55 protein-coding genes (1 of these 55 cut by a window edge) are annotated in these 55,502 nt (G+C 71.3%); 28 read left to right on the forward strand and 27 right to left on the reverse strand.

All coding sequences use genetic code 11. The features are described 5' to 3' along the window. Positions 1-282 precede the first annotated feature (282 nt). From ABZ911_RS13815 to ABZ911_RS13825, 3 genes are all read left to right on the forward strand, one after another. Complete coding sequence (locus tag ABZ911_RS13815; protein ID WP_358054894.1) at positions 283-2,109, forward strand: DEAD/DEAH box helicase; 1,827 nt, start codon at positions 283-285, stop codon at positions 2,107-2,109. Positions 2,110-2,296: 187 nt separating this feature from the next. Further along, entirely contained in the window at positions 2,297-3,172 is an 876-nt protein-coding gene (locus ABZ911_RS13820) for an alpha/beta hydrolase (RefSeq protein ID WP_358054895.1), read from the forward strand. Between the two features lie 10 nt (positions 3,173-3,182). Continuing rightward, a complete protein-coding gene (locus tag ABZ911_RS13825) occupies positions 3,183-4,070 on the forward strand; it encodes an oxygenase MpaB family protein (RefSeq protein WP_358054896.1) in 888 nt (295 codons plus the stop codon). On the opposite strand, the gene ABZ911_RS13830 is transcribed toward ABZ911_RS13825, so the two are convergent. Genes ABZ911_RS13830 through ABZ911_RS13845 form a run of 4 tightly spaced genes read right to left on the reverse strand, consistent with a single transcriptional unit; the run spans position 4,071 to position 7,032 of the window. Next, on the reverse strand, positions 4,071-4,967 hold the full coding sequence (locus ABZ911_RS13830; protein ID WP_358054897.1) for a PD-(D/E)XK nuclease family protein: 897 nt from the start codon (positions 4,965-4,967) through the stop codon (positions 4,071-4,073). After that, complete coding sequence (locus ABZ911_RS13835) at positions 4,968-5,690, reverse strand: MBL fold metallo-hydrolase (RefSeq protein ID WP_358054898.1); 723 nt, start codon at positions 5,688-5,690, stop codon at positions 4,968-4,970. A gap of 54 nt (positions 5,691-5,744) precedes the next feature. Next, positions 5,745-6,362: a MarC family protein gene (locus ABZ911_RS13840; protein ID WP_358054899.1), complete on the reverse strand. Its 618-nt coding sequence runs from the start codon at positions 6,360-6,362 to the stop codon at positions 5,745-5,747. 37 nt (positions 6,363-6,399) lie between these two features. Continuing rightward, on the reverse strand, positions 6,400-7,032 hold the full coding sequence (locus tag ABZ911_RS13845; protein ID WP_358054900.1) for a DUF6758 family protein: 633 nt from the start codon (positions 7,030-7,032) through the stop codon (positions 6,400-6,402). Positions 7,033-7,106: 74 nt separating this feature from the next. On the opposite strand from ABZ911_RS13845, the gene ABZ911_RS13850 reads away from it, so the two are divergent. Beyond that, a complete protein-coding gene (locus ABZ911_RS13850; protein WP_358054901.1) occupies positions 7,107-7,508 on the forward strand; it encodes an NUDIX domain-containing protein in 402 nt (133 codons plus the stop codon). 3 nt (positions 7,509-7,511) lie between these two features. Here the strand turns inward: ABZ911_RS13850 and ABZ911_RS13855 are convergent, their stop codons facing one another. Next, positions 7,512-8,300: a helix-turn-helix domain-containing protein gene (locus ABZ911_RS13855; protein ID WP_358054902.1), complete on the reverse strand. Its 789-nt coding sequence runs from the start codon at positions 8,298-8,300 to the stop codon at positions 7,512-7,514. A 123-nt stretch (positions 8,301-8,423) separates the two neighbouring features. Between ABZ911_RS13855 and ABZ911_RS13860 the strand changes: the two genes are divergently transcribed. After that, entirely contained in the window at positions 8,424-9,278 is an 855-nt protein-coding gene (locus ABZ911_RS13860) for an NAD(P)H-binding protein (protein WP_358054903.1), read from the forward strand. 9 nt (positions 9,279-9,287) lie between these two features. Here ABZ911_RS13860 and ABZ911_RS13865 read toward each other — a convergent pair whose 3' ends face one another. Together ABZ911_RS13865 and ABZ911_RS13870 are read right to left on the reverse strand one after the other, a co-directional pair. Beyond that, a complete protein-coding gene (locus tag ABZ911_RS13865; RefSeq protein ID WP_358054904.1) occupies positions 9,288-12,251 on the reverse strand; it encodes a hypothetical protein in 2,964 nt (987 codons plus the stop codon). Between the two features lie 219 nt (positions 12,252-12,470). After that, positions 12,471-13,448 carry a type II CAAX endopeptidase family protein gene (locus ABZ911_RS13870; RefSeq protein ID WP_358054905.1) on the reverse strand — a complete coding sequence of 326 codons (978 nt, stop codon included), beginning with the start codon at positions 13,446-13,448 and terminating at the stop codon, positions 12,471-12,473. A 98-nt stretch (positions 13,449-13,546) separates the two neighbouring features. Here ABZ911_RS13870 and ABZ911_RS13875 point away from each other — a divergent pair, with 98 nt between their 5' ends. Further along, the gene (locus ABZ911_RS13875; RefSeq protein WP_358054906.1) at positions 13,547-14,221 is read left to right on the forward strand and encodes a hypothetical protein; all 675 of its coding nucleotides are present in this window, start codon (positions 13,547-13,549) and stop codon (positions 14,219-14,221) included. Further along, positions 14,218-14,757, forward strand: coding sequence for a DUF6529 family protein (locus ABZ911_RS13880; protein ID WP_358054907.1), 540 nt, complete (start codon positions 14,218-14,220; stop codon positions 14,755-14,757). Before ABZ911_RS13875 ends, ABZ911_RS13880 begins: the two co-directional genes overlap by 4 nt. Here the strand turns inward: ABZ911_RS13880 and ABZ911_RS13885 are convergent. Further along, positions 14,747-15,679: a CoA ester lyase gene (locus tag ABZ911_RS13885; RefSeq protein WP_358054908.1), complete on the reverse strand. Its 933-nt coding sequence runs from the start codon at positions 15,677-15,679 to the stop codon at positions 14,747-14,749. The genes ABZ911_RS13880 and ABZ911_RS13885 overlap by 11 nt on opposite strands. A 161-nt stretch (positions 15,680-15,840) precedes the next feature. Here ABZ911_RS13885 and ABZ911_RS13890 point away from each other — a divergent pair, with 161 nt between their 5' ends. The 3 genes from ABZ911_RS13890 to ABZ911_RS13900 all read left to right on the forward strand — a co-directional run bounded on the left by ABZ911_RS13890 (position 15,841) and on the right by ABZ911_RS13900 (position 18,694). Beyond that, a complete protein-coding gene (locus ABZ911_RS13890; protein ID WP_358054909.1) occupies positions 15,841-16,407 on the forward strand; it encodes a biotin transporter BioY in 567 nt (188 codons plus the stop codon). 67 nt (positions 16,408-16,474) lie between these two features. Continuing rightward, a complete protein-coding gene (locus tag ABZ911_RS13895; RefSeq protein WP_358055353.1) occupies positions 16,475-16,837 on the forward strand; it encodes a hypothetical protein in 363 nt (120 codons plus the stop codon). A 21-nt stretch (positions 16,838-16,858) separates the two neighbouring features. Next, a complete protein-coding gene (locus tag ABZ911_RS13900; RefSeq protein ID WP_358054910.1) occupies positions 16,859-18,694 on the forward strand; it encodes a protein kinase in 1,836 nt (611 codons plus the stop codon). Positions 18,695-18,700: 6 nt separating this feature from the next. Here ABZ911_RS13900 and ABZ911_RS13905 read toward each other — a convergent pair whose 3' ends face one another. Next, positions 18,701-19,645, reverse strand: coding sequence for a DMT family transporter (locus ABZ911_RS13905; protein WP_358054911.1), 945 nt, complete (start codon positions 19,643-19,645; stop codon positions 18,701-18,703). Between the two features lie 162 nt (positions 19,646-19,807). On the opposite strand from ABZ911_RS13905, the gene ABZ911_RS13910 reads away from it, so the two are divergent. Next, positions 19,808-20,965: a CBS domain-containing protein gene (locus tag ABZ911_RS13910; protein WP_358055355.1), complete on the forward strand. Its 1,158-nt coding sequence runs from the start codon at positions 19,808-19,810 to the stop codon at positions 20,963-20,965. Next, the gene (locus ABZ911_RS13915; RefSeq protein WP_358054912.1) at positions 20,955-21,410 is read left to right on the forward strand and encodes a DUF1003 domain-containing protein; all 456 of its coding nucleotides are present in this window, start codon (positions 20,955-20,957) and stop codon (positions 21,408-21,410) included. The genes ABZ911_RS13910 and ABZ911_RS13915 overlap by 11 nt, the downstream gene beginning before the upstream one ends. On the opposite strand, the gene ABZ911_RS13920 is transcribed toward ABZ911_RS13915, so the two are convergent. After that, positions 21,411-21,857 (reverse strand): MarR family transcriptional regulator, encoded by a 447-nt coding sequence (locus ABZ911_RS13920; RefSeq protein WP_358054913.1) that lies wholly within the window; start codon positions 21,855-21,857, stop codon positions 21,411-21,413. A 109-nt stretch (positions 21,858-21,966) separates the two neighbouring features. Here ABZ911_RS13920 and ABZ911_RS13925 point away from each other — a divergent pair, with 109 nt between their 5' ends. Then, complete coding sequence (locus ABZ911_RS13925; protein WP_358054914.1) at positions 21,967-23,163, forward strand: transposase; 1,197 nt, start codon at positions 21,967-21,969, stop codon at positions 23,161-23,163. 268 nt (positions 23,164-23,431) lie between these two features. Then, a complete protein-coding gene (locus ABZ911_RS13930) occupies positions 23,432-24,574 on the forward strand; it encodes an Mrp/NBP35 family ATP-binding protein (RefSeq protein ID WP_358054915.1) in 1,143 nt (380 codons plus the stop codon). Positions 24,575-24,624: 50 nt separating this feature from the next. On the opposite strand, the gene ABZ911_RS13935 is transcribed toward ABZ911_RS13930, so the two are convergent. The 5 genes from ABZ911_RS13935 to sigE form a co-directional block, all read right to left on the reverse strand. After that, on the reverse strand, positions 24,625-24,987 hold the full coding sequence (locus ABZ911_RS13935) for a sec-independent translocase (RefSeq protein ID WP_358054916.1): 363 nt from the start codon (positions 24,985-24,987) through the stop codon (positions 24,625-24,627). Between the two features lie 113 nt (positions 24,988-25,100). Beyond that, positions 25,101-26,780: a trypsin-like peptidase domain-containing protein gene (locus tag ABZ911_RS13940; protein WP_358054917.1), complete on the reverse strand. Its 1,680-nt coding sequence runs from the start codon at positions 26,778-26,780 to the stop codon at positions 25,101-25,103. A gap of 73 nt (positions 26,781-26,853) precedes the next feature. Beyond that, positions 26,854-27,816 carry a sigma-E factor regulatory protein RseB domain-containing protein gene (locus tag ABZ911_RS13945; protein ID WP_358054918.1) on the reverse strand — a complete coding sequence of 321 codons (963 nt, stop codon included), beginning with the start codon at positions 27,814-27,816 and terminating at the stop codon, positions 26,854-26,856. After that, on the reverse strand, positions 27,813-28,340 hold the full coding sequence (locus tag ABZ911_RS13950; RefSeq protein ID WP_358054919.1) for an anti-sigma factor: 528 nt from the start codon (positions 28,338-28,340) through the stop codon (positions 27,813-27,815). The genes ABZ911_RS13945 and ABZ911_RS13950 overlap by 4 nt, the downstream gene beginning before the upstream one ends. Beyond that, complete coding sequence (gene sigE, locus ABZ911_RS13955) at positions 28,340-28,969, reverse strand: RNA polymerase sigma factor SigE (RefSeq protein ID WP_358054920.1); 630 nt, start codon at positions 28,967-28,969, stop codon at positions 28,340-28,342. The genes ABZ911_RS13950 and sigE overlap by 1 nt, the downstream gene beginning before the upstream one ends. A 161-nt stretch (positions 28,970-29,130) precedes the next feature. On the opposite strand from sigE, the gene ABZ911_RS13960 reads away from it, so the two are divergent. Then, positions 29,131-29,769: an O-methyltransferase gene (locus ABZ911_RS13960; RefSeq protein WP_358054921.1), complete on the forward strand. Its 639-nt coding sequence runs from the start codon at positions 29,131-29,133 to the stop codon at positions 29,767-29,769. A 12-nt stretch (positions 29,770-29,781) separates the two neighbouring features. Here the strand turns inward: ABZ911_RS13960 and ABZ911_RS13965 are convergent, their stop codons facing one another. Together ABZ911_RS13965 and ABZ911_RS13970 are read right to left on the reverse strand one after the other, a co-directional pair. Then, positions 29,782-31,185, reverse strand: a complete 1,404-nt coding sequence (locus tag ABZ911_RS13965) for a leucyl aminopeptidase (protein ID WP_358054922.1) — start codon at positions 31,183-31,185, stop codon at positions 29,782-29,784. 75 nt (positions 31,186-31,260) lie between these two features. Continuing rightward, complete coding sequence (locus ABZ911_RS13970; protein ID WP_020545024.1) at positions 31,261-31,428, reverse strand: DUF3117 domain-containing protein; 168 nt, start codon at positions 31,426-31,428, stop codon at positions 31,261-31,263. Between the two features lie 178 nt (positions 31,429-31,606). Here ABZ911_RS13970 and ABZ911_RS13975 point away from each other — a divergent pair, with 178 nt between their 5' ends. Continuing rightward, entirely contained in the window at positions 31,607-32,383 is a 777-nt protein-coding gene (locus tag ABZ911_RS13975; protein ID WP_358054923.1) for a PaaX family transcriptional regulator C-terminal domain-containing protein, read from the forward strand. Positions 32,384-32,393: 10 nt separating this feature from the next. Beyond that, positions 32,394-33,170 (forward strand): enoyl-CoA hydratase-related protein, encoded by a 777-nt coding sequence (locus ABZ911_RS13980; RefSeq protein ID WP_358054924.1) that lies wholly within the window; start codon positions 32,394-32,396, stop codon positions 33,168-33,170. Here the strand turns inward: ABZ911_RS13980 and ABZ911_RS13985 are convergent. Continuing rightward, positions 33,167-33,715: a DNA-3-methyladenine glycosylase I gene (locus tag ABZ911_RS13985; protein WP_358054925.1), complete on the reverse strand. Its 549-nt coding sequence runs from the start codon at positions 33,713-33,715 to the stop codon at positions 33,167-33,169. The genes ABZ911_RS13980 and ABZ911_RS13985 overlap by 4 nt on opposite strands. Then, entirely contained in the window at positions 33,708-34,436 is a 729-nt protein-coding gene (locus ABZ911_RS13990) for a hypothetical protein (RefSeq protein ID WP_358054926.1), read from the reverse strand. The genes ABZ911_RS13985 and ABZ911_RS13990 overlap by 8 nt, the downstream gene beginning before the upstream one ends. A gap of 28 nt (positions 34,437-34,464) precedes the next feature. Between ABZ911_RS13990 and ABZ911_RS13995 the strand changes: the two genes are divergently transcribed. After that, positions 34,465-34,746: a hypothetical protein gene (locus ABZ911_RS13995; protein ID WP_358054927.1), complete on the forward strand. Its 282-nt coding sequence runs from the start codon at positions 34,465-34,467 to the stop codon at positions 34,744-34,746. A 48-nt stretch (positions 34,747-34,794) separates the two neighbouring features. Here ABZ911_RS13995 and ABZ911_RS14000 read toward each other — a convergent pair whose 3' ends face one another. The 3 genes from ABZ911_RS14000 to dapE form a co-directional block, all read right to left on the reverse strand. After that, entirely contained in the window at positions 34,795-35,379 is a 585-nt protein-coding gene (locus tag ABZ911_RS14000; RefSeq protein WP_358054928.1) for a TIGR00730 family Rossman fold protein, read from the reverse strand. Between the two features lie 11 nt (positions 35,380-35,390). Next, positions 35,391-36,185, reverse strand: a complete 795-nt coding sequence (locus ABZ911_RS14005) for a TIGR00730 family Rossman fold protein (protein ID WP_358054929.1) — start codon at positions 36,183-36,185, stop codon at positions 35,391-35,393. A 263-nt stretch (positions 36,186-36,448) separates the two neighbouring features. Continuing rightward, positions 36,449-37,501, reverse strand: a complete 1,053-nt coding sequence (gene dapE, locus ABZ911_RS14010; RefSeq protein WP_358054930.1) for a succinyl-diaminopimelate desuccinylase — start codon at positions 37,499-37,501, stop codon at positions 36,449-36,451. A gap of 133 nt (positions 37,502-37,634) precedes the next feature. Here dapE and ABZ911_RS14015 point away from each other — a divergent pair, with 133 nt between their 5' ends. After that, entirely contained in the window at positions 37,635-38,471 is an 837-nt protein-coding gene (locus ABZ911_RS14015) for a hypothetical protein (protein WP_358054931.1), read from the forward strand. 1 nt (position 38,472) lies between these two features. Here ABZ911_RS14015 and ABZ911_RS14020 read toward each other — a convergent pair whose 3' ends face one another. The 3 genes from ABZ911_RS14020 to fdxA form a co-directional block, all read right to left on the reverse strand. Next, positions 38,473-39,141 carry a DUF4178 domain-containing protein gene (locus tag ABZ911_RS14020; protein WP_358054932.1) on the reverse strand — a complete coding sequence of 223 codons (669 nt, stop codon included), beginning with the start codon at positions 39,139-39,141 and terminating at the stop codon, positions 38,473-38,475. Positions 39,142-39,201: 60 nt separating this feature from the next. Next, positions 39,202-40,281 (reverse strand): succinyldiaminopimelate transaminase, encoded by a 1,080-nt coding sequence (gene dapC / locus ABZ911_RS14025; RefSeq protein WP_358054933.1) that lies wholly within the window; start codon positions 40,279-40,281, stop codon positions 39,202-39,204. A gap of 64 nt (positions 40,282-40,345) precedes the next feature. Then, entirely contained in the window at positions 40,346-40,672 is a 327-nt protein-coding gene (gene fdxA / locus ABZ911_RS14030; RefSeq protein ID WP_358054934.1) for a ferredoxin, read from the reverse strand. Positions 40,673-40,777: 105 nt separating this feature from the next. On the opposite strand from fdxA, the gene ABZ911_RS14035 reads away from it, so the two are divergent. The 8 genes from ABZ911_RS14035 (at position 40,778) to ABZ911_RS14070 (ending at position 53,122) form a co-directional block, all read left to right on the forward strand. Further along, positions 40,778-41,008: a hypothetical protein gene (locus ABZ911_RS14035; protein WP_358054935.1), complete on the forward strand. Its 231-nt coding sequence runs from the start codon at positions 40,778-40,780 to the stop codon at positions 41,006-41,008. Positions 41,009-41,136: 128 nt separating this feature from the next. Next, a complete protein-coding gene (locus ABZ911_RS14040) occupies positions 41,137-42,099 on the forward strand; it encodes an extracellular solute-binding protein (protein ID WP_358054936.1) in 963 nt (320 codons plus the stop codon). Positions 42,100-42,221: 122 nt separating this feature from the next. Continuing rightward, positions 42,222-42,977: a methyltransferase domain-containing protein gene (locus ABZ911_RS14045; RefSeq protein ID WP_358054937.1), complete on the forward strand. Its 756-nt coding sequence runs from the start codon at positions 42,222-42,224 to the stop codon at positions 42,975-42,977. A gap of 146 nt (positions 42,978-43,123) precedes the next feature. After that, positions 43,124-45,700 carry a hypothetical protein gene (locus tag ABZ911_RS14050; RefSeq protein WP_358054938.1) on the forward strand — a complete coding sequence of 859 codons (2,577 nt, stop codon included), beginning with the start codon at positions 43,124-43,126 and terminating at the stop codon, positions 45,698-45,700. A 4-nt stretch (positions 45,701-45,704) separates the two neighbouring features. Beyond that, on the forward strand, positions 45,705-47,531 hold the full coding sequence (locus ABZ911_RS14055; RefSeq protein WP_358054939.1) for a UvrD-helicase domain-containing protein: 1,827 nt from the start codon (positions 45,705-45,707) through the stop codon (positions 47,529-47,531). Positions 47,532-47,580: 49 nt separating this feature from the next. Beyond that, positions 47,581-49,422 (forward strand): sigma factor-like helix-turn-helix DNA-binding protein, encoded by a 1,842-nt coding sequence (locus tag ABZ911_RS14060; RefSeq protein WP_358054940.1) that lies wholly within the window; start codon positions 47,581-47,583, stop codon positions 49,420-49,422. 23 nt (positions 49,423-49,445) lie between these two features. Beyond that, complete coding sequence (locus ABZ911_RS14065) at positions 49,446-50,513, forward strand: cysteine--tRNA ligase (protein ID WP_358054941.1); 1,068 nt, start codon at positions 49,446-49,448, stop codon at positions 50,511-50,513. A gap of 107 nt (positions 50,514-50,620) precedes the next feature. Further along, positions 50,621-53,122, forward strand: a complete 2,502-nt coding sequence (locus ABZ911_RS14070; protein WP_358054942.1) for a penicillin acylase family protein — start codon at positions 50,621-50,623, stop codon at positions 53,120-53,122. Here the strand turns inward: ABZ911_RS14070 and ABZ911_RS14075 are convergent. Together ABZ911_RS14075 and ABZ911_RS14080 are read right to left on the reverse strand one after the other, a co-directional pair. Then, the gene (locus tag ABZ911_RS14075; protein ID WP_358054943.1) at positions 53,112-54,071 is read right to left on the reverse strand and encodes an MBL fold metallo-hydrolase; all 960 of its coding nucleotides are present in this window, start codon (positions 54,069-54,071) and stop codon (positions 53,112-53,114) included. The two genes, ABZ911_RS14070 and ABZ911_RS14075, sit on opposite strands and share 11 nt — an antisense overlap. Before the next feature lie 24 nt (positions 54,072-54,095). Then, a complete protein-coding gene (locus tag ABZ911_RS14080) occupies positions 54,096-54,545 on the reverse strand; it encodes a hypothetical protein (RefSeq protein WP_358054944.1) in 450 nt (149 codons plus the stop codon). Between the two features lie 75 nt (positions 54,546-54,620). On the opposite strand from ABZ911_RS14080, the gene ABZ911_RS14085 reads away from it, so the two are divergent. Beyond that, positions 54,621-55,502: the 5' portion of a hypothetical protein gene (locus ABZ911_RS14085; RefSeq protein WP_358054945.1), read on the forward strand. Its footprint extends 96 nt past the window's final position; 882 of the gene's 978 nt are visible here — the first part of the coding sequence; it begins with the start codon at positions 54,621-54,623; its stop codon lies off the right edge, out of view.

Genomic DNA, 55,502 nt, shown 5'->3' on the forward strand with positions numbered 1-55,502 from the left:
CTGCTCTGTGAAAGTGCGACCGCACTGTGTTAATCCGGGAGACTCGCTCCCGATAACCCCCACTTCCGGGCCTGCGGTCGCTGATGACGCGAGAGGGCTGGCTCTACCGCGAGGACCCAGGCAACGGGGAATGATCTTTTTGCCCGATGGTCCCGGCAGGCCCGCCTTCATTTGAGACTGAGGCAGGCCACGCTGACGACTTTCCGAGACCTCGGAGTCACACCAGAGATCGCCGATGCCCTCGAGACCGAGGGCATCATCACGCCGTTTCCGATTCAGGAGATGGCACTCCCGCTCGCGCTGAGCGGCCAGGACCTCATCGGTCAGGCACGCACCGGCACGGGCAAGACCTACGCGTTCGGCATCGCCATGCTGCAGAGCATCGGCAAGCCGCGCAAGAACCGCAAGAAGCCTCGCGGGCTGGTCGTCGTACCGACCCGCGAGCTGGCTGTGCAGGTGAGCGAGGACCTCGTCACCGCCGCCGGCAAGCTCGGCTCCCGAGTCCTGACCGTCTACGGCGGCCGGGCCTACGAGCCGCAGATCGAGGCGCTCAAGTCCGGCGTCGACGTCATCGTCGGCACCCCCGGACGTCTGCTCGACCTGGTCAAGCAGAAGCACCTCGACCTGAGCCAGATCACCATGCTCGTGCTCGACGAAGCCGACCGCATGATGGACCTGGGCTTCCTGCCCGACATCGAGCGCATCTTCAAGCTCATCCCGGCCGAGCGGCAGACCATGCTGTTCTCCGCCACCATGCCGGGTGAGATCGTCGCGCTCTCCCGCAAGTACCTCAACCGTCCCACTCACATCCGCGCCGAGAACAGCGACGTCGACGAGGCCGAGATCACTCCTCAGGTTCGTCAGCTCGTGTGGCGCGTGCACCGGATGGACAAGATCGAGATCCTGTCCAGGCTGCTCCAGGCCGACGGCCGCGGGCTCACCATGGTCTTCTGCGAGACCAAGCGGGCCTGCGACATGGTCTCCGAGCAGCTCCAGACCCGGGGCTTCGCGGCGGCGGCCGTGCACGGAGACCTCGGTCAGGGCCAGCGCGAGCAGGCACTCCGGGCCTTCCGCAACGGCAAGGTCGACGTGCTCGTCGCCACCGACGTGGCGGCGCGCGGCATCGACATCGACGACGTCACCCACGTGGTCAACTACGACGCTCCCACCGACGACAAGACCTACGTGCACCGCATCGGCCGTACCGGCCGGGCCGGGCGTACGGGCATCGCGGTCACCTTCGTCGAATGGGAGGAGCTGACCCGCTGGAAGATGATCAACAACATGCTCGGGCTCGACTTCGCCGAGCCCGAGGAGACGTACTCCACCTCGCAGCACCTGTTCACCGAGCTCAGCATCCCCCAGGGGACCAAGGGCGTGCTCCCGCACGCCAACCGGTCCAGGGCGGGGCTGGCCGCCGAGCAGCTCGAGGATCTGGGCGAGACCGGCAGGTCGCGTTCACGCGGGGGCAGCCGCCGCCGCGAGGAGCAGCGTCCCGAGCGCACGCCGCGCCAGCGCCGCCGTACCAGAAGCGGTCGGCTCGCCGAGGAGACGACCGAGATCACGCCGCCCGCCGCCGCCGAGCAGGAGGTCGAGCCCATGGACAAGCGCCGACGTACCCGCAGGCCAGAGGAGACACCCGCCATCATCTCCACCGACGAGCTCCAGGCAGCCGCCGCGCCCACCGCCCGACGTACCCGCAGGGGTGCCGGGGCGGCGACCGAGGCGGTCGAGCGGGCTCTCATCGAGCCGCAGGCCGACTCGCAGGCTCCCGAGGCCCCCGCGGCAGCCAGCCGCAGGACCGAGCCCCAGGCCGTGCGCGAGACGGTTCGCGAGGCCGAGGTGGAGTCGCCGCTTCACGAGGTCGTCGAGACGCGGCCGCGCCACCAGGAGGCCGAGCGTGAGCTCAGCTTCCTGTCCACCCCGCCGCCGCCGGCCCGCCAGGAGCCGGAGCGGATCATCCCGGCGTCGCCGTTCATGGTGATCTTCCAGTCACCCGACCTGGCGACGGACGACGACGAGATCGCCCCGTCCGCCGCGACGGAACGCCAGCAGCAGCGCCGCCGCCCCCAGCAGCAGCGAGGCCGCACGCCCCGCCGCGCGAGCTGACACCCGCGGGTCCCCCCGCACCCACCGAGAGGCGCAGGTCTCCCAGACCTGCGCCTTTCGCATGCTGTACGGCAGCCTCCCCCGAGGCATTCGGGGCTTTCGGAATGTTATGGGCTGCGTAGATCTAGCACCGTCGTACAGCGTTCGGCGGTGTCGGTGCGCTGACCTCTGGGTATTGTTGACTTACGTGAGTACGCCGCGATTCCTGACCCTGCCACCTGGCGTTTCCCCCGTGCACCTCGAAACGGCCCAGGGCGCGTTCGCGGCTCTCGAAGCCCTTCCGGTGAGCGGTGTGGTCGAGCGGTGGCCGGCGTTGATGGTGCCGGGGCTCACCGGAAGCAAGGAAGACTTCATCGCGGTGCTGCAGACCCTGGCCCACTCGGGCCGCCGGGTCATCGCCATCGACCTGCGTGGCCAGTACGAGACGCCGGGCCCCGAGGACCCCGCCGCCTACACCTGCGCCGCGCTCGGCAACGACGTGGACGCGCTGGCCCAGGTGGTCGGCGGGGGCGAGCCGGTCCACCTGGTGGGGCACTCCTTCGGCGGGCTGGTCACCCGGGAGGCGGTGATCGACGGGCGCACCAAGTTCGCCTCGTACACGCTGATGAGTTCGGGCCCGTCCGGCATCGTCGGCCCACGGGCGGTGAACGGCCGGGAGATCATGCGTGACCTGCCCGTACACGGCCTCGAATACGTCTGGAGCACCAGGTACGAGCCGGAGTTGCTGGCGAGCAGGGTCCCTGACGAGATCGTCGCGTTCGTGCGCAAGCGGCTGTTCGCCAACTCGCCGACCGCGCTGGCCACGATGGCGGCCCAGACCCTGGACCAGCCGGACCGTACCGACGAGCTGACCCAGGTCGAGGTACCGACGCTGGTGTTGTTCGGCGAGCACGACGACGGCTGGCCGCCGCTCGTCCAGGTGGAGACGGCCAGGCGGCTCGGCGCGGACTGCGTGGTGGTGCCCGGCGCGGTGCACTCTCCGGCCGTGGAGGCGCCCGAGACGACCGCGTCGGCGCTGGTCCGCTTCTGGAACGCGGCCGAGGCCAGGAGCCTGGCGTCCTGAACGCCCTAGAATGACAGGCATCGACGTCGTTCAACCGCCGCAGACCGTGACCTGGCTGGTGCATCTCGACCGCACCATGTGGGTGGGCGGGGTCCGGGGTCTCATGCTGCAGGCGCTGCATCCGCTGGCGATGCGCGGGGTCTGGCAGAACTCCTCCTTCCAGGACGATCCGTTCGGGCGGCTGCGCCGTACCGCGGACTTCGTGGGGAGGGTGACGTTCGGCAGTGCCGCCGAGGCGGACGAGGTGGGCAGGCGGGTGCGGGGGATCCACAAGGGGCTGCGCATCAGGGACGCGGGGCGGACCCATCGGGTGGACGACCCGGAGTTGCTGCTCTGGGTGCACTGCGCGGAGGTCTCGTCCTACCTGGAGACGGCCAGGCGCGGCGGGCTCCGGCTGGGCGACCGGCAGGCGGACCGCTACCTGGCCGAGCAGCGGAAGAGCGCGACCTACGTGGGCCTGCACGCCGAGGACGTACCCGGCTCACGGGCGGAGATGGACGCCTACTTCCGGCACATGCTGCCCACGCTCAGGCCGACCCCGGAGTCGCTGGCGACCGTACGCTTCCTGCTGTGGCCCCGGCTGCCGAAGGAGCTACGGAAGCTCACCCCGGGCAAACCGGCCTACTTCCCCTTCGGCGCCCTCTGCTACTACACCCTTCCAACCTGGGCCAGACGCATGTACGGCACGCTGCCCGAGATCCCCCAGACCACGGTCACCGCCGCGCTCAGAGCCTTCAGGTACGCCATGAACACGCTGCCCGAGCCCGTCCACGACCGCGCGTTCATGCCCGCCACCAGGGACATGCTGACCGCCTCCCGCCGACGCCTGGACGCGGCGGGCTACGACGTGAGCAAGGGCCTCAGGGGGCTCATCGACCCCCGCCGCTGGCCCGCCTAGTCAGTCGGCGAGGGCGTCCCACGGGAGCCGTTCGGGGGCCACCGCGCGCCCCTCGGGGCAGTGGCGGCGGAAGTCGCACCACGAGCACACGGGCCCGGGGCTCGGCGCGAAGTGGGCGTCGACCTCCGGCGGCACCTGGGCGGGCACCGCGGGCGGCTCCGAGGCGCCCGGCTTGGCCCGCTTGCGCGGGGCGATCACGGCCTTGTAGCGCTCGTCGGCCTCGGCGGCCTCCATGGCCACCTCCTCGGCCCTGCGCAGGTGCCGTCCGAGGGACTCGTCGGTGTGCTCCCACTCGACGATCTCCCCGGTCGGCAGGTGGTGCAGCTCGACCGTGTGGCAGGGCGTGCGCATCATCCGCGAGGCGGCGATCGCGTAGATGGCCAGGGCCAGCGACGAGCGGGCGTCGTCGGTGGTGAGCGGGCGCCGGCCGGTCTTGTAGTCGACCACCACCAGCTCGTCGCCCCGCCGGTCGAGACGGTCGATCCGGCCCGACACGGCGATCAGCGAGGTCCGCGTGGCGACCGTGCGCTCCACGCCGACAGGATCATCAGACGGATCCAGTGTCCCGACATATCCGGACACCATGTCGCGGGCGCGGTCGAGCTGCCGCGCCGACTGCTCCCCGTCCTTGAACCCCTCGCCGATCCACCCCCGGCCGAGCAGCAGGCTCGCGGTCGCCGGCGTCCGCCGGTCGTACGGCTCCCGCCACCACCCGGCCAGCGCGTTGTGCACGCTCGCGCCCACGCTGTTGTGCGCCCAGGCCGGCCCCTTGGCGGGCTGCGGCCGGTCGAGATAGGTGAAGCGATACCGCCTGCGGCAGTCCAGCCAGGTGTTCAGCCGCGACGGAGTGCACGAGTAGAGCCGCCGCGGCATCCCTTCGAGCGGGAGCTGCTCCACCTAGTCGTCGCCCAGGTTGAGCCTGATCCCCGCGGCCCGCGTGCCGTCGGCCAGCGGCCCCTCCTCCTCGGCGGCGGCGCCACCGCCGGGCCGGGTCAGCGAGCCGGAGATCCAGTCGTCGAAGTGCGGCTCCAGGTCGCCGATCGTCACCTCGTCGCCGTGGGCGGCCAGCACGCGGGTCCGGTGCGGCAGCGTGAACAGCCGCCCGCCGATCGCGGTGAGCTGGTCGGCCAGCGCCGGGTACTCCCCGCCGAGCTTGCCGGGCCCGTCGGCCAGCAGCGACTTGCCGGTGAAGACCGCGTTCAGGCCCTCGACGTAGAGGGAGACGCCGCCCATGGTGATGCCGGGGGTCTCCATGACCTCCAGGGTCACATCGGCCACGCCGAAGGCGCCGTCGTCCTCCATGTCGATGTCGGGCCAGGTCTCCGACCAGGTCTCCCGCCAGATCGGCTTGTCCTTCGGGTGCAGGGCGATCACCGCCTCGTCCCTGCTGGCCACCTCGATGGCCGCGCCGACGTGGTCGGGCAGGCCGTGAGTGCAGATCACCGCGAGCACCTCGCGCTCGCCGACCTGCTCCAGGATCGCCTCGGCGTCACGCGCCGGGTCGATGACGATGACCTCGTCGTCGTCACCGATGATCCAGGTGTTGTTCTCGACCTTGTGTTCGGTGCCGTCGATGTCGACGACGCCCTCGGTCACCACTCGCTCGATACGCGCTGTCACGCGTGCACTCTACTGCTAGTAGTCGATGCGTTCACGTGTACGGCTTTGCGCCTTCTAACCGCTCGCGGTCAGTGCCCGGATCGCGTTGATGATCAACTGCACGGCCAGCGCGGAGAGCAGCAGACCGGCGATCCTGGTGACCAGTTCGACGCCGTTCTCCTTGATGACCCGGATGATGCTCACCGAGAAGCGCATGAACAGCCACAACACCAGGTGCACGGCCGCGATGGCCAGGCCGAGCGCCAGGATGCCGCCGTGCTTGTTCCCGGCCTGCTGGGCGAACACGATGGTGGCCACGATCGCGCCCGGCCCGGCCAGCAGGGGCGTGCCGAGCGGCACCAGCGCCACATTCACGTTGGAGCGCACGGTGCCCGACTGGGGTTCGGCGGTGGTCCCGCGCAGCAGTTCCAGCGCGACCAGGAGCAGCAGCAGCCCACCGGCGATCTGCATGGCCGCCACCTCGACGTGCAGGTAGCTCAGGATCACCTGGCCGAAGACGGCGAAGACGACGATGAGGCAGCAGGCGGTGACCGCGGCCTGCCAGGCGATGCGCCGGCGCTCCGCGGGAGTGCGCCCGCTGGTGTAGGCGAGGAAGAGCGGGATGACGCCGGGCGGATCCATGATCACGAACATGGTGACGAACGCCTCGACGAAGAACCTGAGGTCGAACACCGCTCCCCCATACGACCATGGGGGAGATGTGCCGATCCTAGTCGTTGAGCCGTGGCGAGAACGCGCCGTAGGGCAGGTCGAAGTCCTGGATCTGCTCCCGCAGGTCGCGCAGGCTGAGCGAGCCCAGCGCGATCACGCATCCGGCGTCAGCGGGCCAGCCGATCGCCCACAGCCAGCTGCCGAGCGCCTCCCCGGCGTAGACCGCGCGGTCGTCTGGCCCGTCGACGAACCACAGCGCGGTCGGGTGGCCGAGTACGTCGATCTTCGCGTTGGGCGGTCCCTCGTCGAACCCCTCGCCGGGGTCGGGCCCGTCGAGCCCCGCGAATCCGGCGCCGAGGCCGACGCCCGGCTCCTCGGCGATGATCAACAGGTCGGCCGGGCCCTGGTTCACCGAAGGGCCGGACAGCGCGACCACGGTCGCTTTGGCTCCGCCGCGTTCGTCGCCCGCCTCGCCGAAGCCCGTCACCAGCCAGCCCGGCGGCAGCGGCCAGGGCAGCCAGATGGGCACCACCGCGCTCCGCCGTACCGCGTCGAGGGCCGACGCGGACGGCTGCCACGGGGGCTGGTAGGGCACGACGTCTCCGTGCGCCGCGCAGCGCCAGGCACTGGTCCACACACTCGGCGCATGAAGTGGGCCAAAACATCGTGGACAGGTTGGTGCCGCTCTCACAGCTACCCACGGTGCTTCGTCCTGGACGCATCCGTCAAGGGTGTATTCCGTTATCCCGTCGTAATCTTGACCATGTGCGTATCAAGTGCGTCGGCGCGATCATGGTCGATGATTCCGGGCGGCTGCTGCTCGTCAGGCGGGGGCATCCGCCCGGCGAGGGGCTCTGGTCGCTGCCCGGCGGCCGGGTCGAGGCGGGCGAGACGGACGCGGCCGCGGTGCGCCGCGAGGTGCGCGAGGAGACCGGCCTGCTGGTCGAGGACGGCCCGCTGGTGGGCTCGGTCGACCGCCCGGCTCCGGGCGGCTCGGTGTACGCGATCCGCGACTACCGCGCCACCGTCGTCGGCGGCGCGCTGTCCCCCGGCGACGACGCCGCCGACGCCCGCTGGTGCACCCCCGACGACCTGGTACGGCTCCCGCTCACCGACGGCCTGCTGGCCGTACTCGTCGACTGGGGCGTCGTGCCCCGCCCCGCGTGAGTCTCAGGAGGCGGACGCCGGCAGGCCGCAGGGGCGGGCGGCGGGGAGGCGGCCGGCCGCGTACGCGCCGGGGGGCACGCCCATCACGTCGTGGAAGTCGGCCGTCATGTGCGACTGATCGTAGTAGCCCGCCGTGGCCGCCAGCGCGGCCCAGGAGCCGTCCGAGGCCAGTGACAGCACCTTACGCACCCGCTCGATGCGCGCGAACCGCTTGGGCGACACGCCGACCCCGCCGGCGAACAGGTTACGGAGCTGCCGCTCGCTGATGCTGAGCCGGCGGGCGATGGAGGGCACCGGCTCGGGCGTGTGCAGGCTCTCGGCCGCGGCCTGCAGCAGGACCGTGCGGGACAGGTCGCGCGGGACCCGCTCGGCAAGGCGCGCCAGCAGCGCCGCCTCCACCCTCGCGGCCACACTCTCGGGGTTCGCCCCCAGGTCGGCCAGCTCCCGCTCCAGGCGGTCGCCAGAGGTGCCCCAGAGGCCGCTGAGCGGCACACAGGTGTCGACCAGCTCGTTCACCGGCACGCCCAGCAGCGCGCCCGCCCGCCCCGGCCTGATCCGGAAGCGCAGGCTGAACGGCACCCGCTTGGCGGCGAAGTAGGTGGCGCGCGTGCTCGGCCCCAGCACCATCAGGTCGTCGCGCCCCGCCGGGGTGGGGCGGTAGACGAGGGCGGCGGCCGTGTCGGGCAGGTGCACGCTGACACCGTCGGCGTCCACGGCGCCCACGCCGATGTCGGTGATCCACGGCCGCAACGGCCCGGACACCGGCAGGGTGGCATCGATCCTCACACTCACCCGCTCCACGGTAGCCCGACGAGAAGGGCTGAGCGGCATGCCGCCCGGCCTCGGTGTGAAGGCTGGGCGGTAGTGCCGAAACTTCCTATAGGAGCGGGTGGGTGTGCTGGCAGCGTGGGTCGCATGATCCTCATCACGGGTGCCACGGGCACCATCGGCAGCGAGCTCGTCCGTCTACTGGCCCGGCGTGGCGCGCAGGTCAGGGCGCTGACCAGGGACCCGTCCCGGGCGCGGGTCCCAGCCGGGGTCGAGCTGGTGGCGGGCGACTTCGGCGACCCCGGCTCCCTCGCGCGGGCGGCCGGCGGCGTCAAGGCCGTCTTCCTGCTCAGCGCCCCCGGGGACACGGTCGCGGCACACGACCTCGCCATGGTCGAGGCGGCCAAGGCGGCGGGGGTGGGCAAACTGGTGAAGCTGTCGGCGATCGGCACCGGCTCCGAGCACGCCGCCACGAACTTCTCCATGCGGTGGCACGAGCCCGGTGAGGAGGCGGTCAGGGAGAGCGGCCTGGACTGGACGGTGCTGCGGCCGACGACCTTCGCCTCCAACGCGCTGCAGTGGGTTGCGGCCGTCCGCTCGGGCGCGCCGATCCCGAACATGACGGGTACGGGCACGCAGGGCGTGGTCGACCCGCGAGACGTGTCGGCGGTGGCGGCGGAGGCGCTGACCGGTTCGGCGCTCGACGGCCGGACGTACACGCTCACCGGGCCCGAGCTGCTGAGCACCCCCGACCAGGTGGCGGCGCTGGCGGCGGCGGTCGGCCGGTCCCTGGAGACAGTCGAGGTCTCCGCGGAGGTTGCCGAGGAGGGCATGCGGGCGGGCGGCATGGACCCGTCGGTCGTCGAGGTGGCGCTGAGCGGCCTGGCGTTCGTCAGGGCGGGCCGCAACGCGATCGTGACGGACGACGTGGCCGAGGTCCTCGGTCGCGCCCCCGGCACCTTCGAGGCGTGGGCCCGCGACCACGCCGCCGCCTTCTCCTGAGCGAGTCGGTCAGCGGTCGACCGCGAGGGTGGAGGTCCACAGGATGAGGTGGTCGGCCTGGTAGGTGGTGGAGCGGCCGAGGGCGAGCACCTTGGTCCCGTCCACGGCGACCGCGCCCAGCCACTGCAGGCCCTCGCCGCCGAGGCTGTCGGTGGTCAGGTCCTGGCGTGCCCAGGTCAGGCCGTCCTCGGAGGTCCAGGCCGCGCTGTCGCCGCCGCCGGGCGGGCCGTGCCAGCCGACGGCCACCAGGCCCTGTCCGGCCGCGGCCAGGTCGTGGACGGCCGCGGCCTGCTCGGCGGGGAGCCAGGAGATCTGCCAGGAGTCGCCGTCGTCGGCCGACACCGCGGCGAACACCTTCCTGCCGCCGGGCACCAGGGCCGAGCCGATGGCGACGATCCGCTCGCCGTGCACCACGACATCGCGCAGTCCGGCGGCGGTGGCGCCGGAGGGGACGAGGCGTTCGCGGGACTTCCAGTTCACGCCGTCGGGTGAGAACCAGACGACGCCGCTCTCGCGCTCGCCCGCGCCCGACCCGCCGACCGCCAGGTAGCCCTTCGCGGTGGCGGCCACGTCGTGGATGGTCACCTCGGTGCCGTTCTGGGGGAGCTTCTTGGCGCGGGTGTACTTGTCGAGGTCGGCGGTGAACCACATGACGGCGCCGGCCGTACCGGTGGAGCGGCGTTCCTGGCCGGCGATCACGTAGCCCTTCGCGCCCGCCGCCACCGCCTGGGCCGCGAGGTACGGCTGGCCGTCCGCGCGGGCCAGCGCGCCGTTCCCGCCCGCCTTCTTCCAGGTGCGGGCGTCGTTGGAGCCGGTGACCAGCAGCGGGTCGGTGGAGGACGGGTCGGGCATGGTGCTGCCGACCGCGAGCCAGCCGCGGCGGCCGTGCGCCACGTCGGTGAGCGCCTGGTGGCGGGGGGCGGCCAACGGGAAGGGCTTCCAGGACTGGCCGTTCGAGCTGGTCCAGATGGCCGCGTCGCCCGAGGCGGAGCCGACGGCGACGTAGCGCCCACCGGCGGCGGCCACCCTGGCCGTCTCGCGGGCGCTTCTGCTCAGCCCCTCGATGCCGCCGAGCGGGACCCGCGCGGCCGGCCCGCCCTGGGCGGCGGTCATCAGCACGAGCTGGTTGTCGACCTCCGCGGCGGCCTGGTCGCCGCCGAGGACGAGCGTGCCGGTGTCGGAGACGGTCAGGCCGCGCACGGTGGCCCCGGCCAGCCGGCCGAGGTCGCGTTTGGCCCAGACCCGGCCGTCGGTGCTGCTGAAGACCGCGAAGCTGTCGAGCCCCGACTGGCTGAGCGCGGCGATGCCGGAGCTGTGCGAGACCACGGTGGTGATGCCGGTGCTCTGCGCGGGGATGCCGCCGATGGAGCCGCACTGGCTCCACTCGGCGCCGACGGCCGAGCAGTAGACGCGCACGTCCCCGGTGCCGGCGCGCTGCCGGGTGGGCACCAGGACGAACGTGTCGGGCAGTACGGCGAGCGCGCCGGGCCGCGGCGTCACGTTCTGGAGCTGGGCGGCGGTGCGCACCCAGGTCTTGCCGCCGTCGGGGGAGCGCATGATGACCGACGAGTCGCCCTCGGCGGGCTGGGCGAGCACCACCACGGCGTCGCCCCTGGCCACCACGGCCCTGAACTCGCGGACCTTGTCCGGGGTGCCGATCTCGCCGCTGTCGACCCGCTGCCACGCCCTGCCGTCGGGCGAGTGCCAGGCGGCGGGCCCGGGGCTGCCGTTCTGCAGGGTCGTCTTGCCGACCGCGACGAAGCCGGAGGCGGTCCTGGCGATGTCGTGGATCAGGTCGCCCTTCCTGAACGCGGCCAGTCCGCCCGGCTCGACGGCCGCCCAGCCGAAGCCGTCGGTGCTGGTCCACAGGCCGCGCTGATCTCCGGTGGCGTCGCCGCCGATGGCCAGCCAGCGGCCGTTGCCGCCGACCACCCGCTGCACGATGGCGGTGGCCGAGTCGGTGACCTTGCCGAGCTGCCAGGTCCGGCCGCTGTCGGGGGAGAACAGGAACAGCGGGCGGGGTACGGGGCTGGTGGTGTCGCTGCCGACGGCGACCACCGTGCGGCCCACCGAGGTCATGTCGAGCAGCATCTGGTTGGAGCCGTCGCCCGCCGAGGGCACGATGAACTGCTCGTCTCCGGAGCGTCCGGCTCCGGCGACCAGGCGCAGGCCGGTCTCGGTGGCGGAGTCCCACCACTGGTAGAGGAAGAAGCCCGCCACGATGGCCAGGGCCAGGGCGACCGCCAGCGGCGCGGCCAGCCGTCGGGGGCCCCTGATGGGGCTGGACCTGCGGGTGGCCGATGGGGCCGGTCCCCTGTGGTGCCTGCCGCCCGTTCCGGAGCGCGGCGGGCTTTCGGCCACGAGCCGGTCGGGCCTGGTCGGCCGCCCGCCCGGCGGCCTGCCCACCCGGCGCACCTCGCCGTCGCCGTCGTCCTGCCCGGCGGCCTCGCCGGTCTCCGGCTCGGGAGGGGGCGCGTCTCCCCAGCGAAGCGCGGGCTGCTCCTCCGCCTCCTCGCGGGGCTCGGGGGGCCTGCGGTACGGGTGGCTCGCGCGGGGGACCCGTACCGGTTGGGTGTCCTGTAAGTGTTCGGGTTCGGCGGGGATCTCCGGCTGGACCGGGATGGGTTCCGGGTCGGGGCGCGGCGGGCCGGTGGCGACCAGCTTGTCCGGGCGGTCGACGATCCGGCGCGGCGGACGCTGCGGCTCGGCTTCGGAAGGGGCCGTCGGCGAGCTGTACGGCCTGCGCCCCTTGGGCGGTTCGGGCATGTCGTCGTCGGGCGTGGGCGAGGCGAAGGGCGGCATGCCCCAGGGGGAGGCGACCGGCAGCCCGCGGGCCCGGTCGTCGCCAGGCCCCGGCGGCGTGTGCCGGATCCGGGGCTCCTCGCCCGTTTCCGGGTCCTGACGCGGGGCGCGCGGATCGTCGTCGTCCGGCGGGCGCCGTGGTGAGCGCGGTTCGCTGGGGCCGGAGGCCACGCGCGCACCTCCTCTTTCAGGCTCGAGGGTCCGGACCGTTCCACCTATGAGCGCACTTACCGCAGATTTCGGCATTATTGCGCACGGGACTACTTCTACCCCGTCCAACCGAATTGATCACCTATGGAAAATCCCCGCGCGCTCACACCATCCACAGCAGCATGCCGAGGCGAGGATGGCGAGACCTCTCTAGCGAGATTCACCACACCGACGCCTGACTTATCCCGAAAAAGCGCGAACTGACCGCTTTTTGGCGAGGTACAGCACTCCCAGCGCGAACACCGAGAGCTGCACCAGCGTGCCCACCAGGGACTGCCACGGCACCGCCCCCTGCTTCAGCGCGTTCTCGACCTGCCCGGCCGCCGCCGCCGCGGTGAACGCGACCGTGTTGTTCACCACGTGCATCGCGATCGCCGCCTCCAGCCCGCCCGAGCGAATCGTCAGCCACCCCATCAGCACGCCGAAGCCGAAGACGTCCACGATCCCCCAGTCCGTGTACGCGTGCAGCGCGGCGAACCCGGCCGACCCGAGCAGGATGCCCGGCCACGGACTGTTCAGGTAGGCGCCGAAAGCCTGCAGCACCCACCCCCGGAAGACGTACTCCTCGGCCGCCGCCTGGAACGGCACCAGCAGCGCGATCACCACCAGTCCGGGCACGAACTGCGACCACCCCTTCCAGCCGAACAGCGTGGAGGTGTCCACCCCCGTGACCACATAGGTGACGACCAGCGCGGTCTGGCCGAGCAGCATCGCCACCACGGCCACCCCGACGCACTGCCACAGCCACGACCAGCGCAGCCTGCCCGCCACCGAGGACAGCGTGCCGGGCCGCCTGCGCTGCACCAGCGCGGCGACGCCGTACACCAGGGGCAGCACCGCGGCGATCGACAGCAGCAGCACCGCCAGCGAGAACACCGGATCACCGAAGAGCCGGTCGGGCCGCAGCGTGGCGGGGATGCCCACGATCGCGGCCACGAACGCGCCGACCAGGATGACGAACAGGCCGATGACGAAGAAGCCCATGCCGACGATGACCGAGCCGACCACGGGCCGCCACCAGTTGTTGGCGGCGTTCCTGGCCAGGTGGTCGTACCTCGCTCCCGGGGGCGTGGGCGCGAACCAGGGCCGCGGCGCGCCGTACCGGACCGGGGGGTAGAGCGGCGGCTGTTCTGGGTCGTGGGGCTGGTTCTCGTGCATTCCCTCATTCTGTCCGCTGGGTGAGCATTAGTTCACAGACGGCGAGGCCGATCCGGCGGATTCTCGGGGGCAGGTATTCCGATTCCCTGGGAGCAGTCATGTCAAGGCTGGGACCGATCATCACCCTGTCGGCGGGCGCCGTGCTCGTCGCCGGGCTCGGTGTGGCCAGCGTCGCCGCGGCACCGGCGGGCGACGTCACGGGGGCCGACGTCGCCGTACAGGCCGAGGCCACCTCCACCTCCACACCCACCCCGATCAAGTCCGCGCGTCCGGAGCGGCCGACGCCGGTGAAGGCCGACTACGGCGGCTACGTCAAGGGCAACGGCGGGCTCATCGCGATCTCCGTCCGCGACGGCAAGGTCGTCGGCTACTTCTGCGACGGCAAGACCGAAGCCTGGTTCAAGGGCAGGGCGGCCGACGGGAAGGCCGGCCTGAAGGGGTTCGGCGGCGCCTCCGTGACCGCCTCACTCGGCGGCGGCAAGGCCACCGGGACGCTCGCCGTCGGCGGCAGGAAGTGGACCTTCAGCGCGCCGGTCGTCAAGAAGCCCTCGGGACTGTACCGCGCCACCGCGCAGGTCAGGGGCGCGCGGATCAGGGCGGGCTGGATCGTGCTGCCGCGCCCCGACGGCGACGGCTTCGTTCAGGTGGGCGTCGCGGCACAGGACGACCGGCCGATCCCCACCCCCACCCTCACCCCCGGGCAACCGGTCGTCGTCGACGGCGCCCAGGTCCAGCCCCAGGACGTCGACGGCTTCATCGAGGAGATGTCATGACGCTCGCCACCACCCCCGCGCGCGGCTCGCTGCTGGTCGTCCCGCTGCTGGCCGGCGGCCTCGTCATGATCGCGCTCGGTGTGTACGGCCGCGCGCACACCCCGACCGGGTTCGCGATCGGGATCGCCGGGTTCTCCGGCGCGCTGGCCATGAAGGCGTGGCTCACCACGGGCGCGGCGGTCCTGGCGATCGTCCAGGTGCTCTCGGCGCTGTCGATGTGGGGCAGGCTCGGGGTCACTATCCCGCCCGCCGTACACCGCTGGTCGGGGCGGCTCGCCTTCCTGCTCACCATCCCGGTCGCCTTCCACTGCCTGTACGCCCTCGGGCTGCAGTACGACGTGCTCCGGGTGATGATCCACTCGTTGCTGGGCTGCTTCTTCTACGGCGTGTTCACCGCGAAGATGCTGGCGCTGCCCAGGAAGGGCCTGCCGGGCTGGACGTTCCCACTGCTCGGCGGCGCGGTCTTCGTCGCGCTCGTCGGCCTGTGGCTGACCTCGTCGCTGTGGTTCTTCACCACCTTCGGCGTCAAGGTGTGAACGTGCTGGTCCTCTCGAGTCCCGCGGCGCGGCCCTTGGCCGCCGCCGCCAGGGCCATCTTGCGCGAGGCCTCGTCGATCATCTCGTCGCCGAGCATGACCGCGCCGCGCCTCTCGACCGTCGTGTAGTACTCGTACGCCTCCAGGATCAGCTCCGCCCGGTCGTAGTCCTCCTGCGCCGGGGAGAACACCTCGTTGGCCGCCTCGACCTGCAGCGGATGCAGCACCCACTTGCCGTCGAAGCCCAGCGCGGCCGCCCGCCGGGCCACCCTCCGATACCCCTCCACATCCTTGATCTGCAGGTACGGCCCGTCGATAACCTGCAGATCGTGCATCCTGGCGGCCATCAGCATGCGCATCAGGATGTAGTGGTAGGCGTCGCCCTCGGTGTAGCCGGGCGGCTGCTCCCCCACGACCAGCGTGCGCATGTTGATCGAGGCCATGAAGTCGGCGGGGCCGAAGACCAGCGCCTCCAGCCGCCTGGACGACCCGGCGATCGCGTCCACGTTGACCAGGCCCCTGGCGGTCTCGATCTGCGCCTCGATGCCGATCCGGCCCACCTCGAAGCCCATCGTCCGCTCGATCTGGGTGAGCAGGGTGTCCAGCCAGATCACCTCGGTGGGGTCCTGGACCTTCGGCAGGATCAGGCAGTCGAGGAACTCCCCCGCCCCCTCCACGACCTCGATCACATCGCGGTAGGTCCACTGCGTCGACAGGTCGTTGACCCGCACCACGCGGGTCTTGCCCGTCCAGTCACCCTCGCGCAGGGCGGTCACGATGTTCTTCCGCGCCTCGGGTTTGGCCAGCGGCGCGACCGCGTCCTCCAGGTCGAGGAAGACCTCGTCGGCGGGCAGGGTCTGGGCCTTCTCCAGGAAGCGGGGGTTGCTGCCCGGCACCGCCAGGACCGATCGACGAGAGCGCATGACCGACACGCTAGCGCCGCCCCCTTCCCGTACGGCAGGCCGGACCCTTCTATAGCGCCCATACAAACCCGGCGCCCGCTTCTTGGTGTACCCGACGTAGGGCGCGCATCAGGCGAACGTCAACAATGGGGTCAAGCGCATGTAAAGGGAGTGAAGCACCGATGGCATCCGTTTCCGCGACGACCCGCCCCGCCGTACTGTCCGACCTGCTGCCCGGAGCCTGGGCGCGCGACGCCGCGCTGGTGATCGGCGCCGCCGGTCTCACCGGAGCCGCCGCGCAGGTCAGCTTCGTGCTGCCGAACACGCCCGTCCCGATGACCCTGCAGACGTTCGCCGTCCTGCTCGCCGGTGCCACCCTGGGTCTGCACCGGGCCTTCCTCGGCATGGCCCTGTACCTCGCCCTCGGCCAGCTCGGCCTGCCGTGGTTCGCGCCCGACGGCGGCAACCCCACGGTCGGGTACATCGTCGGCTTCGTCGTCGCCGCCACCGTGATCGGCCACCTGGCCGGCAAGGGCGCCGACCGTACCCCGCTGCGCACGGCGGGCACGATGCTGCTCGGCACCGCCCTCATCTACGCCTTCGGGGTGCCGTGGCTGATGGTCGCCACCGGCATGGACCTCGGCACGGCCCTGTCCAACGGCGTCGCCCCCTTCCTCCTGGTCGACGGCCTCAAGATCCTGGCCGCGGCGGGCCTGCTCCCGCTGGCCTGGAAGCTCGCCCGCCGCTGACCCGGCATCTGGAAGGGGTACGGCACTACGCCGTACCCCTTTCAGGTTTTAGAGTCGGTATGTGAGCATGACCGTGATCGAAGAGGGCGCCAAGAAGTCCGGAGTGCTCTGGCTGGCCCTCGACCGGCCGCGGCTGGCCTGGCACGCCTGGCACGAGGGCGCGATCTACCTGGTGAGCGGTGGCGGGGAGCAGGAGCTGCCCGGCCTGGCCCAGCTCGACCGGGTGCAGGTGAGCCTGCGCAGCAAGGACAACGGCGGGCTGCTGGTCACCTTCGGCGCCGCCGTCGCGGTGGTCGACCAGGCGGCCGAGAGCGAGGTCGTCGCGGTGCTGGCCAAGGAGCGGCTGAACGCCGCCGACAGCGCGCATCTGACCGAGCGATGGGCCGCCGAGTCAGTGGTCGTCCGGCTAAGTCCCGATCAACTGTCCTGATCATGGCCTATCGTCGGATCTGTGCACAATCATCAGCCACTCTTGCCTCATGAGGCGGCGGAGGCGGGCGACTACCAGTTGCTCGGCCGGCTGGGCGAGGGCGGCCAAGGGGTCGTCTACCTCGGCCGGGCGCCGTCGGGCGAGCTGGTGGCGGTCAAGATGCTGCACGCGCGCTTCTCCGGCGACACCGCGGCCCGCGACCGCTTCCTGCGCGAGGTGGCGGCGGCCAGGTCCGTGGCCGAGTTCTCCACCGCCCGGGTGCTCGACGCCTCCACCGACGGCGACCGGCCGTTCATCGTCAGCGAGTACGTCGAGGGGGTCTCGCTCGACGAACTCGTCAAGGAGAGCGGGCCGCGCGCGCCCGGTGCGCTCGAACGGCTCGCCGTCGGCACCATGGCCGCGCTGGCGGCCATCCACCGGGCGGGCGTCGTCCACCGCGACTTCAAGCCCAGCAACGTGCTGCTCGGGCTGGACGGGCCGCGAGTCATCGACTTCGGCATCGCCAAGGCCCTCGACGCGACCACGGCCAGTGCCAGCGGCCTGATCGGCACCCCCGCCTACATGTCGCCCGAGCAGATCTCGGGGGAGAGCGTCGGGGCGGCGTCCGACCTGTTCACCTGGGCGGTGACGATGGTGTTCGCCGCGACGGGCCGACCGGCCTTCGGCGGCGACAGCGTGCCCGCGATCTTCCACCGGATCCTGACCAAGGAGCCGGAGCTGCCCGAGCTGAGCGAGCCGCTGCGCGGGCTGGTGGCCTCATGCCTGGCCAAGGACCCGGCCGCCAGGCCGACCGCGTCCGAGGCCCTCCTGATCCTCATCAGCCACCACTCCACCCCCGCGCCCCCAGCCCCAGCCCCTCTGCCTCCCGGGGATACCTCCCCGCCCAGCACCTCATCGCCCGAGAACACCTCTCCGCCCGGCGTCCCTTCACCCAGCGCCCCTTCACCGGGCGTTCCTTCGACTGGCGACCTTTTCCCTGGTGTCGACTCGCCCAGGAACGAGTCGTCGCCCGAGAGCGCTCCGGCTGAGGACGTCGCTTCGGTTCGGGCGCGGGAGAGTGTCGCTTCGCGGGAGGGAGCCGAAACCGCCGCCTCAGCTCGGGCGAACGTGGCGGTAGCCGTACCCTCGCAGGTCTCTTCGCCCCCGGGGTCAGGAGCGCGGACGCAGGCGACCGGCACCTGGCGTGGGAGTCATGCCGACACCCACCCCGGGGCTCGGGTCGAGACGCGGCTCGCGCCTGCCGTTCCCGAGGAGACGCCCGGTGTCCCCCGGGTGCGCCGCAAGCGGCTCAGGCCGCTGGTAATGATCATTGTCGCGTCGGCCGCGCTGGTCCTGTCGGCCGCCGTGGCCTCCGTGGCGCCCTCGCTGCTGTCCGCCTTCAGCAGTACGTCCGGTGGCGGATCGCCGCCCATGGGTGCTGCCGAGGTCCCGGCCAACGACCCGGCGCCCGTCCGGACCAGCCGCAAGCCGCCGGCGAAGGTGACGCTGCGGGACCTCACCGGGCTCGGCGAAAACAAGGCCCTGGCCGTGCTCAAGAAGCTCGGTCTGAAGCCGCGCGTCAGGCGCGGCCCGGACGAGGACGTGCCGAAGGGCGTGGTGATCTCGATGGTGCCCGGCCCCGGCCGGGTGGCCAAGTCCGACCTCGTCACGCTCCTGATCTCGACGGGCCCCAACGAGCGCGAGCCCACCCAGGAGCCCTCGCCGACCACGATGCCCGAGCCCGACGAGTTCCCCGTGGACCCCGAGCCCACGGAGGAGCCGACCGCCTTTCCCACCGAAACGCCCACCGACGGGGAGAGCACGCCCGAGGAGGAGGTCCAGGTGACTCCGACGCTGGTGCCCATGCCGGAGGAGTGACGGACTCTACACGGGGGCGGCGACGCTCTCCCGTTGCTCCTTCGGCGCCTTGGTGCCCGTCGAGGTTGCCGTCTGGGCGACCAGCGCGCCGGCCAGCACGATGAGCCCGCCGATGATCTGGAACACGCCGAGCGTCTCCCCCAGCAGCGCCCAGGCGACGATCGCGCCGCCGATCACCTCCAGGGAGGCGACGGTGGCGCCGACGGCCGCCGAGAGCCTGCGCACGGCGTTCACGCCGAGGATGTAGGCGACGACCGTGGCCACCACGACCATCCACAGGTACGCGCCGAACACCGGCAGGGTGTGCCCGCCGATCGTCGCGGTCGTGGTGAACGCCTCCCACGGCAGGTTCCACGGCTGGGCGAGCGGCGCCAGGACGACGGCCACGCCCGCCATGCCCCAGGCGATCAGCCCCAGCGGGTCCAGGTCGTCGCCGAAGCTGTCGCTCATCAGGAAGTAGCCCGCGCAGCAGGCCCCGGCGACGAGGCCGAGCAGCAGGCCGATCGCGTCGATCCGCATGCCCTGCCAGACCTCGACCACGATGCCCAGCCCCACGACGGCGACCACGGCGCCGGCGAAGGCCGCGAGCGGGAGCCGTACCCGGCGCACGAAACGGACCCAGAGCACCACCATCACCGGCGCCATGAACTCCAGCAGCAGCGCGACCCCGACCGGCAGCCGGGTGATGGCCACGAAGAAGAGCGCCTGGACCCCGGCCACGGCCATGATCGCGTACGCGCCGACGAACGGCAGCCGGCCGCGCGGGATGCGCAACGCGCGGGGCTTCGCCACGGCCAGAACCACGATCAGCAGCAGTCCCGCGCCCGCCATGCGGGTCCACACCGCCTCCAGCGGCGCCAGTCCGGCCGCCTGCAGGTACTTGGCCATCGGCCCCGAGAACGCGAAACACCACGCGGACACGAAGGCGATCGCCAACCCCGCAGCTCTCATATCCCACCATCCCGGTAACTACCGTCCTAAAGGTTTGATCCTGACATGCCTGCCCTTGGGGACGCAATCCCAGGTCGCGCGCCCGCCCCCGGTTAACCTGCTGTTGTGAGGATCTTCGTCGCCAGGCTGGCGGGCACACCGGTCTTCGACCCCGCGGGCGACATGATCGGCCGCATCAGGGACGTCGTGGCCGGGCTGCGTCCCGGGCAGCCGCCGCGCGTGCACGGCATGGTCGTGGAGGTCCAGCCGCGCCGCCGCGTCTTCCTGCCCATCACCCGGGTCCGCGGCATCGAGGCGGGCGCGGTCGTCTTCACCGGCCGCCTCAACGTCCGGCGGTTCGAGCAGCGCGCCACGGAGGTGCTGGTCATCGGCCAACTGCTCGACCTGACCGTACGGGTCGAGGAGCAGCCCATGATCGTCTATGACCTGGCGATGGAGGAGGCCAGGCCCCAGGAGTGGGCGATCACCAAGGTCGCCGTGGTCAAGCGCAGGCGGCGGGACCCCAGGATCGTCGACTGGAGCGAGGTGTCCGGCTTCGACACCCTGCAGGCCGACCAGGGCGCCGCCGGAGTGATCGCGGCCTTCGAGTCCATGCGCGCCGCCGACCTGGCCGGCGCGCTGCGCGACCTGCCCGACAAGCGGCGGGTCGAGGTGGCCGCCGCCCTGGACGACAACCGGCTGGCCGACGTCCTGGAGGAGCTGGACCCACGCGAGCAGATGGACATCCTCGGCGCGCTGCCCCCCGAACGGGCCGCCGACGTCCTGGAGGAGATGGGCCCCGACGACGCCGCCGACTTCCTGCAGGACCTGCCCGAACAGCAGGCGGCCCGGCTGCTCGCGCTGATGGAGCCGCGCGAGGCAGAGCCCGTACGGCGGCTGCTCACCTACGACGAGGACACCGCGGGCGGCATCATGACCAGCGAACCCGTGATCCTGCCGCCCACCGCCACCGTCGCCGAGGCGCTCGCGCACATCCGGCACCGGGACCTGACCCCCGCCGTGGCCGCCCAGGTGTACGTCACCCGCCCGCCCAACGAGACGCCCACCGGCACCTACCTCGGCATGACGCACTTCCAGCGGCTGCTGCGCGAACCGCCGTCCACCTTGCTGGGCGCCTCCGTGGACGGTTCGGTCGACCCGATCAGGCCGAGCCTCACGCTCGCCGAGACCACCGCCTACCTGGCGTACTACAACCTGGTGGCGGTCCCCGTCGTCGACGAGCTCGGCCACCTGGTCGGCGCGGTGACCGTGGACGACGTGCTCGACCACCTGCTGCCCGCCGGCTGGCGGGAGAGCACCGAGGTGGACAGTGGCGCTTGACCGCCTGGACCAACCGCGGGACCTGCGCCGCACCTTCCGCCCGCACTACGACCCCGAGGTGTTCGGCCGCCTGTCCGAACGCATAGCCCGCTTCCTCGGCACGGCCCGCTTCCTGGTCTACATGACCGGCTTCGTCGCCGTCTGGATCCTGTGGAACGTCCTGGCCCCCGAGTCCGTGCGCTTCGACCCCTACCCGTTCATCTTCCTCACCCTGATGCTCTCGCTCCAGGCCTCCTACGCCGCCCCGCTGATCCTGCTCGCCCAGAACCGCCAGGACGACCGTGACCGCGTGCAGTACGAACAGGACCGGATGGCGAGCGAGCGCAACCAGGCCGAGCTCGAATACCTGACCAGGGAGATCGCCGGGCTGCGCATCGCGCTCGGCGAGGTCGTCACCCGAGACTTCCTCCGCTCCGAGCTGCAGCGCCTGCCCGAGGAGCGCTGACTACTCCAGCTTGGCCAGCATCGCCGCGCAGCGGCGCAGGTCCTCCTCGTCGAGGGCGTCCAGGATCCGCGAGCGGATGCCGGCCAGGTAGGTGGGCGTTGCCTCGGCCAGCCGGTCCGCGCCCTCGTCGGTGAGCACCGCGAACAGCCCCCTGGCGTCGCTCGCGCACGCCTCACGCATGACCAGCCCCTCGCGCTGAAGCCGGTCGACGAGCCGGGTCAGGCCGCTGCGGGAGAGCAGCACCCGGTCGGCCAGGTCGTTCATCCGCAGCCGCCGCCCTGGCGCCTCGGCGAGTTGCAGCAGCACGTCGTAGGAGGCCAGCGCCAGATCGTGAGCCTCCAGCAGCTCGCTCTCCAGGTGGCGGGTGATGCGCATCTGCGCCCGCTGGAGCATCCGCCAGACGGTCAACTCCTGAAGGGAGAGGCTCTCGCTGTTCAGAAGAGTCACCGAGCACCTTCAGCGTGGATGCCCCGTTCTTCAGGTCGGGGAGGAAGCGCGGTGCTCCGGGTCACTGTGTCTCCTGGTTCTGTCGGTGACGTTCGGTAGTTTGTTCGGCGTGTCCCGTTACCGGCTTCAGCCCTCGCCTGTCCAGGAGGTGGCGTTGCTGGAGCACTGCGGGCATGCGAGGTTTGTGTGGAATCTGGCGGTCGAGCAGCACGCGCATTGGCGTCCCGGTCTGAAGTCCGGGCCGGGTTTCGCCGAGCAGTGCCGTCAGTTGACGGAGGCGCGGGCGGAGTTCGGGTGGCTGCGCGGTGGGTCGGTCATTGTGCAGCAGCAGGCGTTGAAGGATTTCGCGCAGGCGTTGGCGAACTTCTTCGCCGGAACGCATCGCAGGCCGCGGTGGCGTCGGCGCGGGCGGGGTGAGGGCTTTCGGATCGTGGCGGTCAAGGCGGGCGATGTACGCCGCCTGTCGCGCAACGTCGGCGAGGTGAGGGTCCCGAAGGTCGGCTGGGTGCGGTTTCGCTGGTCGCGCGCCGTCCCCGAAGGCGTGAAGTCGTACCGGATCACCCGCGATGCGGCGGGGCGCTGGCATGTGGCGTTCGCCGTGATCCCCGCACCAGTGCCCGCTCCTGGAACCGGTGAAGTCGTCGGCGTGGACCGTGGCGTGACAGTGTCGGCGGCGCTGTCCACCGGCGAATTGCTGAACGCTCCCACGCTGCGCGATACGGAAAAGAGGCGTCTGCTGCGACTGCTGCGCAGGCTGGCGCGGGCCAAGCGCGGCTCGAACCGGCGCGGCAGGGTCAAGAGGGCGATCGCGAAGCTGAAGGCGCGCGAGGTGGACCGGCGCAAGGACTGGATCGAGAAAACCAGCACCGGCCTGGCCCGCCGTTTCGACGTGATCACGGTCGAAGACCTCAAGATCGGCAACATGACCCGCTCGGCGAAGGGCACCGTCGAAGCACCTGGCCGAAACGTCCGGCAGAAGGCGGGCCTGAACCGGGGCATCCTCGCCGCTGGGTGGGGCGGGCTCGTGGAACGGCTGGAGCACAAAGCCCCAGGCCGCGTGCAGAAGATCAACCCGCGTTTCACGTCGCAGACCTGCAACGCCTGCAAGCACATCGCCAGGGAGAGTCGCGAGAGCCAAGCGCTCTTCCTGTGTGTGGCCTGCGGGTGGCGGGACAACGCAGACGTGAACGCGGCCAAGAACGTCCGAGACACCGCCGCAGGGCATGCGGTGGCCGCACGGGGAGGCCCGCCGCTGGGCGAGCCCGCGAACCGTGAACCTCAACACGACCTCCTCCCCGTGGGGTAGTCGCTGTCGGAATCCCCCGCCCTTCAGGCGCGTGGAGGATGTCAACGAGTAATCTTAGAACGTTGCACGGACATCTAAATGAGATTCGACACCGCCGGGATTATCCGTGCGGTGTCAACGGTTCGTACGATGGAACCGTGACTTGCCCGCTCCCGGTTCCGGGATCGGTTTCCGCATAGATGTGGGCGTCGCGACGCCTGTCACCATACAGACAAAGGAGGGACGGCATCCCCCCGTCGCCGACGGGAAACGGCGTGCCGAGACTTCGATGGCAGCACCTACACAGGACCAGGTGACGGCCGCACTGGCGACCGTGAACGACCCCGAGATCCGCAGGCCGATCACCGACCTCGACATGGTCAAGAGCATCGACATCTCGCCCGAGGGCGCGGTGCGCGTCGGCATCTACCTGACCGTCGCCGGATGCCCGATGAAGGACACGATCATCCGTGACTCCACCGCGGCCGTCTCCCGGCTCGACGGCGTGAGCGACGTGCGGATCGAGCTCGACGTCATGAGCACCGAGCAGCGCAAGACGCTGCAGACCAAGCTGCGCGGCGACCGCGGCCCCGAGAAGGAGATCCAGTTCAACCAGCCCGGCTCGCTGACCCGCGTGTTCGCGGTGGCCAGCGGCAAGGGCGGCGTCGGCAAGTCCTCCGTGACGGTCAACCTGGCCGCGGCGATGGCGGCCAACGGGCTGAAGGTCGGCATCGTCGACGCCGACATCTACGGCCACAGCGTGCCCAGGATGCTCGGCGCGGCCGAGCGCCCGGTCAAGGTCGAAGACATGATCATGCCGCCGGTGGCGCATGACATCAAGGTCATCTCGGTCGGCATGTTCAAGCCGCCGGGCAACTCCGCCGTCGTCTGGCGCGGCCCCATGCTGGACCGGGCGCTGCACCAGTTCCTCGCCGACGTCTACTGGGGCGACCTCGACATCCTCCTGCTGGACCTGCCGCCGGGCACCGGCGACATCGCCATCTCCGTCGCCCAGCGGCTGCCCTCGGCCGAGCTGCTGATCGTCACCACCCCGCAGATGGCCGCCGCCGAGGTGGCCGAGCGGGCCGGGTCCATCGCGGCCCAGACGCACCAGCAGATCGCCGGTGTCATCGAGAACATGTCCTGGCTGCCCTGCCCGCACTGCGAGGAGCGCATCCCGGTCTTCGGCGAGGGCGGCGGCCAGACGGTGGCCGACGCACTGACCCGTACCCTCGGCACCCGGGTGCCGCTGCTCGGCCAGATCCCGCTCGACACCCGCCTGCGCGAGGGCGGCGACGAGGGCAAGCCACTGGTCCTGACCGACCCCGACGCCCCGGCCGCGACGGAGCTGCGCTCGATCGCGAGCACGCTCAGCAAGCGCGGATCCAGCATCAAGGGCCTGCAACTGGGCCTGTCCCCCGCGGGGCGCTGAGACAACCAAGGAGCCCCGTCGCACCGGTGCGACGGGGCTCTCTCATGCGTTCAGGTGGCCTCGGAGTCGTAGGGCGGGATCTCGCCGTATCCGAGCTGCGGCGTCGTCGGCTCCTCCGGAGCGGTCGGCGCCATCGCCGGCTCCGAGGCGCTCTTGCGGTTCCAGTCGTCGTCGATGTCGTCGATCAGGTGCTTGCGGACGAAGTTCTTCGGGTTCAGGTCGGCCGGATCGAAGTTGGAGAACTCCGGGCCGAGCCCCGCCTGCAGGTCGTCGCGGGCGTTGTTGGCCATCCGGCGCAGGTTGCGCAGGGTCTTGCCGGCCTGCGCCGCCGCCTGCGGCAGCTTCTCCGGGCCGAAGACGAGGAGCGCGATGACCGCAAGCGCCCCGACCTCAAGCCAACCGAGTCCGAACACCCTGAGCTCCTACCGCCGTCCAACCGCGCTCGGGGACAACCCCGACAAGTTCCAGACTAAGGGTTCGTCCGGGCGGATGGTGCGCCGCACTCCCGCCCGGACGAATCCCGTGGTCATGACCGGGTGGGCGTGGGCGTGGGCTCGGTCTCCGCCTCGACGGTCACCGTGACCGTCTTCTCCTGGGACCCCCGCTTGTAGGTCAGGTTGATCTTGGATCCCGGCGCCTTGCTGCGGATCAGCGCGATCAGCTCGTCGCCGTCCTGCAGCTTCAGGCCGTCCATCTCCACGATGACGTCGCCCGCCTTGAGGCCCGCCTTGCCCGCGGGGCCGTTCGGCTCGACCGGCTGGCGGCCCTCGCTCGGCTGGGAGGCGATGCGGATGCCCTCACCGCGGAAGCTCTGGTCGAGCACCACGCCGATCCTCGACCGCCGGGCCTTGCCGGTGGTGACGATCTCCTCGGCGACCCGCCTGGCCTGGTTGACCGGGATCGCGAAGCCCAGGCCGATGCTGCCGCTCTGCCCGTTGACCGCGCGGCTGAGGGTGGCGATCGCCGAGTTCACGCCGACCACCTCGCCCCTGGCGTTGACCAGGGGGCCGCCGGAGTTGCCCGGGTTGATGGCCGCGTCGGTCTGGATGGCGCTGATGAAGGCCGGGTCGGGGTCGTTGGCCTCACCGGCCCGCACCGGGCGGTTCAGCGAGCTCACGATGCCGGTGGTGACGGTCCCGGACAGGCCGAGCGGCGAGCCGATGGCGATGACCGGGTCGCCGACGACGACCTCGTCGGAGTTGCCGAGCGTGATCTCCGGCGTGCCGAACGTCTCCTCCGGCTTCACCACGGCCAGGTCGGAGCCCGGATCGGTGCCCACGATGCGGCCGGTGGTGGACTTGCGGTTGTTGAAGACGATCTGGATCTCGCCACCCTGCGCGGCCATGGCGACCACGTGGTTGTTGGTGACGACGTAACCGCCCTTGATCAGGAAGCCCGACCCGGTACCGCCGTCCGCGCCGCTCTCGACCTCCAGCGAGACCACGCTGGGCAGCACCCGCGAGGCCACCCCCGCGACGGAGTCGGGCGCCCTGACGGTGTTCCCGGCGGGCGCGGGCCCGAGCGAGAAGGACGGATCGGTGCCGGACCGCGACCCGGTCAGCAGGTAGGTCCCGACACTGCCGAGCGTGGAGGCGACCAGCGCGATCACGATGGCGAGAACGACGAGCACCCCCGTTCCAGGGGTACGGCGAGCACCACCGGCCCCACCGCCACCGCTCGGCGGCGGAGGCGGCGCCCAGCCCGCGCCCAGCCCGAGCGCCTGACCGGGCGGCGGTGGAGGCGGCCCGCCGAATCCAGCGCCCGAACCCCCATGGCCGGAACCGTTGCCAGGCCCGGAGAAGAAGCCGGAGTCACCGAAGGACGCATCACCATAAACCTGGCCAGAGCCTCCCGAGCCGGGAGCGCCCGAGCTGTAACCACCCGAACCTGGAGCGCCTGAGCCGTACCCACCCGGACTGGGAGCGCCCGAGCCGTACCCGCCCCGCGGCCCGCCGTCGGGGCTGCTGAAGATCGCGGTGTCGCCGGAGCGTCCCGAAGGGTCCCCCCAGCCGGAGGGGCTCTCGAATGTCGGCCTCGATCCGGGCTGGGGCTCGGCGGCCGAACTCCACACGAGCTGCTCGGTCTGCGCCCTGTCCTGCGGATCCCCGGTGGTGCGCTGCTCGTCGGCCGGCAGGAAGTCGGGCCGTTGCGGCTCAGGGAGGTCCGACGGCGTGCGTCCTTCGTCCGGGCGCGTCTCGTCGGTCATCTAGTTCTCACCACTCCTTGTTCGGACGCCGCAATTTTCGCGCGGGCGGCATACGAGAGACGTAAAGCGAGCGTCAAGCGAACGGATTGACCCAGGACAGCACCCGGTCGGCGCCCCGGCCCAGCCGAGCCCAGAAGCCCGGCTCTGCCTCGTGCGGCAGGCCCGCGACCGCGGCCTCGACCACGTCGGCGGGCGCGTCGGCGAACACGGTGTAGACATGGCCCCCACTCGCCCAGATCAGCTCCAGTCCGGCAGATTCCCGAACCCAGATCGTATGCCCGTCGCTTCGCTGACTACGCCACCCCTTCAGCCGTTCCTCATCGAGCCTGCCCCGCTGTACGAACACGGACACAACGGATAGCCCATCCGAGTATCCCAGTTTCAGGAATCCCTCGGCCTCTCCGGCGTCGAACAGTTCCAGGCGGCCGGGCAGGAGATTGGGGAACTGCCAGCCACCCGCCCTGAGCCGGGCCAGGGCGTCGGAGTCGACGGCGGGGGCACTGCCCGCGGCGGCGGGCGGCAGGTCACGCGCGACCGCGATGTCCACGTCCACGAACGCCTCGGCCCCGGCCACCCGCCCGCTCCCGTCGAGGACCTCGCGACGCAGCAGCAGGCCGCTGACGTCGTCGATCCAGAAGCGCGCCGCGGGCCTGCCGTCGGACCTGAGCGCCTCGACCAGCCGGGCGCTCCGGCCGCAGGCGGTCGCGCCGCCCCCGACGAGGACCTGGAAGTTGGCGGCGAGCGTCCGGAGCATGCCCTCCGAGGGGGCCAGCAGGCCGCCCTCCAGGGTCGCCGGGTCCACGGCCCGCCGGTCGACGCTCATCCCGCCGGAGGAGTTGCTGACCCGGACGACCTTGCCGGAGGTGCTGAACAGCGTGCCCGAGTAGGACTGCAGGCGCCCGGCCTGCGCCGACTTCCTGAGCAGGGGAAGGCCGGTGTCCTCGCTTTCGGCGTCGTCCGGGGTCGCCCACGCCTGACCGCCCTGCCCCAGCAAGACCAGGAGCGCCAGCAGCAGGACTGCCGGCAGCCGGATCATGGTGTGGCGGTCGGCGGGTCGCTGTAGGGCACGGTGGTCTTGTGGATCTGGTTGAAGGCCGGGACCGGCGGGGTCACCGTCGGGCCGGAGTCCTGGCCGCCGACGACGAACAGGGTGCCGAGCGCGACGGCGGCGGACACCACGCCCACCGCCACATAGGAGGTGCGCCGACGGCTACCGCGCCCAGGGCCCGAGGAGCCGAAAGGGCCCCGGCGCGGCCGGTTGTCCAGCGGCGCGATGCTGTGCGGCCCGGGGATCGGCACGCCCTCGAAGGTGCGCGGAAAAGGGCGCTCGCGGGGCGGCATCGGGCCGCCGGGCTCCGACATCCGCAGCAACGACATGGCCAGGTCCGCAGGCATCGGCGGACCTTCGAGCGACCGCAGGCGCGACTTCAGCGCCCGCATCGACTCGACCTCCGCCCTGCAGTCGGCACAGAAGGTCAGGTGTGCCAGCGCGCGCTCGCGCTCGGCGTGCCGCAGCTCTCCGTCCACCAGCGCGGACACGCGTTCACCAAGATGAGCCATCAGACTTCCTCCCCACGGGTCACGGTCGGGGGGAGTTCAGGGCTGCGGGGAGCCCGGTGCTCGAGCGCCTCTCGCAACTGTGCCCGGCCACGGTGAATCCTGCTGCGGACCGTGCCCAGCTTCACGCTGAGCGTGGCCGCGATCTCCTCGTACGACAGTCCTTCGATGTCACACAGCACGACCGCCGCCCGGAACTCCGGGGCCAGCGCGTCGAGCGCCGCCTGGATGTCCGGTTCGAGGTGGGCGTCGTCCCAGGCCTGCTGGGGCGACGGCTCGCGTCCGCGCAGCCGTTCGGCCGCGTCGTCGGCCAGCCCCTCGAAGCGGATGCGCTGCTTGCGCCGCGCCATGTCGAGGAACAGGTTCGTCGTGATCCGGTGCAGCCAGCCTTCAAAGGTGCCGGGCGTATAACTCGACAACGACCGGAAGACCCGGACGAAGACCTCCTGGGTGAGGTCCTCCGCGTCATGGATGTTGCCGGTCAGCCGGTAAGCCAGTCGATACACGCGTGCGGAATGGGTACGCACGACTTCCTCCCAGGTGGGAGGCGTCCAATCAGACACGGGAGTATCGGCCTGGTGGCTGCTTTCCTCCACCAGCACTCCTCTCTTGGGGACCACCGCTACCGCCATAGTGCCTGGTTTCGTCCCTTCGTGCGCACTGCCTACCTTGAGGACCGGCAAAGCCCGTTTAAACCTGCAACGCGTTGGGACCGGCTTGAGTTCCCGTCCGGGCGTGTCTCCCCTAGGCTGCGAACGGTGACCAAATGCACGGAAGTGGGAGGGAGAGGCCGTTGACCAGCCCGGTAGAGGCCACTCTGGCCTATGCGGAGCAGTTTCATCAGGAAGATGAGCTGCTGTACGCGGCGCGGCAGCGCGGCCAGGAGATGGGCGCGCCGCCCATCCTTCCCGGAGGCGGCGCCGCGCTCTGCTTCCTCGCCACGGCGATCAACGCCAGATCCGTGGTCGAGGTGGGCACGGGCTGCGGCGTGTCCGGCCTGTGGCTGCTGCGCGGCATGCGCCAGGACGGCACCCTGACCAGCGTCGACGTCGAGCCGGAGCACCAGCGCCTGGCCCGGCAGACCTTCGCCGAGGCGGGGTTCTCCGGCGGCCGGATCAGGCTGATCGTGGGCCGCGCCCTCGACGTGCTGCCCCGCCTGTCCGACGGCGGCTACGACCTGGTCTTCGCCGACGCGGCCAAGCAGGAGTACGTCGACTACCTGGACGAGGCGATCCGCCTGCTCCGCGTGGGCGGCATCGTGGCCTTCGACAACGCCCTGTGGCACGACCGCGTGGCCGACCCCGCCCAGCGCGACCCCGACACGGTCGCGGTGCGCGAGCTGGGCAAGCTGGTGCAGGCGGACGACCGCCTGCGCCCGCTGATGATGCCGCTCGGCGACGGCCTGCTGGCCGCCGTCAAACTCGCCGACTGAGTACGGCCCGCACTACCGGGTCAGCCACTCCAGCAGCACCCGCACGCCGAACCCCGTCGCGCCCTTGGACAGCACGCCCTCGTCCACAGTGCTGCGGCCCACACCCGCGATGTCCAGGTGCGCCCACGCCCGCTTGCCGGTGAACTCACGCAGGAACAGCGCCGCCGTGATGGACCCGGCTCCGTAGCGCGAGCCGCTCTCGACGTTCGCCAGGTCGGCCACCGACGACTCCAGCGCCGGCCGGTAGTCCTCGATCAGCGGCATCCGCCACAGCCGGTCGTCGCTGGCCCGGCCCGCCTCGATCAGCTCCCCGGCCAGGTCCTCGTCGGAGGCGTAGACCGCGCCGATGTTCCGGCCGAGCGCCACGCTGATCGCCCCGGTGAGGGTGGCGATGTCCACGATCGCGTCCGGGTCGAGCACGTCGTCGGCGTAGGCCAGCGCGTCGGCCAGCACCAGCCGGCCCTCGGCGTCGGTGTTCAGCACCTCCACGGTCCGGCCGCCGTAGGGGGTGATGACGTCGCCGGGGCGCTGGGCCGTACCCGAGGGCATGTTCTCGGCGGCGGCGATCAGGCCGGTGACCCGGACCGGTGCGCCGAGCTCGGCCAGCGCGCCGAGGACCGCGATCACGACCGCGCCGCCGGCCATGTCGGTCTTCTGGGTCTTCATGTTCGCGGTCGGCTTGAGCGACAGGCCGCCCGAGTCGAACGTGATGCCCTTGCCGACCAGCACGATGTGCCGCTCGGCGCCCTCGGGGGCGTAGGAGAGCTGGATCAGCCGGGGCGGGTTCGCCGAGCCCTGGCCGACCGCGACGAGGCCGCCGAAGCCCTGGGCGGCCAGCTGCTCCTCGTCCCACACCTTGATAGGCACGCCCTGCTCGGCGGCCCGTTCGGCCAGCCAGATCGGCGTCTTCTCGGAGGCGGGCGTGTTGGCCAGGTCGCGGGCCAGCGCGACGGCGCGGGCGACGCGGTCGCCGCGCCGTACCTCGTCCTCGGCGGAGCCGGCGAAGACCAGCTCGGCCACCGGCTTGGTGCGGTCGGCGCCGATCGTGAAGGTGTAGGCGGCGAGCAGCGCGGCCTCGGTGAAGGCCGCCGCGTCGCCCTCGGGGAGCACGACGACCAGCCGCGCCCTGCCCTTCACCTTGCGGATCAGGGCGGCCGCCGCCTTGCGCAGCGCCTTCGGCGAGCCGTCGCCCACGCCGTACAGCAGGACTCTGCCCACGCCCTCCCCGCGCGTGACGGGGACCTCTACGATCTCGCCTGCCTCCCCCTTGGCCTCGTGGTGCGCCAGCAGCGCGGCCACCGGCACCGGCAGGTCTTCGTGCAACACCGGGGTCAGGGCCGCGTCGTACGGCACGGCGAGTAGCTCGGCTTGCGCCGGAGCCTCAGGGACCACCCCGGTCGTGGTCTCAATGGGCACAGGTACTCCAAACGTGAGCGGCCCCGGCGCGGAACGCCAGGGCCGTCGATCAGATGCTGGGCGGTCGGCGGGAGATCAGCCGACGACGTTCTTCAACGCTTCGCCTAGGGCCTTCGCCTCGTCAGCCGAAATCTCCACGACGAGCCGGCCGCCACCCTCGAGCGGAACCCGCATGACAATGCCGCGCCCTTCCTTGGTGACCTCCAGCGGACCATCGCCGGTCCGCGGCTTCATCGCCGCCATGCGTGTATCCCTTCCTGCCATGGGCTCCGCGGTTGCGATTTCCGACCAGCCGCGAGGGTGGCCGACGCATTCACGTCTTCTGTGATGTCCTATTCTCCCGCATAGAGGGCCCTGGTGGGTAACGATCTCCTCCCAGAATGCGTTGTCGGAGGTCGAGAAGGCGGCCAAACTGGACCTTGTGAACGCACGCGCAGCGCTCTTCGACCTGTATGGGGACCACCTGCGTTCGAGAGGTGGCAGGGCCTCCGTGGCCGCGCTCGTCAGACTACTAGCCCCGCTCGAAATCGCCGCTCCCGCCGTGCGTACGGCCGTTTCGCGGATGGTCAGGCAGGACTGGCTGGACCGCGTGAAGCTGCCGCAGGGGCCCGGCTACGCGATCACTCCGAAGTGCGCCCGCCGTCTGGACGAGGCGGCGCTGAGAATTTACCGAGCCGGGACGATCACCTGGCCGGGCCGCTGGCATCTGATCGTTCTGGAGCCGGTGAGGGAGCGTCCGCGCCGCGAACGGCTCCGGGCCGACCTCGTCTTCCTCGGCTACGCCGCCCTTTCGGAGACCACCTGGATCGGTCCACGATCCTCCCCCGAGCTCGACGCGCTGCTGGAGACCGAGAGCATCCGCGCGGACCGTTTCGACGCGGCGCTCGAAGGGGACCCGTCGGAACTGGTCGCCCGCGCCTGGGACCTGGACGCCATCGGCGCCGCCTACGAGCGGTGGCTGTCGGAGGCAGTCGAGCTCATCGGCGGCCTGCCCGAGGACGCCCCGGGCGCCCAGATCTTCGCGGTCCGGAGCAGACTGGTGCACGGATGGCGCAACTTCCTGTTCCGCGACCCGGGGCTGCCCGGCGAGCTGCTGCCACCCGGCTGGCCTGGCGAGAAGGCCAGGGCCTACTTCGACCAGGAGGCCGCCAGGCTGCTGCCCGCCGCGTCGGCCTTCGTCGACCGCAACCTCTTCTAGGAGATCGACAGTGATCCGATACGACGTGTCCGACGCCGTGGCCACCATCACGCTCGACCGCCCCGACGCGATGAACTCGCTGACCGTGTCGCTGAAGTCCGCGCTGCTCGACGCGCTGCGCACGGCCGCGGCCGGCGACGACGTGCGGGCGGTGCTGCTGACCGGCGCCGGGCGGGCCTTCTGCGCGGGCCAGGACCTGCGTGAGCACGCCACGAACCTGGAGGCGGGCAAGGGGCTGGCCGACACCGTGCGCCTGCACTACAACCCGATCGTCGAGCTGATCACCACGATGGGCAAACCGGTCGTCGCCGCCGTCAACGGGGTCGCCGCGGGCGCGGGGGCGTCGCTGGCCTTCGCCTGCGACCTGCGGGTGGCCGCCGAGCGGGCCAAGTTCGCGATGGCCTTCAGCGGGATCGGGCTGGCGCCCGACTCGGGCGCCTCCTGGACGCTGCGCCGCCTGGTCGGGCCCGCGCGCGCCACCGAGCTGCTGCTGCTCGGCGAGCCGCTGGACGCGGCCCGCGCGCTCGAACTCGGCGTGGTCTCACGCGTGGTCCCCGCCGACGACCTGCTCAAGACCGCCACGGAACTGGCCGTACGGCTGGCGCAGGGCCCGACGAAGGCGTATGCGGCCACCAAGAGGGCCCTGGCGTTCGCCGCCTCGCACGGGTTGGCGGAGACGCTGGAGCTGGAGGCCGCCCTGCAGGACGAGTGCGCCGCCACCGAGGACCATCTGGCCGCCACCCGGGCGTTCCTGGCCAAGGAGCGGCCCGTCTTCCACGGCCGCTAGGCGGTTCGCGCCACGCAGCCTTCGATGTGGTCGTTGACCAGGCCGATGGCCTGCATGAGGGCGTAGGCGGTGGTGGGGCCGACGAAGCGGAAGCCGTGCTTCTTCAGCTCCTTGGCCAGGGCCTTGGAGCCGGGTGTGATCGCCGGCACGTCGGCCATCGTCTTCGGCGTGGGCGCGTCGGGGTCGGCGAAGCGCCACACCAGGTCCGACAGGCCGTCCGGGAGGTCCTGGGCGGCCTTCGCGTTGGCGATGGCGGCCTCGATCTTGGCGCGGTTGCGGACGATGCCCGCGTCGCCGAGCAGGCGCTCGACGTCGGCCTCGGTGTAGGCGGCCACCTTCGGGATGGAGAATTCGTCGAAGGCGGCGCGGAAGTTCTCCCGCTTGCGCAGGATCGTCAGCCACGACAGCCCCGACTGGAACGCCTCCAGCGTCACCCGCTCGAAGACCCGGTCGTCACCGTGGACCGGGCGACCCCACTCCTCGTCGTGATAGGCGACATACAGCGGCGTCATGGTCCCCCACGCGCAGCGGATCACCTCAGTCATCGGAGAACCCTCCCCCCGAACTTCCGGAGTCGCTCTCCGCCTCCCTGTCCGACCTCCCGCCACCCGACGAGGCTCGCTGCGTGTACGTGCTCGGGCTCGGGCTCGGGCTCGTTCCGGAGGGGCTCGCAGCAGGCGCGGTCTGCGCGGCGGGCGCATCCGTGTCCGGCTCGACGGTGTCCGGCTCGGTGGTGCTCGGTTGGGTGGCGGCTGGCTCGACCGATTTGTCAGCGTTCGTCACGGTGTGGTCGGGCTCGCTCTCGGTGGTGTCCTGGGCGGCCTCTTCGGGGGCCTGTTCGTCGAGTGGGTCGAACTCCCCGGCGGGCTGGTCGTCGGACAGCTCCAGGCGGCCGTTCGGCGGCTCGGGGCGGTGTTCGGTGCGCGGCCCCTGGCCGGGGCCCGCGCAGGCCTCCTGGCGGGCCTGCAGCCGGTTCGCCAGCAACTCGGAGACCCGCTGCTCCAGCACCGCGATCCTGGTGTCGCGCGCGCTGAGGGCGGTCGCCGCGCGGCGCAGCGTCTCGTCGACGCTCTGCGTGTGATAACCCACCAGATTGACCGGCAACTGCAGCGCCATGACGTCGACCGCCGTCAACTGCCCCGGTTCGGGCAGCGCGAGCGGCGGAACGTCCGGCGGGAACTCGGTCAGCTCCCCGCCCCTGCCAAGTGAGACCAGGACCACGCAGGCGAGAATCGCCAGTGCGGCGATGGCGAGTACGACCAGCACACGGGCATCGTACTCGTACGATTGCGACATGAGGCCTGTAGTGCTCGCGCCCGGCGCGCCCGTGGACGACGCGTGGGCCACGGCACGCACCCCCGCGCAGACCGCCGAACTGGCTCGCTCCGGCGTGACCGTGCTGGTCACGCTGCCCGCCGACCTCGACGCCGCGCTCGCGGCGGCCTCGGTCCACTGCTGGCTGGGCGCGCGGGTTTTCGTCACGGAACACACCGCCCAGGTACGGCTCGCCCTGGACATGACCGAATCCCTGGCCGGCCGCCGCCCCCCGACCCTCACCCGCCGCGGCCTCGCCTGACCGCCCGCACCATAGGACGCGGCCCGAACCGCAGGTGAAGCGGCCCGGTCAGCCGACCGCCTCGTTCAGTTCCTCCACGCTCGGGTCCAGGGGGACGCCCTGGCGTTCGAGGTACTCGAAGGCGTCGGCGACCGTGGCCGTCCACGAGATGGCGTCGAAGACGTCGGGCCGGGTGAACCCCTGGTCGTACATGCCCTCGATGAGCTGCCGCAGCGGTGCGTACAGCCCCCACGGGTCCAGGATCACCAGCGGGCGCCGGTGGATCCCGAGCACCCGTGCGGTCCAGATCTCGAACAGCTCCTCCAGCGTGCCGATGCCGCCGGGCAGTACCAGGAAGGCGTCGGAGCGGGCGTCCATGACGCCCTTGCGCTCCCGCATGTCCGCGGTGACGATCAGTTCGTCCGACTCGGTGTCGGCGACCTCGATATCGACGAGGACCTGCGGGATCACCCCGACGGTGCGCCCGCCCGCGGCCCTGGCCGCCCGGGTCACGGCCCCCATGCAGGAGACCGTGGCACCGCCGCTGACCAGGGTGTGTCCCCGCCTGGCGATCTCGGTGCCGACTTCGGCGGCGAGATCGAGGTACTTCCGGTCGATCTTCTGGCTCGACGAGCAATAGACACAGATGTTCACGAGGAGTCAGCCTATGCGGGCTCCTCCTGGTGGGAGGCCGCGGCGTCCAGCTCTTCCTCGCGCTGCCTGGAACGTTGCCGGTCGGCCTCGACGATGATGCTCACCGCGGTGTCCACGTCGTCGGTGACGTGGATCAGGTCGAGATCCTGCGGCGAGATCTTCTTCGTCTCCAGCAGCGAGGTCTTGATCCAGTCGACCAGCCCGCCCCAGAACGCCGTCCCCATCAGCACCACCGGGAACGAGGTGACCTTGCGCGTCTGCACCAGGGTGAGCGCCTCGAACAGCTCGTCCAGCGTGCCGAACCCGCCGGGCAGCGCGATGAACCCGCAGGAGTACTTCACGAACATCGTCTTGCGCACGAAGAAGTACCGGAACTCGATCCCGAGGTCCACGTACTCGTTCATGCGCTGCTCGAAGGGCAGCTCGATGCCGAGGCCGACGGAGACGCCGCCCGCCTCCACGGCCCCCTTGTTGCCCGCCTCCATCACGCCGGGGCCGCCCCCGGTGATCACCGCGTAGCCCGCCCCGGCGAGTCCCTTGCCGAGGGAGACGCCCATCTCGTACTCGTCGCTGTCCGGGGCGGTCCTGGCCGAGCCGAAGACGGTCACCGCGGGCGGCAGCTCGGCGAGCTGGCCGAATCCTTCGACGAACTCCGCCTGGATGCGCAGCACCCGCCACGGGTCCGTGTGCACCCAGTCGGCCGACCCCTGCCGGGCGAGCAGGCGCTGGTCGTGCGTGGAATGGGGGACGAGGTCGCCACGGACCACTACCTGGCCCTGGCGGCGCTCGGGTCGTTTCTGCTTCATACCGAGCACGCTAGCCCGCGCGAGTCGTGGGCGCATGCTGTCATCAGTGCCCGGCCATCGAAAGATCAGCACGCCCTCAAATTAGGCCATACAGGCGTTTGCCCAGGTAGACACCCTGACGAGGGATCGCAAAAAATCTTGAAAAAAGGAGGAACCGGATTTCCAGGAGGCTGCGTCTAACTGCCGAGGGTGCTGCTCGGGACTGAAAGTGGCTTTCCCCGCCAAATGGCCGGCGAGGAAAGCCACTTTCTCGTTGTGGGGGGTCAGCCCAGCCAGGCGAGCATCGCCCGCTCACCCTCGGCGATCTTCGTCAGCGACACGTACTCGCCCTGCTGGTGCGCCAGGTTCGGGTCGCCGGGGCCGTAGTTCACGGCCGGGATCCCCAGCTCGGAGAAGCGGGCGACGTCGGTCCAGCCCAGCTTGGCCCGTGGCGTACCGCCGACCGCGGCCACGAAGGCCGCCGCAGCCGGGTCGGTCAGCCCGGGACGGGCGCCCGAGGCGTGGTCGCTGAAGGCGACCTCGAAGCCGTCGAACACCTCGCGCACGTGGTCCTGCGCCTGCTCAGGCGACAGGTCGGGCGCGAAGCGGTAGTTGACGACGACCACGCACTCGTCGGGGATGACGTTGCCCGCCACGCCGCCGTGCACGCCCACCGCGTTCAGCCCCTCGTGGTACTCCAGCCCGTCGACCATCGGCAGCCGCGCCTGGTAGGCATTCAGCCTGGCCAGCACCGGCTCGATGCCGTGGATCGCGTTGACCCCGAACCAGGACCTGGCGCTGTGCGCCCGCTTGCCCCGGACGGTGATCTCGGCGCGCAGGGTGCCCTGGCAGCCGCCCTCGATCACGCCGTCGGTCGGCTCCATCAGCACCGCGAAGTCCGCAGCGAGCCACTCGGGGTGGTCGCGGCCGACCCGGTTCAGCCCGTTGCGCTCGGCCTCGACCTCCTCGCAGTCGTAGAAGACGTAGGTGACGTCGCGGTTGGGCGCGGGCAGCAGCGCGGCCAGCCTGAGCGCGACCGCGACGCCCGCCTTCATGTCGGAGGTGCCGCAGCCGTAGAGCAGGTCGCCCTCGACGCGGCTGGGCAGGTTCCCCGCGAGGGGAACGGTGTCGAGGTGGCCGGCGATCAGGACCCGTTCGGCCCGTCCCAGCGAGGTGCGCGCGACGACCGTGTCACCCGACCGGTCGACGGTCAGGTGCGGCAGCGTCCTGAGCGCCTCCTCGACCGCGTCGGCCAGCACCTTCTCATTGCCGCTCACCGACTCGATGTCCACGATCTGCGCGGTCAGCGCGCCTGCGTCCAGCGTCAAATCCAGCATGGGACCCCACCCTACTCAGGCGTTGACCACGCGTCCGCGCGGCACCTCGTTCGGCTCGGGCTTGGCGGAGCTCGAGCTGGAATACCGCTGGCTCATGGTCACGGAGTCTGTCCGGCCGGGTAGGTTTCTCAGGGTGCGGCGGCGCTTCTCACTCGGGGTCCTCACCATCGCGGCGATTGTCATCGTGCTCGCGGTGGGCATCGCCGTGGGCGTGTACACGCTGCTCAGGAAGGCCGAGCCGTTCGTGCCCACGGCGGGCTGCCACGTGAAGACGCCCGACGGCGAGCGCACGCTCGACATCGAGCAGGCGCAGATCGCGGCGACGATCGCGGTGGTCGGGGCCCGCCGCAAACTGCCCGAGCGGGCCATCGTGATCGCCTACGCGACGGCCATCCAGGAGTCCAAGCTCTTCAACGTCACCTACGGCGACCGCGACTCGGTCGGCGTCTTCCAGCAGCGCGAGTCGCAGGGCTGGGGCAGCAAGAAGAAGATCATGGACCCGGTCTACTCCACCAACAAGTTCTTCGCCGCGCTGGTGAAGGTGAAGAACTACCGCAAGCTGCCCATCGCCGACGCGGCCCAGGCCGTGCAGCGTTCGGCGGGCGGTTACGCCTACGCCGACCACGAGGCCGACGCCAGGATCCTGGCCGCCGCGTTCACCGGCCGGGTGCCCAAGGCGGTGCGCTGCACGTTCGTGCCCGGCAAGAAGCAGACGCCCGCGCCCACGCCGAAGACCGGCGAGGCGCAGAAGGGGCTCATCCGCGCCCTCGGCGCCGCCGAGACGGACGGAGGAAGGATCAGCGCGCCGAACGCCAAGCGCGGCTGGCTCATCGCCGCCTGGTCGGTGGCCCACGCCGAGCGCTACAACCTGCGCACGGTGGCCTTCGACGGCGCCACCTGGTCGGCGGACCGGGGCCAGGACGGCTGGAAGGCGGGGAAGGCCACGAACCGGCACGTGGAGCTGTCTTGACCTACGGGGCGCGGCTGACGAAGGTGATGGAGCCGGGCGGCAGAGGCTGCGCGTAGCTGGCGGTCCAGGCCTTGCCCTGGACACGCTCGAAGGACAGCAGCCGCCCGTCGGCCGCCCGGTACTCGGCGAAGTCGAGGAGGCCGCGGTCCGGCTGGCCGCTGTCGCCCTCCGACTTGAACGAGGCGGTGCCGCGCTCGATCGGGAAGAACTCCACGCCCTCCATGATGAGCATGCTCTTGGCCGGGATCATGCCCTGGGTGGGCACGTCGGCCCAGAGCAGGACCTCCAGGTGCGGCGGGTCGGTGGAGAGCAGGCCGTCGCGCACCTCGACCGACAGCCAGGGGTAGCGGCGGCTGCCGTCGTCCAGGAGGTACTGGGTCCACTGCTTGCCCTGCCAGGAGATGTGCATGGCGCCGAGCACCCGCGAGCGCAGGCCCTGACACTCGATCTCGTCCCCGACCTTGATGGTGCGGGGATCGTCGTAGTCGGAGCCGAGCACGCCGGGCGCGGTCACCGGCGCCGCGAGCGGGGCCGGCACGAGGGGGATCTCAGGTGGCGGCGCGGGCCTGCGGCCCTTCCTGTCCTGGCGCGTGGTGGCGACGAAGGCCGCCAGCAGCAGGATGACCGTGGCGATGCTCAGTCCGAGTACGACCGCGATGGTCATGCTCATAGATCAGCTCGCTCCGCTCGCGGTAGGGCCTACTGATTCACTCGCTCATGCCGCGCGATCCTACTGGAGCCGGCGCACCGCCGCACTGATGCGTTCGTCGGTGGCCGTAACCGCGATCCGGATATGCGCGCTACCTGCGGTTCCATAGAAATCACCGGGTGCGACCAAAATCCCGGTTTCGGAGAGCTTCCTGACCTGATCCCACGCGCCGGCCCCGTTCGAGGCCCACAGGTACAACCCGGCGGTGGAGTCGTCGACCCGCCAGCCCGCCGTCTCCAGGGCGGGCCGCAGCGCCGCCCGGCGCGCGGCGTAGCGCCCGCGCTGCTCCTCGGCGTGCTCGTCGTCGGCCAGCGCCGCCGCCATCGCCGCCTGCACGGGGGCCGGCATGAGCATGCCGGCGTGCTTGCGGATCTCCAGCAGCCGCGCGACCAGCGCCGGGTCCCCGGTCACGAAGCCCGCGCGGTACCCGGCCAGGTTGGAGCGCTTGGACAGCGAGTGCACGGCCAGCAGGCCCTCGTGCGAGCCGCCGCACACGTCGGGGTGCAGGATCGAGATCGGCTCCTCTTCCCAGCCGAGCTCGATGTAGCACTCGTCGGAGGCGACGACCGCGCCGCGCTCGCGCGCCCACGAGACCACCTTGCGCAGGTGCTCGGCGGGCAGCACCTTGCCCGTCGGGTTGGACGGGGAGTTGACCCACACCAGGGGCACGGCCGAGGGGCCCAGCGCGAGCAGGCCGTCGGTGGCGACCGGGGTAGCCCCGGCCAGCCTGGCGCCGACGTCGTAGGTCGGGTAGGCGAGCTCCGGCAGCACCACCTGGTCGCCCGCGCCCAGGCCCAGATAGGTGGGCAGCCAGGCGACGAACTCCTTGGAGCCGATCAGCGGCAGTACCGCGTCCGGGTCGACACTCACCCCGTGCCTGCGGCGCAGCCAGCCGGCCGCCGCCGCGCGCAGCGCCGGTGTGCCGTGCGTGAGCGGATAGCCGGGACTGTCCGCGGCGCCGGTCAGCGCGTCCCGCACGACCTGCGGCACCGGGTCGACGGGCGTGCCGACGGACAGGTCGACGATCCCGTCCGGATGCGCCAGAGCACGCTCCTTGTACGGCAGCAGCCGGTCCCAAGGGAAGTCGGGCAGGTTGTTCACGGGTCTCCCCCAGCAGGCGTGCGGCGGCCGTGCGATCACCCGCGCGGCCGCCGTACGACAGGACTCAGTGGTCGGCGGCCTGCGGCGGGAGCGCCGCCACGACAGGGTGATCCTTGTCGATCTTGCCGACCTTCGAGGCGCCACCGGGCGAACCCAGGTCCTCGAAGAAGTCGACGTTGGCCCTGTAGTAGTCCTTCCACTGCTCAGGAAGGTCATCCTCGTAGAAGATCGCCTCGACGGGGCACACAGGCTCGCACGCGCCGCAGTCCACGCACTCGTCGGGGTGGATGTAAAGCATGCGCTCGCCCTCGTAGATGCAATCGACGGGGCATTCCTCGATGCACGCCTTATCCAAGACGTCCACGCAAGGCTGCGCGATGACGTAGGTCACCTCGAGCTCCTTCTTCTCCGCACCATGGCACGACTTCGACCGCGGTTTTCTACGTCCTAGTATTGCCGTGCCCGGCAGGTGTCCGAAACGGAGGGTGGCAAACTCGTGGCCGCTCGTCTCGTGATCGCCATTACAGCAGCGGATATCGGCGCCCGCGTCACCACGCGGCGCAGGGTTCCCGGGGGGTTCAGGGACGCGGTGGGCGTGCTCGAATCGTGGGGCGGGGGCGTGCTGGCCGTACGGAAACGGGACGGGACGCTGGTGGAGATCTCCGAGGACACGCTCGTCGCGGCCAAGGTGGTTCCGGCCGCGCCTCCTCGACCTCAGCGAATGTAACGGTAAGTATTCGGTGTGTGACCGTACGCACGTGTGCCGCCGTAGCAGCCATCATCGCCAGCGCCGGATGCGGCGCCTCGTCCACGCAGGAAAAACCGCTTCCGCCGGTCAATGTGAAGGCGGCGTCCATGAAGGACGGCTTCACGAACATGGACCGGCTCGCCGAGGTGGCGCGGAAGGAGGGCTCACTGAACGTGATCGCCCTTCCCCGCGACTGGGTGAACTACGGCGAGATCATCGACACCTTCGCCGACCGATACGGCATCAAGGTGAACGAGTTGGAGCCCGACGCGAGCAGCAGGCGCGAGATCGAGGCCGCCGCACAGCTCAAGCCCGACGTCTTCGACCTGAGCCTCGATGTCGCCCTCGCCAACGCGAACAAGTTCGCGAAGTACCGCATCCAGGGCTGGCAGGACCTGCCCGACCACATCAAGGACCGGACCGGAGCCTGGTACGCCGGGTACGGCGGCTACATGTCCATCGGGTACGACCCGCGCAAGGTGGCCGCGCCCACGTCCTTCAACGACCTGCTCAAACCCGAGTACACCGTCGCGCTGGCCGGTGACCCGAGGCAGACCTCGGCAGCCTTCAACGGGGTCATGGCCGCCTCGCTGCTGAACGGCGTGCCGCAGGCGCAGCGGGGCGTCGAGCTGTTCACCAAGCTGCGCAAGGCGGGCAGGCTCACCGAGCCGGCCAAGGCGAGCGTCGTGGTCGACTGGGACTACCTCAACGGCGAGCGGGCCGCCAAGGCCGCCGCGGCCGACGCGGACCAGCCCGCGTGGAAGGTGACGATCCCCAAGGACGGCGCGCTCGGCTCCTACTACGTCCAGGCGATCAACAAGGACGCCCCGCACCCGGCGGCGGCCAGGCTGTGGCAGGAGTTCCTGTTCTCCGACGAGGGCCAGAACCTGTTCCTCAAGGGGTACGCCAGGCCCGCGCGCGGCGAGGCGATGCTGATGAGGGGCTCGCTGGACGCCGAGCTGGCGGCCAAACTGCCGACCGCGCCCGGCCCGCCGGTGCTGCTGACAACGCCGCAGACGGACGCGGCCAAGAGGTACCTGAGGAAGGCGTGGGGCACGACTGCGGGGTGAGACCCCTGTGCCCTGATATGTCGTAGAGGCCGTCAGACTCTAGAGTGAATCGGACGCACGGCCACGGGGGCCCCGCAGTCGCAGAATGTGAGCTGATCGTCTTGCGATACGACACACCGAGCTTGACGCGGTGGGACAGTCGCGCCTACGACTCCAGCTTCGGCTACGTCTCGGCCCAAGGGGCGCCGCTGGTCGACCTCCTCGATCCGCAGCCGGGCGAGCGCGTGCTCGACCTCGGCTGCGGCACGGGCGTGCTGACCGCCGAGATCGCCGCCAGAGGCGCGCACGTGCTCGGCATCGACGGCTCGTCCGCGATGATCGAGAAGGCGCTCGCCCAGTATCCGGGGATCGACTTCATCATCGGCGACGGCCACGACTTCACCGTGGCCCAGGCCTACGACGCGGTGTTCTCCAACGCGGCGCTGCACTGGATGAGCCGCGATCCCGGCACCGTGATCGCCAATGTCCGGGAGGCGCTGATCCCCGGCGGGCGCTTCGTGGCCGAGATGGGCGGCGCGGGCAACTGCGCCGAGCTCACCGCCGCGCTGTCGACGGCGTGGCGGGAGTACGGGCTGCGCGAGCCCGACCTGCCGTGGTATTTTCCCACGCCCGCCGAATACGCCAGGAAGCTGGAGCAAGACGGATTTGTCGTCAGACTCCTGGAATATTTCGACAGACCAACCCCGCTCGACGAGTGCCCGCGCGGAGCGGCCGACTGGGTGCGGATGTTCGCGGGATCGCTGCTGGAAGGGCTGCCCGCGGACCTCGTGGAACCGCTGCTGCGGCGGGTCAACGAGCTCGCCGCACCCGCGCTGCGCAGGGAGACCGGTTGGATGGCCGACTACGTGCGGCTGCGCTTCGCCGCCGTTCGGCGCTGATGCCGCAGTCGATGATGCGTAGGGCCGTTTTGCCAGACTATGGTCTGTTCCGTGGGCGGCGAGAGTACTGCTGCGCCGCTACCGCGGCGTGAGGGGCTGGTGAACGGAACAGGATGAACTTCTGTCTTAGCGACCTCGTTCCACCGTTGAGGTGGAGCGACGCGGCCGCCATCACACTCCTTCATGGCCAGCCGGATCTGCCCGAGGCCTGGTGGCGTAGCCTGCCCGTGCCGCGGGTGCTGGCCGCCATCGGACCGGAGTCACTTGGCGAGCTGCTCACCGAGATCGCGCTCGAGCAGTGGCCCGCCGCCGCCGTCGGCGACGTCCTGCCCGCGCTGCACGTGCTCGACCCCGACGAGGCCGACGATCCGCACGTGGCGATCGCGCTGGACCGCGCGGGCTCGTGGCCCGGTCTGCTCTCCCTGACCAGCCGCGAACTGATGGACCAGCCGTTCATCCAGGCCCGCCCCGTCCTCAACACCCTTTTCACCGCGGTCTTCGTACGGCTCTCGCCGACTTCGTCCCCACCGCGCCCCGACTCCCGGGCCACCCCCGAGTCCCGTACCCCCGAGGTTCGGGTCACCTCTGAGGCCCATACCCCCGAGGCCGGGGTCACTCCTGAGGCCCCGGTCACTCCTGAGGCCGGGGGCGCTCCCGCGCCGCAGGCTCCCTCCGCCCCTCAGGCGGACCTGGAGGCGTCCTTCGCGGCTCAGGCGGACTCTGAGCCGCAGGCGGACTACGCGCCCGCCTCCGCGCGGCAGGCGGAGCCCGAGGCCGTCGTGGCGGCATGGGCAGAGCCCGAGGCCATCTCGGCACCCCAGACGGAGCCCGAGAGCACCGCGGCACCAGAGCCGGAGTTCCCCTCAGCCGAGACGCCGCAGGCACCCGAGCCAGAGGTCCTCGCGGACGCCGATGCGCACGCCGAGCCCGACTCGCTCGCGTCACCACACGCGGAATCCGAGCAGTACGAGCCACACTCGGAATCTGAGGCCCCCGCATCACCGCAGGCGGAAGCCGAGCCGCACGCGGAACCGGAAGTCGTCGCGTCGCCGCAGGCGGAATCTGAGGACGAGCCTCAGCCGGAGCCGCCGAACGAAGCGCTCGCCGTCGAGGCCGAGCCGCACTCCGCTCTGGAACCCGAGCTCTTCTCGGCTCCGGAGCCTGCGGCCCTCGCCGCAGAGGCGGCCCCCGAACCCGAGGCCCCCAAAGCCCCCGAATCCGTCGAAGTCGACCCAGCGCCCGTCCAGGCGTCCGACGCGATCGAGGCCGAGGCCGTCGCGAACGAGGCTGTGGCTGAGGCGGTCGCGGCTGACGCTGCGGCCAGGACCGGGGCCGAGGCTGGGGCCGGGGCCGTTGTGGAAGAGCCGGAGTCCGATCGGGCTCCCGAGCCTGTGCGGGTGCCGGAACCCGTTGGGGCCGGGCAGGAGCGGGATCTGCACGCGTTGATCGAGGCGGCGTTCACCGGGCTCGATGACACGAGCTGGGCCGTCGCGCAGAACCGGGTCTTCACCGACACGCCGTCGGCGCCCGAGCAGCTCGCCAAGCTCTTCGCCGTGCCCAAGGACGAGATCGCCGCCGTGGAGGGCAGGCTCAGGCACCGGGTGCAGCGGTGGCTGGACAGCGAGGAGGCGGCGCCGTACCGGGAGCATCTGGACGGTCTGCGGCGCAGGGTGGGACCGCGGCCCGCCAAGGAGCAGGTGATCGGCGCGGCCGGGTGGCACACCAAGGACATCCGCGCGCTCGACGTGCCCGCCTGGCAGTTCGTCATGGCCACGCTGCAGCCCGCCGCGCAGAGCCCGCAGTCCGCGCCGCAGCCCTCCGCGCCCAGGGCGTCGATGTTCGAGCCGGTGAGGCCCAAGCCTCCCGCGCACGAGCCTCCGCCGTTCGAGCCCCCCATGCCCGAACCCCCCAGGCGTGAGCCGCCGGCCCCGATCGGGGAGATCCCGGGGGAGCAGGGGCGGGTGGACGAGTTCGGGATGGCCGTGCCACCGGGCGTCAACCTGGGTGCCCCGCCGCTATCCGGCATGGGTGTGCCGCCGGGCGTCAACATGGGCGCCCCTCCAGGCCCTCTCAGCCCGCCTCCGGGCCCCCTAAGCCCGCCTCCGGGCCCCCTGAGCCCGCCTCCGGGAGGCGTACCCACGCCTCCGGGAGCCGTAGCGCCTCCGGGGTCCAACGGGGTGGCGCGTGAGGAGTACAACCGGCCCTACCAGCCGCTCAAGGACGTCTCGCTGACCAGGCGGTGTTTCAGGCTGCCGGACGGACGGTGGTACCTGCGGGTGGACATCACCGCCGACCACCTGGCGGGGGGCGAGTTCGCGCTGCCCACCGGGTTCGCCGCCTACCTGGGGTTGTCGCCGGGCGAGAGCCAGGTGGTGCGAAGCGCCGCCGGTGAGCTGACCATGAGCTGGCACGGCAGGCCGGTGCTGGAGTCGATGGACCGCCTGCTCGCCGACGTGGGCGCCCAGGAGGGCGGCCACCTGTTCCTGACGCTGTCGAAGGAGGGCGTGCTGAGAGCCAGGCACCTGCCGGTCGCCGCGCAGAGCGCGGGGCCGATCACCAAGGCGCTGCGTCTGGTCAGCTACACGGCGCCGAACATCATGCACGACCAGGCGGCCAGGATCATCGCCACCAGGATCGGCATGTCGGGCACGGTCGAGCCGGCCGAGCTCAAGACCAGGCTCCGCGAACGCGGGGACCGCGACCTGCTCTCCCTGTTGGACTGAGCCGGTGCCGCGGCTCGCGATCGCCCCGGAGTTCCCCAGGGAGCTCAGCGCACTGTCGGCGCCGGTGCGCCGGGACGTCATGGTCGCGCTGGGCGGGTTCCTGCTGAACGTCAACGGCGCGCCCGCGCCCGAACGGGTCAGGGCGGTGCGCGACCCACGGGTGTGGACGCTGCGCCTGGCCGACCGGCACAGGGGCGTGGTGGTACGGCAGCGCGACGTGTACTGGCTGCTGACGGTGCTGCCGGACGCGGAGGCCTGGTCGTACGCCCAGCGGCACTCCTTCAGCGTGAACTCGGTGATCGGCGTGGTCGAGCAGTGGGACTCGGCCTCGCTGGAACGGGTCGAGGTGGCGCTGGCCCGTTCCGCGGGCGCCGCCACCCCGCTGTTCGCGCAGATCTGCGACGGCGACCTGCTCGGCCTGGGCATCGACGCCAGCATCCTGCCGCTGATCAGGCTCATCACCAGCGAGGCGGACGTGGAGGCGCTGGAGCCGCTGCTGCCGCCCACCCAGCATCTCCCGCTGGCGGTGCTGGCCAGGGACGGGACGATCACCGAGGCGTGGCGCGAGGTGGACTCGTGCCGGACCTCGTGGGCGGAGCCCGGCCCGGTCGACCAGGACGACCTGCACGCGGCGTTACTGCGTTCCCCCGACCGCGCGGTGTTCGCCGAGGACCAGGAGGAGCTCGGCCGGCTGGTCGACGCGCCGGGCTGGTGCACGTTCCTGCATCCGCCGCAGCACCGCCTGGCCCGCGGGCGCTACGACCATCCCGTGCTGGTGACCGGCGGCGCGGGCACCGGCAAGACGCTGATCGCCCTGCACCGTGCGGCTCACCTGGCCCGGCACGGCGGCGGGCAGGTGCTGCTGGTGACGTTCTCGCAGGGGCTGAGCAACGACCTGTCGGCCAAGCTGGACACCCTCATCGAGGACGACCCGGTCCGCAAGCGGGTGGATGTGGACAACGTCGACCGGCTGGCCATCCGGCTGGTGGCCGGCGCCGAGGGGCGGCAGCCGACGCTGGTGGGGCCGGGCGCGCGGACGCTGGCCGAGCTGACCGAGGAGGCGCTCAGGCTGCTCGGCAGGACGACCGGGGATCTGCTGGACGACCTGGAGCCGGGGCGCAAGCCGTACCGGCATGTGGTGGTGGACGAGGCGCAGGACGTGACGCCGGCGCAGTGGCGGCTGCTGCGGGCGCTGGTGCCGCGCGCGACGGACGACCTGTTCGTGGTCGGCGACCCGCACCAGCGCATCACCGACGCCCGGATCGCGCTCGGCGCGGTCGGCATCCACGCCACCCAGCACTCGCTGCGCGTCTCCTACCGCCTGCCGCACGAGACGCTCACCTTCGGAGTACGGCTGCGCGGCGGCGGCCCTGCGGGCGGCCTGGTCAAGAACGCCGTCGAGCTGTACGGCTTCCGCGCCGTCCGGCACGGCGAACGGCCGATGATCAGGGCCTACACCGACGCCGACGCGGAACTGTCGGGCCTGGCCGCTACGGTCGTGGGATGGCTGGAGGACGGGGTGCCCGCGGCCGAGATCGCGGTGGCCGCCCGGTCGAGCGCCCTGGTCAGGTCGGCACGCGACGCGCTCGCCGAGGCGGGCGCCGAGGTGCGGGTGACGACGCTGCACGGCCTGAAGGGCCTGGAGTTCGAGCGGGTGGCGCTGATCGGCATCGCGGAGGGCGTGGTGCCGGAGAAGCTGCCGGAGGACCCGGCGACCAGGGCGCGGGTGCTGCAGCGCGAGCGCGGTCTGCTTTACGTCGCGTGTACACGGGCGCGTTCCCTGCTCTACGTGTCCCATTCAGGAAGGGGCAGCCCCCTTCTGCCGACCTGATCACATAGTCTGAACTGCGGATATCTTCCCTTTTGCCGGTTGGACCTCAATGAATCTCAGCCTGAGCGACCTCGCGCCACCCCTGCGCTGGACCTCCCCTGGCCAGATCGCGCCGATCGCGGAAGACCCACAGCTGCCCGAGGCGTGGTGGCAGGCGATCCCGCTCGACCGTGCGTGCGCCGTCGTCGGCGCGCAGGCCGTGGCGGGGCGGCTCGCCGACCTGGCCGTGGCCCTGTGGGGGCACCTGCTGCTCGGTGACATCCTGCCGCTGCTCAGGTTCTCCGACCCGGCCGAGAGCGAGCGCACCCCGGAGAACCTCGGCCGGGACGTGGTGCACAAGCTGTTCAGCGGTGTCGTGGAGCGGCTGCTCGAACCGGCCGACCAGCGCCAGGGCACGCCGGTGGCCCCGGCCCGGCCGGAGCGGCCGATCCCGGTGGTCGTCGACGAGGTGTTCGGCGCGCTGGACGACCGGCAGCGGGCGATCGCCCGCGACCGGCTGTACGCCGCCCAGCGGGTCACGCTCGACGAGCTGGCCCAGCGCTTCTCGGTGACCAGGGAGCGGATCAGGCAGATCGAGCGCGACCTGCGCGACCACGTGGAGGCCTGGCTGGCGGGGGCGGACGCGGCGCCGCTGGCCGCGCACCTGACGTGGCTGCGCACCAGGCTCGGCTCGGCCGTGCCCGCCGACGACCTGGCGGCCGCGGTGCCGTGGCACCGCACCGAGCTGGCCACGCTGGGCATCCCGGTGTGGCGGTTCGTCCGGACCCTGCTGACCGGCTACGACCAGGTCGACGGGTGGCTGATCGCGGGTGGCGCCGACGAGCTGCGGGAGAAGACCCGCCAGCTCTTCGCCGACGGGCCGCGCCCGCTGGCCGAGGCGGTGACGATGGTGACCCAGCTCGGCATCAGGGAGGACGTCGCCGAGCGCTGGATCCTGGCCGTGCCCCAGCTCCGGGTGCTGGAAGGGCACGTGGTGCCGTGGCCGCGCAGCGTCAACGACAAGGCCGAGGCGGTGCTCGCGGTCGCGGGCGGCCCGCTCACCCCGGAGGCGATCCAGGAGCGCATCGGCGAGGACTACAGCCTGGTCGGCATCCGCAACCAGCTCACCGCCGACGACCGCTTCCGCCGGGTGGACCGCAACAAGTACGGCCTGACCAGGTGGGGCGGCGAGGAGTACCTGGGGATCAGGGAGATGATCGCCCGCGAGATCGAGCGGGCGGGCGGCGAGGCGTCGGTCAACACGGTCGTCGCCAGCCTCACCTCCCGCTACGACGTGAGCGAGAGCTCGGTGCGCGCCTACGCGGGCGGCCCCGGGTTCGAGCGCACCCAGCGGGGGTGGATCAGGGTGGCGGGCGCCGAGGCCGAGCCGTACTCTCCGCGCAAGGACGTCTCGGAGACCAGGCGCTGCTTCCGCTCGCGGGACGGGCGCTGGTGGCACCGGGTGGACGTCAACGCCGAGCACCTGCGCGGGTCCGGCTCGCCGCTGCCGACCGGGTTCGCCGCGCACCTGGGCATGGCGCCGGGCGGGCAGCTCACCGCGTCCACGCCGTCCGGCGACGTGGTGATCAGCTGGCACAACCAGCCCACGATGGGCTCGATCCGCAACGTGCTGGCCGACTTCAACGCCGCCGAGGGCGACCATGTGTTCCTCACCGTCTCCGACGGCGGCGAGCTGCTCACCCGCTACCTGCCGGCCGGCCAGCCGCAGATGCCGGCGCTGAACCGGGCGCTGCACCTGATCGGCTACACCGCGCCGGTGTCGTCGGAGCTGGAGGGGCTGCGGCTGATCGGCGCCCGGGTCGGCCTGATGGAGAACTCGACGCGGGAGGAGGTCGTCGGCCGGCTGCGCGAGCGCGGCGACCGCGACATCCTCGGCTTCCTCGGAGAGTGAGCGCGCCGGGCTAGGCTCGGAGGATGTTGCGGATCCACGACACGCGTACCGGGCAGGTCGAGGCTCTCCGGCCGGCCAGGGCCATGCGGATGCACACCTGCGGGCCGGACGTCCACCGCGTCGCGCGGCTCGGCGACCTGCGCTCGCAGCTGACGGCGGATCTGGTCCGCAGGGTGCTGGAGCGGCAGCGGGTGCGGATGGTGGTGTGCCGCGACGTCTCCGATCTCGGGGCGGAAGGGGGCGCGCCGGCCGCCTTCGAGCGGGACGCCGCCCTGCTGAACCTCCGGCCCCCGGAGCACTCCCCCCGGGCGAGCGAGTCGGTCCCGCTGGTGATCGAGCTGATCGCGGAGCTGATCGGCAAAGGGCTCGCCCACACGGCACCGGACGGCTCGGTGTTCTTCGACGCCGCCGCCGCAGGCGAGCCGCAGAGCGGCGACGCCGACTGGGCTCTGTGGCAGCCCACCCAGGGCGAGCCCGCCTGGGACTCCCCGTGGGGGCCCGGCGTGCCGGGGCCGCACGCCGGGTGCGCGGCGATGTCGCTGCGCTTTCTGGGGGAGCACGTCGACCTGCGCACCGGCGGCTTCGAGCAGGGCGTCCCGCACTTCGAGGCGGTGCGCGCCCTGTCCGACGCGGTCGCGGGCCATCAGGTGGTACGGCACTGGGTGCGGAGCGAGCGCCTGCTGTTCGAGGGGCGGCAGGACGCGCCGGAGCTGCGGGAGGTGGCCGAGGCGGGTCTCGATCCGCTGGCCGTACGGCTGGCGTTCCTGGAGCACCACTACCGCCGTCCGCTGGACCTGAGCTGGGAGGCGCTGCGCGCGGCGGACAAGGCGCTGCGCGGGTGGCGCGGCCGGGTAGCCGAGTGGGCGGAACTGCCCAGCGCGCCGATGAGCGCCGGTCAGGTGGAGCGCGCCGAGGCGGCCTTCGACGACGATCTCGACCTACCCTCCGCGATCATGATTTTGCGCGAACTGGAAGGCGACGAGGCGGTGCCGCCGGGCTCGAAACTGGAGTCGTTCCTGCACCTTGACCAGGTGCTCGGCCTAGACCTCTCGGTGGAGATCGGCCGGGCGCCGGTCCGCGGCCGAATCTGAGCGCTCGCCCTCCCGCGACGACGGGTCGTCGCATCCCTGCCGGGCTGACACACTGGTCCGGGCAGGCGAGATGGAGGGAATTCGTGAGGTTCAGGCCTTTTGCGTGGATGCCATTGCCGCTGCGATGGCTCGCCCGGGTGCTGTCCGTTCTGCTGGCCCTGGGCGTCGCCCTGGCCGCGGTCGGCGTGGTGATCGTGCGCTCCTCGTTCCCGCAGGTGGAGGGCACGCTGAAGGTCGAGAGCCTGACCGGCAAGGTGGAGGTCCTGCGGGACGCCAACGGCATCCCGCACATCTATGCCGACACCCCCGAGGACCTGTTCCTCGCCCAGGGCTATGTCCACGCGCAGGACCGCTTCTGGGAGATGGACTTCCGGCGGCACGTCACCGCGGGCCGCCTGTCGGAGCTGTTCGGCAAGGCGACGCTGACCGAGGACAAGGTCATCCGTACCATGGGCTGGCGCCGGGTGGCCGAGCAGGAGCTGACCTCCGCCGACCCCAAGACCCGGCGCTTCCTCGACGCCTACGCCAAGGGCGTGAACTCCTGGATGAAGGCGAACCCGCGCGCCTCGGAAAGGAGCCTGGAGTACTCCGTGCTCAAGCTGCAGAACGGCGGCTACACCCCCGAGGCGTGGACGCCGCTCGACTCGGTGTCCTGGCTGAAAGCGATGGCCTGGGACCTGCGCAGCAACCTGAGCGACGAGATCTCCCGGGCGCTGGCCGCGACCAAGCTGCCGCCGGAGCGGGTCCACCAGCTCTACCCCGGCTACCCGTTCGAGCGCAACGACCCGATCGTCACCGAGGGGACGGTCGAGCGCGGGCACTTCGACCAGAAGGCCGAGCCCCGGCTGGACGACCGGGAGGCCGCGGCGCTCGCGGCCGCCGCCGAGGGGCTGAGCCGGGTGCCGAACATGATCGGGGCGGCCGACACCGACGGGATCGGGTCGAACTCGTGGGTGGTCTCCGGCGAGCACACGGTGAGCGGCAAGCCGTTACTGGCCAACGACCCGCACCTGTCGCCGCAGATGCCGTCGGTCTGGTATCAGACCGGCCTGCACTGCCGTACAAAGTCCGAAAAATGCGCGTATGACGTGACAGGGTTTAGTTTTTCTGGGGTGCCGGGGGTGATCATCGGGCACAACGACAAGGTGGCCTGGGGGTTCACCAATCTCGGGCCGGATGTCGCCGATCTGTATCTGGAGCAGGTGAAGGACGACACCTACCTGTACAAGGGCGAGTGGGCGGCGCTGGAGACCCGGCAGGAGCGGATCCAGGTCGCGGGCGGGTCGCCGGTCACCCTGAAGGTACGCGCGACCAGGCATGGCCCGCTGGTCAGCGAGGTGATGGAGAACATCGGCAGGACCGTTCCACAGGACAAGGCGAACGCGGTCGCGCTGCGGTGGACCGCGCTCACCCCGGGCACCGCGGCCGACGCCATCTTCGCGCTCAACGAGGCCGCCGACTGGCACGAGTTCCGGGCCGCCGCGGCGCTGTTCGACGTGCCCGCGCAGAACCTCGTGTACGCCGACGTCGAGGGCAGGATCGGCTACCAGGCGCCGGGCCGGATCCCCGTACGGACCAAGGGCGACGGCACCTGGCCGGTCCCCGGCTGGACCGGCGAGTACGAGTGGAAGACCGCGCCGATCCCCTTCGAGGAGCTGCCCAGCCTGGAGAACCCGGCCGACGGCTACATCGTGACGGCCAACAACGCGGTCATCGACCCCGCCCGCTACCAGCCGCTGCTCACCAAGGACTGGTCGTACGGCTACCGCGCCCAGCGCATCAAGGACCGCCTCGACCAGGCCCTCAAGTCCGGCAAGATGGACGCCGACACGATGTCGGACATCCAGCAGGACACCCACAACGGCCTGGCCGACCTCCTGGTCCCCGCGCTGCTGGAGGTGGACCTGGCGGGCCCGAGCACGCAGGCCAGGGACCTGTTGCGGGGCTGGGACGGCGCCCAGCCGCTCGACTCGGCCCCGGCCGCCTACTTCAACGCGGTGTGGCGGCACCTGCTGATGGCCACCTTCAACGACGAACTGCCCGAGGGCGCCAGGCCCAATGGCGGCGACCGGTGGTACGAGGTGATGCGCGACCTGCTGACCAGGGCCGACGACCCGTTCTGGGACGACGTGCGGACCAAGGAGGTCATCGAGTCCCGCAACGACATGCTCCGCCAGGCCCTGGCCTCGGCCCACCTGGAGCTGACCGGCCTGCTCGGCGCGGACGTCAAGGCGTGGCGCTGGGGCGACCTGCACACGCTGACGCTGACCAACGGCACGTTCGGCACCTCGGGCATCGCGCCGATCGAGGCGCTGTTCAACCGCGGCCCGTTCGGCGTGCCCGGCAACAAGGACGCCGTCAACGCGACCGGCTGGAACGTCCAGGAGGGCTACCCGATCAACGCGGTGCCGTCGATGCGGATGGTGCTCGACCTGGCCGACCTCGACAAGTCCCGCTGGATCAACCTGACCGGCGCCTCGGGCCACGCCTTCCACGACAACTACTGGGACCAGGCGCTCCCGTGGGCGGGCGGCGAGACGATCCCGATGTACTCCAGGCCGGAGTCGGTCAGGAAGGCGGCCAAGCACACGCTGGTGCTCACGCGGTGAAGCTCCGGGACTCGCCGATCGCCAGGTCCCACAGGTCCGCGCGTGGCAGGCCCTGAGCCTGCCACGCCAGCCGGGCCAGCCGCACGGGCGCCAGCAGCGGCTCACCGGACAGCACGAACGTCCCCCAGTGCATGGTGGCCATCCGCCGCGCCCCGGCGTCCACACATCCCTGTACGGCTTGCGCCGGATCGACGTGCACCGACTTCATGAACCAGTGCGGCTCGTAGGCCCCCACCGGCATCAGCGCCAGATCCAGCCCCGGAAACCGTTCCCCGATCCGGGCCAGCCGATCGCCGTAGGCGGTGTCCCCGGCGAAGTAGACCGACTTGCCGATCACCCAGCCGCCCCAGAGCGACTTGCAGGTGTCCCAGGGGGTACGGCGGCTCCAGTGGTGGGCGGGCACGAAGTCGAAGGCGACCTCGCCGATCTTGGTGCCCTCCCACCAGTCGAACTCGCTGACGTCCCGAAACCCGCGCCGGGTGAACCACCGCCCCAGGTTGGCGGGCACCAGCATCGGCGTGTCCCTGGGCAGCCGCCGTACCGTGGGCGCGTCGAGGTGGTCGTAGTGGTTGTGGCTGATCACCACGGCGTCGATCCCGGGCAGGTCGCTCCAGGCGACGCCCGGCGGGGTGAGGCGCTGGCGGACGCCGGGGATCCGGCGCGACCACACCGGGTCGGTGAGGATCGTCAGCCCGCCGATCCGCAGCACGAAGGTGGCGTGGCCGACCCAGGTGACCGTCGTCTCCGTGGTGGACGACACCGCGGGCAGTCCGTCGCGCAGCACCGGGATCTGGTCGGCGTCGCCGATGTCGGGGCGGAACCCGCCGTGCCAGGCGACGCTCAGCAGTTCACGGAAGTGGGGCAGCGGGGCGGTCAGCCGGTCTCGGAAGCCGTCCGGCCAGCGCCGGGCAGGGGCGGCGGGGCCGGTCGGACGGATCGTGTGGGACATGGGCGCGCTCCCCTGCGTGACGGATCACTCACCCTTGATGATCCCCTCTGGGGCGGAACTATTCCTCCTCCACCGTGGTGGCTTGCGTGGATATCCCCCATCTTCCAGGCCGGCCAGGCGCTCGAAGGCGTTGTAGCTCGCCTGGTCGCCGCTGACCAGCCAGGACACGCCGAGGCTGAGCAGGTAGAGGGGGAGCATCGGCAGTCCGGCGCACCAGGCCCACTGGGTGGCGTGCCGGCCCTCGTGCTTCAGCAGCGCTTCGGTGAGGTATTCGTCGGCGTGCTTGGTCAGCACCACGTTGCCGACGGTGAAGGCGCCCGCGACGGGGAACTCGTAGCGGTAGCCGTGGGCGAGGACCAGGCCGTGCGGGCCGGGCACGCGGGAGGTCCGGCCGACGACCGAGAGCAGTAAGCCGAGGAGGGTGGAGAGGTTGACGAAGTTGACCGCCCGCCGGATCCGGTACCGCCATTCCATACGTCAGATTATTGACCAATCTTGACATCCCGGAATAATGATCCCCGTCCTGAAATCTCCCCCAAGAGCAGGATCATGCGATTCATCATTCTCGCCGCCCTGATCTGCACCATGGGTCTGGCCACCGCCGGTGGCCTCGCCCTCACCCAGACCTCGGCAGGCAGCGACCCCCAGCCGGACGTGTTCCTCCACCTACCCGCGCCGAGCGCCACCCCGACCGCGACCCCCACGCCCAAGACCAAGCCGAAGTACACCGCGACCGCCAAAGTGGTCAACAAGAAGGGCGTCTCCTACCTCGACGTCTCAGTCAAGTACGGCGGAGCCGCCAGGTTCACCGTGAAGCAGCGGGTGTGCAAGGGCAAGTCGTGCCGTACGGCCGGCGCCGAGCTACCGGTGACGACGGGCGCGGGCAAGGCGTCCAAGAAGCTCGGCAAGGGCACCTACAAGACCAAGGGCAAGCCGTCGGTCACGCTGAAGGTGCTGCCCTGGCCGACCAGGACGGTGACCACGACGACCACCCCGAAGGCGACCACGACGGTGACCACGGGCCCGACGGTCACCCAGACGGCGGCCCCGGCCTCGACGGTCACGAGCACCGTGACGGTCACCGGGAACGCCTCCACCGTGACCCAGACGGCCACGGTGACCCAGATGGTCACCCAGACGGTCGCCGGACCCACGCCTCCACCGGTCACGGTCACCTGCAGCGCCGCGCCGACCACACCCGAGGAACTCACGACACCACCCACCACGGAGCCCGAGCCCCCGACAACCGCGCCGCCCACCACGGAGCCTCCGACGACCGCGCCGCCCACCACTGCGGCACCCACCACGGAGCCGCCCACCACCGAACCCTCGGTCACGGACACGCCCCCTCAGGACGGCACGGCCACGATTCCCCCGTGCCCGACGCCGACCGATGACCCCACGGACGACCCCACGGGCGAGCCGACCGGC

It is taken from the genome of Nonomuraea sp. NPDC046570, from assembly GCF_040645915.1.
GTDB lineage: Bacteria > Actinomycetota > Actinomycetes > Streptosporangiales > Streptosporangiaceae > Nonomuraea.

What these genes read in the sequence shown, in the direction of transcription:
- ABZ911_RS14005 (WP_358054929.1), bottom strand. Translation starts at nt 36,185, where the DNA reads ATGAAGCAGAAACGACCCGAGCGCCGCCAGGGCCAGGTAGTGGTCCGT.
- ABZ911_RS13930 (WP_358054915.1), top strand. Translation starts at nt 23,432, where the DNA reads ATGGCAGCACCTACACAGGACCAGGTGACGGCCGCACTGGCGACCGTG.
- ABZ911_RS13895 (WP_358055353.1), top strand. Translation starts at nt 16,475, where the DNA reads ATGACCGTGATCGAAGAGGGCGCCAAGAAGTCCGGAGTGCTCTGGCTG.
- ABZ911_RS13815 (WP_358054894.1), top strand. Translation starts at nt 283, where the DNA reads ATGGCACTCCCGCTCGCGCTGAGCGGCCAGGACCTCATCGGTCAGGCA.
- ABZ911_RS14080 (WP_358054944.1), bottom strand. Translation starts at nt 54,545, where the DNA reads ATGGAATGGCGGTACCGGATCCGGCGGGCGGTCAACTTCGTCAACCTC.
- ABZ911_RS13985 (WP_358054925.1), bottom strand. Translation starts at nt 33,715, where the DNA reads ATGACTGAGGTGATCCGCTGCGCGTGGGGGACCATGACGCCGCTGTAT.
- ABZ911_RS13945 (WP_358054918.1), bottom strand. Translation starts at nt 27,816, where the DNA reads ATGATCCGGCTGCCGGCAGTCCTGCTGCTGGCGCTCCTGGTCTTGCTG.
- ABZ911_RS14065 (WP_358054941.1), top strand. Translation starts at nt 49,446, where the DNA reads ATGTTGCGGATCCACGACACGCGTACCGGGCAGGTCGAGGCTCTCCGG.
- ABZ911_RS14070 (WP_358054942.1), top strand. Translation starts at nt 50,621, where the DNA reads ATGCCATTGCCGCTGCGATGGCTCGCCCGGGTGCTGTCCGTTCTGCTG.
- ABZ911_RS13885 (WP_358054908.1), bottom strand. Translation starts at nt 15,679, where the DNA reads ATGCGCTCTCGTCGATCGGTCCTGGCGGTGCCGGGCAGCAACCCCCGC.
- ABZ911_RS13825 (WP_358054896.1), top strand. Translation starts at nt 3,183, where the DNA reads ATGACAGGCATCGACGTCGTTCAACCGCCGCAGACCGTGACCTGGCTG.
- ABZ911_RS13880 (WP_358054907.1), top strand. Translation starts at nt 14,218, where the DNA reads ATGACGCTCGCCACCACCCCCGCGCGCGGCTCGCTGCTGGTCGTCCCG.
- dapE (WP_358054930.1), bottom strand. Translation starts at nt 37,501, where the DNA reads ATGCTGGATTTGACGCTGGACGCAGGCGCGCTGACCGCGCAGATCGTG.
- ABZ911_RS13905 (WP_358054911.1), bottom strand. Translation starts at nt 19,645, where the DNA reads ATGAGAGCTGCGGGGTTGGCGATCGCCTTCGTGTCCGCGTGGTGTTTC.
- sigE (WP_358054920.1), bottom strand. Translation starts at nt 28,969, where the DNA reads ATGGCGGTAGCGGTGGTCCCCAAGAGAGGAGTGCTGGTGGAGGAAAGC.
- ABZ911_RS13860 (WP_358054903.1), top strand. Translation starts at nt 8,424, where the DNA reads ATGATCCTCATCACGGGTGCCACGGGCACCATCGGCAGCGAGCTCGTC.
- ABZ911_RS13940 (WP_358054917.1), bottom strand. Translation starts at nt 26,780, where the DNA reads ATGACCGACGAGACGCGCCCGGACGAAGGACGCACGCCGTCGGACCTC.
- ABZ911_RS13870 (WP_358054905.1), bottom strand. Translation starts at nt 13,448, where the DNA reads ATGCACGAGAACCAGCCCCACGACCCAGAACAGCCGCCGCTCTACCCC.
- ABZ911_RS13970 (WP_020545024.1), bottom strand. Translation starts at nt 31,428, where the DNA reads ATGGCGGCGATGAAGCCGCGGACCGGCGATGGTCCGCTGGAGGTCACC.
- ABZ911_RS13910 (WP_358055355.1), top strand. Translation starts at nt 19,808, where the DNA reads ATGATCGGCCGCATCAGGGACGTCGTGGCCGGGCTGCGTCCCGGGCAG.
- ABZ911_RS13995 (WP_358054927.1), top strand. Translation starts at nt 34,465, where the DNA reads ATGAGGCCTGTAGTGCTCGCGCCCGGCGCGCCCGTGGACGACGCGTGG.
- ABZ911_RS14075 (WP_358054943.1), bottom strand. Translation starts at nt 54,071, where the DNA reads ATGTCCCACACGATCCGTCCGACCGGCCCCGCCGCCCCTGCCCGGCGC.
- ABZ911_RS14040 (WP_358054936.1), top strand. Translation starts at nt 41,137, where the DNA reads ATGAAGGACGGCTTCACGAACATGGACCGGCTCGCCGAGGTGGCGCGG.
- ABZ911_RS13875 (WP_358054906.1), top strand. Translation starts at nt 13,547, where the DNA reads ATGTCAAGGCTGGGACCGATCATCACCCTGTCGGCGGGCGCCGTGCTC.
- ABZ911_RS14020 (WP_358054932.1), bottom strand. Translation starts at nt 39,141, where the DNA reads ATGAGCATGACCATCGCGGTCGTACTCGGACTGAGCATCGCCACGGTC.
- ABZ911_RS13950 (WP_358054919.1), bottom strand. Translation starts at nt 28,340, where the DNA reads ATGGCTCATCTTGGTGAACGCGTGTCCGCGCTGGTGGACGGAGAGCTG.
- ABZ911_RS14060 (WP_358054940.1), top strand. Translation starts at nt 47,581, where the DNA reads ATGAATCTCAGCCTGAGCGACCTCGCGCCACCCCTGCGCTGGACCTCC.
- ABZ911_RS13890 (WP_358054909.1), top strand. Translation starts at nt 15,841, where the DNA reads ATGGCATCCGTTTCCGCGACGACCCGCCCCGCCGTACTGTCCGACCTG.